47 protein-coding genes and 1 pseudogene are annotated in these 55678 nt (G+C 75.1%); 20 read left to right on the top strand and 28 right to left on the bottom strand.

What is annotated here, in order from left to right; all coding sequences use genetic code 11:
* Both OO48_RS40055 and OO48_RS22505 read right to left on the bottom strand, forming a co-directional pair.
* Positions 1-120: pseudogene (locus OO48_RS40055) on the bottom strand (5,10-methylene tetrahydromethanopterin reductase); the annotation flags it as partial.
* A 66-nt stretch (positions 121-186) separates the two neighbouring features.
* A complete protein-coding gene (locus OO48_RS22505; RefSeq protein WP_033219146.1) occupies positions 187-759 on the bottom strand; it encodes a PadR family transcriptional regulator in 573 nt (190 codons plus the stop codon).
* A gap of 274 nt (positions 760-1033) precedes the next feature.
* Between OO48_RS22505 and OO48_RS22510 the strand changes: the two genes are divergently transcribed.
* The gene (locus OO48_RS22510) at positions 1034-1915 is read left to right on the top strand and encodes a S1 family peptidase (protein WP_033219147.1); all 882 of its coding nucleotides are present in this window, start codon (positions 1034-1036) and stop codon (positions 1913-1915) included.
* Positions 1916-2121: 206 nt separating this feature from the next.
* Here the strand turns inward: OO48_RS22510 and OO48_RS22515 are convergent, their stop codons facing one another.
* A complete protein-coding gene (locus OO48_RS22515; RefSeq protein WP_033219148.1) occupies positions 2122-4122 on the bottom strand; it encodes an NADPH-dependent 2,4-dienoyl-CoA reductase in 2001 nt (666 codons plus the stop codon).
* Between the two features lie 107 nt (positions 4123-4229).
* On the opposite strand from OO48_RS22515, the gene OO48_RS22520 reads away from it, so the two are divergent.
* Positions 4230-4622 (top strand): RNA-binding S4 domain-containing protein, encoded by a 393-nt coding sequence (locus tag OO48_RS22520; protein ID WP_033219149.1) that lies wholly within the window; start codon positions 4230-4232, stop codon positions 4620-4622.
* A gap of 22 nt (positions 4623-4644) precedes the next feature.
* Here the strand turns inward: OO48_RS22520 and OO48_RS35330 are convergent, their stop codons facing one another.
* Positions 4645-5139, bottom strand: a complete 495-nt coding sequence (locus OO48_RS35330; RefSeq protein WP_051732515.1) for a hypothetical protein — start codon at positions 5137-5139, stop codon at positions 4645-4647.
* Positions 5140-5317: 178 nt separating this feature from the next.
* On the opposite strand from OO48_RS35330, the gene OO48_RS22530 reads away from it, so the two are divergent.
* Positions 5318-5731, top strand: a complete 414-nt coding sequence (locus tag OO48_RS22530; RefSeq protein WP_106970387.1) for a YchJ family protein — start codon at positions 5318-5320, stop codon at positions 5729-5731.
* Positions 5732-5738: 7 nt separating this feature from the next.
* Here the strand turns inward: OO48_RS22530 and OO48_RS22535 are convergent, their stop codons facing one another.
* Together OO48_RS22535 and OO48_RS22540 are read right to left on the bottom strand one after the other, a co-directional pair.
* Positions 5739-6770, bottom strand: coding sequence for a GNAT family N-acetyltransferase (locus OO48_RS22535; protein ID WP_033219151.1), 1032 nt, complete (start codon positions 6768-6770; stop codon positions 5739-5741).
* Between the two features lie 22 nt (positions 6771-6792).
* Positions 6793-7725, bottom strand: coding sequence for a polysaccharide deacetylase family protein (locus OO48_RS22540; protein ID WP_033219152.1), 933 nt, complete (start codon positions 7723-7725; stop codon positions 6793-6795).
* Between the two features lie 246 nt (positions 7726-7971).
* On the opposite strand from OO48_RS22540, the gene OO48_RS22545 reads away from it, so the two are divergent.
* The 3 genes from OO48_RS22545 (at position 7972) to OO48_RS22555 (ending at position 11933) form a co-directional block, all read left to right on the top strand.
* Positions 7972-10461: an ATP-dependent Clp protease ATP-binding subunit gene (locus OO48_RS22545; RefSeq protein ID WP_033219153.1), complete on the top strand. Its 2490-nt coding sequence runs from the start codon at positions 7972-7974 to the stop codon at positions 10459-10461.
* 87 nt (positions 10462-10548) lie between these two features.
* The gene (locus OO48_RS22550; protein WP_033219154.1) at positions 10549-10770 is read left to right on the top strand and encodes a hypothetical protein; all 222 of its coding nucleotides are present in this window, start codon (positions 10549-10551) and stop codon (positions 10768-10770) included.
* 83 nt (positions 10771-10853) lie between these two features.
* The gene (locus OO48_RS22555) at positions 10854-11933 is read left to right on the top strand and encodes a hypothetical protein (protein WP_033219155.1); all 1080 of its coding nucleotides are present in this window, start codon (positions 10854-10856) and stop codon (positions 11931-11933) included.
* A 7-nt stretch (positions 11934-11940) separates the two neighbouring features.
* On the opposite strand, the gene OO48_RS39000 is transcribed toward OO48_RS22555, so the two are convergent.
* From OO48_RS39000 to lpdA, 5 genes are all read right to left on the bottom strand, one after another.
* Positions 11941-12108 (bottom strand): hypothetical protein, encoded by a 168-nt coding sequence (locus tag OO48_RS39000; RefSeq protein ID WP_167346470.1) that lies wholly within the window; start codon positions 12106-12108, stop codon positions 11941-11943.
* Positions 12109-12180: 72 nt separating this feature from the next.
* Complete coding sequence (locus tag OO48_RS22560; protein WP_033219159.1) at positions 12181-13311, bottom strand: PRC and DUF2382 domain-containing protein; 1131 nt, start codon at positions 13309-13311, stop codon at positions 12181-12183.
* 150 nt (positions 13312-13461) lie between these two features.
* Positions 13462-13659, bottom strand: a complete 198-nt coding sequence (locus OO48_RS22565; protein WP_033219162.1) for a hypothetical protein — start codon at positions 13657-13659, stop codon at positions 13462-13464.
* Positions 13660-13738: 79 nt separating this feature from the next.
* Complete coding sequence (locus tag OO48_RS22570) at positions 13739-15091, bottom strand: DUF2252 domain-containing protein (protein WP_033219164.1); 1353 nt, start codon at positions 15089-15091, stop codon at positions 13739-13741.
* Positions 15092-15194: 103 nt separating this feature from the next.
* Positions 15195-16601: a dihydrolipoyl dehydrogenase gene (gene lpdA, locus OO48_RS22575; protein WP_033219166.1), complete on the bottom strand. Its 1407-nt coding sequence runs from the start codon at positions 16599-16601 to the stop codon at positions 15195-15197.
* A gap of 158 nt (positions 16602-16759) precedes the next feature.
* Here lpdA and OO48_RS22580 point away from each other — a divergent pair, with 158 nt between their 5' ends.
* Positions 16760-17980, top strand: a complete 1221-nt coding sequence (locus OO48_RS22580) for an RNA-guided endonuclease InsQ/TnpB family protein (protein ID WP_051732518.1) — start codon at positions 16760-16762, stop codon at positions 17978-17980.
* Positions 17981-18088: 108 nt separating this feature from the next.
* Here the strand turns inward: OO48_RS22580 and OO48_RS22585 are convergent, their stop codons facing one another.
* From OO48_RS22585 to OO48_RS22595, 3 genes are all read right to left on the bottom strand, one after another.
* On the bottom strand, positions 18089-19414 hold the full coding sequence (locus OO48_RS22585; protein WP_033219169.1) for a M1 family metallopeptidase: 1326 nt from the start codon (positions 19412-19414) through the stop codon (positions 18089-18091).
* A 29-nt stretch (positions 19415-19443) separates the two neighbouring features.
* Positions 19444-23265, bottom strand: a complete 3822-nt coding sequence (locus OO48_RS22590; protein ID WP_033219170.1) for a Pls/PosA family non-ribosomal peptide synthetase — start codon at positions 23263-23265, stop codon at positions 19444-19446.
* A gap of 446 nt (positions 23266-23711) precedes the next feature.
* Positions 23712-24290, bottom strand: coding sequence for an O-methyltransferase (locus tag OO48_RS22595; RefSeq protein ID WP_033219177.1), 579 nt, complete (start codon positions 24288-24290; stop codon positions 23712-23714).
* Between the two features lie 136 nt (positions 24291-24426).
* Here OO48_RS22595 and OO48_RS22600 point away from each other — a divergent pair, with 136 nt between their 5' ends.
* From OO48_RS22600 to OO48_RS22615, 4 genes are all read left to right on the top strand, one after another.
* The gene (locus OO48_RS22600; RefSeq protein WP_033219179.1) at positions 24427-25227 is read left to right on the top strand and encodes a nucleotidyltransferase domain-containing protein; all 801 of its coding nucleotides are present in this window, start codon (positions 24427-24429) and stop codon (positions 25225-25227) included.
* Between the two features lie 161 nt (positions 25228-25388).
* Positions 25389-27632 carry a PP2C family protein-serine/threonine phosphatase gene (locus OO48_RS40770; protein WP_051732520.1) on the top strand — a complete coding sequence of 748 codons (2244 nt, stop codon included), beginning with the start codon at positions 25389-25391 and terminating at the stop codon, positions 27630-27632.
* A gap of 121 nt (positions 27633-27753) precedes the next feature.
* Positions 27754-28536, top strand: a complete 783-nt coding sequence (locus tag OO48_RS22610; protein ID WP_033219183.1) for a VOC family protein — start codon at positions 27754-27756, stop codon at positions 28534-28536.
* Between the two features lie 322 nt (positions 28537-28858).
* A complete protein-coding gene (locus tag OO48_RS22615; protein ID WP_245194759.1) occupies positions 28859-29989 on the top strand; it encodes an aminotransferase class V-fold PLP-dependent enzyme in 1131 nt (376 codons plus the stop codon).
* 27 nt (positions 29990-30016) lie between these two features.
* Here the strand turns inward: OO48_RS22615 and OO48_RS22620 are convergent, their stop codons facing one another.
* The 4 genes from OO48_RS22620 to OO48_RS22635 form a co-directional block, all read right to left on the bottom strand.
* On the bottom strand, positions 30017-30427 hold the full coding sequence (locus OO48_RS22620; protein ID WP_033219187.1) for a DUF3224 domain-containing protein: 411 nt from the start codon (positions 30425-30427) through the stop codon (positions 30017-30019).
* A 57-nt stretch (positions 30428-30484) separates the two neighbouring features.
* A complete protein-coding gene (gene lepB / locus OO48_RS35340) occupies positions 30485-31144 on the bottom strand; it encodes a signal peptidase I (RefSeq protein ID WP_051732523.1) in 660 nt (219 codons plus the stop codon).
* Positions 31145-31454: 310 nt separating this feature from the next.
* Positions 31455-32333 carry a dioxygenase family protein gene (locus tag OO48_RS22630; RefSeq protein WP_033219189.1) on the bottom strand — a complete coding sequence of 293 codons (879 nt, stop codon included), beginning with the start codon at positions 32331-32333 and terminating at the stop codon, positions 31455-31457.
* Positions 32334-32539: 206 nt separating this feature from the next.
* Positions 32540-33400, bottom strand: coding sequence for a helix-turn-helix domain-containing protein (locus OO48_RS22635; RefSeq protein ID WP_033219190.1), 861 nt, complete (start codon positions 33398-33400; stop codon positions 32540-32542).
* A gap of 200 nt (positions 33401-33600) precedes the next feature.
* On the opposite strand from OO48_RS22635, the gene OO48_RS34530 reads away from it, so the two are divergent.
* Together OO48_RS34530 and OO48_RS22645 are read left to right on the top strand one after the other, a co-directional pair.
* Positions 33601-34884: a hypothetical protein gene (locus OO48_RS34530; protein ID WP_051732525.1), complete on the top strand. Its 1284-nt coding sequence runs from the start codon at positions 33601-33603 to the stop codon at positions 34882-34884.
* 120 nt (positions 34885-35004) lie between these two features.
* Complete coding sequence (locus OO48_RS22645; protein ID WP_033219192.1) at positions 35005-36129, top strand: glycosyltransferase family 4 protein; 1125 nt, start codon at positions 35005-35007, stop codon at positions 36127-36129.
* A gap of 25 nt (positions 36130-36154) precedes the next feature.
* Here the strand turns inward: OO48_RS22645 and OO48_RS22650 are convergent, their stop codons facing one another.
* From OO48_RS22650 to OO48_RS22660, 3 genes are all read right to left on the bottom strand, one after another.
* Positions 36155-36826 (bottom strand): response regulator, encoded by a 672-nt coding sequence (locus OO48_RS22650; RefSeq protein ID WP_033219195.1) that lies wholly within the window; start codon positions 36824-36826, stop codon positions 36155-36157.
* Positions 36820-38073 (bottom strand): sensor histidine kinase, encoded by a 1254-nt coding sequence (locus OO48_RS22655; protein ID WP_033219197.1) that lies wholly within the window; start codon positions 38071-38073, stop codon positions 36820-36822. Before OO48_RS22655 ends, OO48_RS22650 begins: the two co-directional genes overlap by 7 nt.
* 108 nt (positions 38074-38181) lie before the next feature.
* Positions 38182-38964 carry a DeoR/GlpR family DNA-binding transcription regulator gene (locus OO48_RS22660; RefSeq protein WP_033219198.1) on the bottom strand — a complete coding sequence of 261 codons (783 nt, stop codon included), beginning with the start codon at positions 38962-38964 and terminating at the stop codon, positions 38182-38184.
* Positions 38965-39128: 164 nt separating this feature from the next.
* Here OO48_RS22660 and galK point away from each other — a divergent pair, with 164 nt between their 5' ends.
* The gene (gene galK / locus OO48_RS22665) at positions 39129-40286 is read left to right on the top strand and encodes a galactokinase (protein WP_033219200.1); all 1158 of its coding nucleotides are present in this window, start codon (positions 39129-39131) and stop codon (positions 40284-40286) included.
* Positions 40287-40354: 68 nt separating this feature from the next.
* Here the strand turns inward: galK and galT are convergent, their stop codons facing one another.
* From galT to OO48_RS22685, 4 genes are all read right to left on the bottom strand, one after another.
* Positions 40355-41437, bottom strand: coding sequence for a galactose-1-phosphate uridylyltransferase (galT, locus tag OO48_RS22670; RefSeq protein WP_033219202.1), 1083 nt, complete (start codon positions 41435-41437; stop codon positions 40355-40357).
* A gap of 141 nt (positions 41438-41578) precedes the next feature.
* Positions 41579-43222, bottom strand: coding sequence for a phosphoglucomutase (alpha-D-glucose-1,6-bisphosphate-dependent) (pgm, locus tag OO48_RS22675; protein WP_033219204.1), 1644 nt, complete (start codon positions 43220-43222; stop codon positions 41579-41581).
* 305 nt (positions 43223-43527) lie between these two features.
* On the bottom strand, positions 43528-44703 hold the full coding sequence (locus OO48_RS22680; RefSeq protein ID WP_033219207.1) for an alpha/beta hydrolase family protein: 1176 nt from the start codon (positions 44701-44703) through the stop codon (positions 43528-43530).
* Positions 44704-44864: 161 nt separating this feature from the next.
* Positions 44865-45656 carry a LysR family substrate-binding domain-containing protein gene (locus OO48_RS22685; RefSeq protein ID WP_033219209.1) on the bottom strand — a complete coding sequence of 264 codons (792 nt, stop codon included), beginning with the start codon at positions 45654-45656 and terminating at the stop codon, positions 44865-44867.
* Positions 45657-45767: 111 nt separating this feature from the next.
* On the opposite strand from OO48_RS22685, the gene OO48_RS22690 reads away from it, so the two are divergent.
* Positions 45768-46184 carry a DUF5997 family protein gene (locus OO48_RS22690; RefSeq protein ID WP_033219211.1) on the top strand — a complete coding sequence of 139 codons (417 nt, stop codon included), beginning with the start codon at positions 45768-45770 and terminating at the stop codon, positions 46182-46184.
* A 134-nt stretch (positions 46185-46318) separates the two neighbouring features.
* The gene (locus tag OO48_RS22695; protein WP_033219213.1) at positions 46319-47884 is read left to right on the top strand and encodes an adenosine deaminase family protein; all 1566 of its coding nucleotides are present in this window, start codon (positions 46319-46321) and stop codon (positions 47882-47884) included.
* Positions 47885-48013: 129 nt separating this feature from the next.
* Here the strand turns inward: OO48_RS22695 and OO48_RS22700 are convergent, their stop codons facing one another.
* Together OO48_RS22700 and OO48_RS22705 are read right to left on the bottom strand one after the other, a co-directional pair.
* Positions 48014-49654 (bottom strand): amidohydrolase, encoded by a 1641-nt coding sequence (locus tag OO48_RS22700; RefSeq protein ID WP_033219215.1) that lies wholly within the window; start codon positions 49652-49654, stop codon positions 48014-48016.
* A gap of 46 nt (positions 49655-49700) precedes the next feature.
* Positions 49701-51161 carry an APC family permease gene (locus OO48_RS22705; protein WP_051732529.1) on the bottom strand — a complete coding sequence of 487 codons (1461 nt, stop codon included), beginning with the start codon at positions 51159-51161 and terminating at the stop codon, positions 49701-49703.
* A 197-nt stretch (positions 51162-51358) separates the two neighbouring features.
* Between OO48_RS22705 and OO48_RS22710 the strand changes: the two genes are divergently transcribed.
* The 4 genes from OO48_RS22710 (at position 51359) to OO48_RS22725 (ending at position 54460) form a co-directional block, all read left to right on the top strand.
* Positions 51359-52090 carry a TetR/AcrR family transcriptional regulator gene (locus OO48_RS22710; protein WP_033219217.1) on the top strand — a complete coding sequence of 244 codons (732 nt, stop codon included), beginning with the start codon at positions 51359-51361 and terminating at the stop codon, positions 52088-52090.
* Positions 52091-52403: 313 nt separating this feature from the next.
* Positions 52404-53075 carry a hypothetical protein gene (locus OO48_RS22715; RefSeq protein ID WP_033219219.1) on the top strand — a complete coding sequence of 224 codons (672 nt, stop codon included), beginning with the start codon at positions 52404-52406 and terminating at the stop codon, positions 53073-53075.
* A gap of 136 nt (positions 53076-53211) precedes the next feature.
* Positions 53212-53895: a hypothetical protein gene (locus OO48_RS35345; RefSeq protein WP_051732527.1), complete on the top strand. Its 684-nt coding sequence runs from the start codon at positions 53212-53214 to the stop codon at positions 53893-53895.
* Between the two features lie 73 nt (positions 53896-53968).
* Positions 53969-54460 (top strand): DinB family protein, encoded by a 492-nt coding sequence (locus OO48_RS22725; protein WP_033219221.1) that lies wholly within the window; start codon positions 53969-53971, stop codon positions 54458-54460.
* A 94-nt stretch (positions 54461-54554) separates the two neighbouring features.
* On the opposite strand, the gene OO48_RS22730 is transcribed toward OO48_RS22725, so the two are convergent.
* Positions 54555-55678: diflavin oxidoreductase (locus OO48_RS22730; RefSeq protein ID WP_033219223.1), on the bottom strand; the 1124-nt coding region annotated here is incomplete at its 5' end.

A 55678-nucleotide genomic window follows, 5' to 3' on the forward strand; every position in this document is an offset into this window, starting at 1 on the left:
GACCTCCTCGGCCTTGAGCGCGATGGCCACCATGGCCTTGATCCGCTCGTGCTCCGTCGGGGTCCGCCCGTCGGTGGGGTCGGTGGTCACGTCACCGACGCTGAAGATGCCGAACTGCACCGTTCTCAACTCCTTCGAGGTTGATTCAACATTCAACCACCCGCGACAACGGCACGCCACCCACCCCTATTCCCGGCCTTCCTCCACCGCCTCCCCAGCCCTCCCCGCCGCCCCTTCCACCGTCTCCCCCAGCGCCTCGTCCAGCCAGGCCAGCCAGAACGACTCCAACTGGATGCCGCCGCGCAGCACCAGGTGCTGCAGCCGGTTCTCCCCGGCCGCCGCCTCGGGCGGGAAGTCCCGCCGCTCGATCTCCAGGTACTCCGCGAGCTGCGCCCGGTGCAGCTCGCGGTGCCGGGCCAACTCCTCCTCCAGCCCGCCCAGGCCCAGCACGGCCGCCGCCCGCAGCCGCAGCAGCAGCGCGTCCCGGACGGGCTTCGGGTCCTGCGCCAGGGCGGTCCAGCGGGCCAGCTCCGCCCGCCCGTCCGGCAGCACCTCGTACTCCTTGCGCTGCCCGCGCCCCGCCCCCGGCCCGGACGCCCGGACCAGGCCCTCGCGCTCCAGCCGCCCCAGCTCGCGGTAGATCTGCTGGTGGGTGGCCGACCAGAAGAACCCGATCGACCGGTCGAACCGCCGGGTCAGCTCCAGCCCCGAGGACGGCTTCTCCAGCAGGGCGGTGAGGATCGCGTGCGGCAGTGACATGCGGCCGATCGTACGGGCCGGCCGGACGCCCGCGGGGACGCTGACCTGTGACATCGGCTCAGGAGGGCGTCCGCGCACCGGTGTTGCCGACCGACCGGTCGGGCGGGAAAGCTTTTACGGGGTCTTGCGCAGCCCCGCCGGGCGTCCGCATACTCCCGGATAGCGCCTGTCAGGGTCAGATCAAGCGCCGCGCCACGAGCCGGTGCCGACCACCCCTGCCCGCGCCTCACGGCCCCTACCCCAGGGCCTCTCCCACTCCCCCAGGAGGAGATCTGTGAGGACCACGCGCACCACCCCCGCCCGCACGCGCCGCACCGGCGCCCGCCTGCTCGCCGTCGCCGCCGCCCTCGCCGCGGCGACCGCCCTCGCGGTGCCCGCCGCCGGGGCCGCCACTCCCGCGCCGGACGCCGCCACCGCCCTGGCCCGGGTCGGCGACTCGGTGGAACTCAGCGGCGTCAACGGCATCGCCTGGCACACCGACGCCGCCACCGGCAAGGTCGTCGTGACGGCCGACAGCACGGTCACCCCGGCCGCGCTCGCCCGCCTCACCAAGGCCGCCGGGGCGGACGCCGGCCGCCTGAAGATCGAGCGCACCTCCGGCACCTTCAGCCCCCGCCTGTCCGCGGGCGCGGCGATCTACGGCGGCGGCTACCGCTGCTCGCTGGGCTTCAACGTGGTCAAGGGCAGCACGTACTACTTCCTCACCGCCGGGCACTGCGGCAACATCGCGAGCACCTGGTACACCAACTCCGGCCAGAGCACGGTGGCCGGCACCACCGCGGGCTCCAGCTTCCCCGGCAACGACTACGCCCTGGTCCGCTACACCAACACCTCGCTCAGCCACCCGGGCGGCTTCACCGCCGCGAACGCGTACGTCGGCGAGGCCGTCAAGCGCACCGGCTCGACCACCGGCACCCACAGCGGCAAGGTCACCGCGCTGAACGCCACCGTCCGCTACTCCGACGGCGGCACCGTCAGCGGCCTGATCCAGACCACCGTCTGCGCGGAGGGCGGCGACTCCGGCGGGCCGCTGTACGACGGCACCAAGGCCCTGGGCCTGACCTCCGGCGGCAGCGGCGACTGCACCTCCGGCGGCACCACCTTCTTCCAGCCCGTCACCGAGGCCCTCTCCGCGTACGGGGTCTCGCTCTACTGAGCACCGCCGACGCCCACCGGAGCCCCCGGCCCCGGTGGGCGTCCGCGCGCCCGGGCTCGCAGGGCCCGTGCCCAGGCCCGTTCCACCGCCCTGTCGGCGGCCCGCCGACGCCCCGCGCCGCGGTGCGGACGACGGCCGCCGGACCGGGACGGGGAGGTCGAGGGGCCGCGCCGGTGCCGCACGGCCCCCTCCCCCGGGGCACGCCGTCAGAGCGCGGCCGCGAGCCGGGTGCCCTGGTCGATGGCGCGCTTGGCGTCGAGTTCGGCGGCCACGTCCGCGCCGCCGATCAGGTGCGGTTCGACGCCGCGCTCGCGCAGGGCGTCGAGCAGGTCGCGGCGGGGCTCCTGGCCGGCGCAGAGCACCACGGTGTCCACGGGCAGCACCTGCTCCTCGCCGTCCACGGTGACGTGCAGGCCCGCGTCGTCGATCCGGCGGTACTCGACGCCGGGGACCATCACCACGCCGCGGTGGCGCAGTTCGGTGCGGTGGATCCAGCCGGTGGTCTTGCCGAGCCCGGCACCGACCTTGCCGCTCTTGCGCTGGAGCAGGAAGACCCGGCGCGGGCTCGCGGGCCGGTCGGGGGCGGTCAGGCCGCCGGGGCCGGCGTACTCGCGGTCGACGCCCCACTGCGCGAGGAAGTCGCCGCTGCCCGGGTCGGTGAGGTACTCGGCGACGTCGAAGCCGATGCCGCCCGCGCCGATCACCGCGACCTGCTCGCCGGCCTTGGCGCGGCCCTGCAGCACGTCCAGGTAGCCGAGCACGCTGGGGTGGTCGACGCCGTCGATCTCGGGGGTGCGCGGGGTGACGCCGGTGGCGAGCACGACCTCGTCCCAGCCGGTCAGCCCGTCCGGGCCGACGACCGCCCCGAGGCGCAACTCGACGCCGGTGCGCGCGAGTTCGTGCCGGTAGTAGCGCAGCGTCTCGTCGAACTCCTGCTTGCCGGGCACCCGCCGGGCGACGTTCAGCTGCCCGCCGATCTCGTCCGCGGCGTCGAACAGGGTGACGTGGTGGCCGCGGCCGGCGGCGGAGGTGGCGAAGGCGAGCCCGGCCGGTCCGGCGCCGACCACGGCGATCCGCTTGGCGCGGCGGGTGGGGGCGAGGACGAGTTCGGTCTCGTGGCAGGCGCGCGGGTTGACCAGGCAGGAGGTGATCTTCGCGCTGAAGGTGTGGTCCAGGCAGGCCTGGTTGCAGCCGATGCAGGTGTTGATCGCCTCGGGGGTGCCGGCGGCGGCCTTGTTGACGAAGGCGGGGTCGGCGAGCATCGGCCGGGCCAGCGAGACCAGGTCGGCGTGCCCGGTGGCGAGCAACTCCTCCGCCACCTCGGGGGTGTTGATCCGGTTGGTGGTGACCAGCGGGATGCCGACCTCGCCCATCAGCTTCCTGGTCACCCAGGCGTAGGCGCCGCGCGGCACCGAGGTGGCGATGGTGGGGATCCGGGCCTCGTGCCAGCCGATGCCGGTGTTGATGATGGTCGCCCCGGCCGCCTCGACCTCCCGCGCGAGCCGGACCACCTCGTCGAAGGTGGACCCGCCGGGAACGAGGTCGAGCATGGAGAGCCGGTAGACCAGGATGAAGTCCGGTCCGACCCGCTCGCGCACCCGCCGGACGACCTCGACCGGGAAGCGCATCCGGTTCTCGTACGAGCCGCCCCACCCGTCGGTGCGGTGGTTGGTCTGCGCGGCGGTGAACTCGTTGATCAGGTAGCCCTCGGAGCCCATCACCTCCACGCCGTCGTACCCGGCCGAGCGGGCGAGTTCGGCGCAGCGCGCGAAGTCCTCGATCGTCTGCTCGACCTGCTCGGCGGTGAGCTCGTGCGGGACGTACGGGCTGATCGGGGCCTGCAGGGGGGACGGGGCGACCAGGGCCTCGTGGTAGGCGTACCGGCCGAAGTGCAGGATCTGCAGGGCGATCTTCCCGCCCGCGGCGTGCACGGCGTCGGTGATCACGCGGTGCTCGGCGGCCTCGGCCTCGGTGGTGAGCTTGGCACCGCCCGCCCAGGGCCGCCCGGCCTCGTTGGGGGCGATGCCGCCGGTGACGATCAGGCCGACGCCGCCGCGGGCGCGCTCCGCGTAGAAGGCGGCCATCCGCTCGAAGCCGTGCTCCGCCTCCTCCAGCCCGACGTGCATGGAGCCCATCACCACCCGGTTCGGCAGGGTGGTGAAGCCCAGGTCGAGCGGGGCCAGCAGGTGGGGGTACGCAGCGGTCATCGACGCCTCCGGTCGGGATTTGTTACCCAACGGTAGGGCGCGGCGGACCGGCAGTGCAACTAGTTGCACAATCGTGAGCGAGGACACGGCGGAGCTAGAGTCGTGCCATGAGTGCGGACGAGGCGAGCGTGCGGATCGACAGCTGGATCTGGGCGGTCCGGCTGATCAAGACCCGCTCGGCGGCGGGCGCGGCCTGCCGGGCCGGGCACGTGAAGGTGAACGGGGCCACCGCGAAGCCCGCGCAGCACGTCAAGCCGGGGTACGACGTGCGGGTGCGGGTCGAGGGGCGGGAGCGGGTCGTGCGGGTGGTGCGGCCGATCGCCAAGCGGGTCGGCGCCCCCGTCGCCGAGACCTGCTACGTGGACCACAGCCCCCCGCCGCCGCCGCGCGAGGAGCGGCCGGCCGCCGTCGCCCGGCGCGAGCGGGGCGCCGGGCGGCCGACCAAGCGGGAGCGACGCGACCTCGACCGGCTCAAGGACGGCTACCGCCCGTACTTCTGAGCGCTCCCCGGCCGCCCGCCCTTCACTCCTCGCCGGCCTGCTCCTTGGCGATCCGGACCTGCTCGGCGAACTGCTCGGCGGAGATCCGCTCCACCGGGGCGCCGTACTTGGCGGCCAGTTCGTCGGCGGGCCCGGTCTCGTGCTCGACCAGGTCGGCCACCAGCAGCGCCCGCCCGTTGCCGACCCGGGAGGAGAGCACGATCAGCCCGGCGCCGCCGTCGGTCATCTCGCTCTGCTCGGCGGCGTTGCCGATCGCCGCACCCGCGGCGAAGCCCAGCAGCACGCCGATCGGACCGCCGAGCAGCCCGACCAGGCCGCCGACCAGGCCGGAGCCGACGGTGGGGACGCCGGCGCCGCGGATGTGGCTCTCCGGGATGTCGACGATGCCCTCGGCGTCCCGCTCCAGCACCGCGACCTGCCGCAGCCCGGGCAGGTGCATCGCGTCCTCGTAGGCCCGGCGGCAGTCCGCCGGATCGGTGAAGCCGAGCAGCAGCACGTTGTGGTGGTGGTCGCTCATCGCGGTTCCCTTCGCCCTCGCCGACGGTCGTCCTCTCCGCTGCCGCGCCGGGGCGCGGCACCCGCACCATCCTGCCCGCGCCGCGCGGAGCCATGCCCGCGCCACACCGGGACGAAGCGGGAAGAAGTCGACAATCACACCGCCCGGACGGGGCCCGGTCCGCGCGATAATGGACCACATGGCCCGCCGACGCACCCCCTCCCCCGCCGCCCCGACCGACTGCCCCTGCGGCCGACCCGCCCCGTACGCCGAGTGCTGCGGCCGGCTGCACCGCGGCGAGGCCGCGGCGAGCAGCGCCGAGCAGTTGATGCGCTCCCGGTTCAGCGCCTTCGCGGTCCGCGACGAGCCGTACCTGCTGCGCTCCTGGCACCCGGACACCCGGCCCGCCGCGATCGACTTCGACCCCTCGCTGCGCTGGGAGCGCCTGGAGGTCCTGGGCTCCACCGAGGGCGGCCCGTTCCACACCGAGGGCACCGTCGAGTTCCGCGCCCACTACCTGGAGGGCGGCCGGTCCGACGCGCTGCACGAGCGCAGCCGCTTCGTCCGCCACCAGGGCGAGTGGGTCTACCTGGACGGCGACGTCGGGGCCTGACGCCCCGTCAACCGTCCCGGCGCAGGCGGTGCTTGAGCGAGAGCAGCGCACCGCCCGGGCCGCGCGGCAGCAGCCAGCCGGTGTCGGTGCGGTCGATCGCGCCGAACCGGTACTTGTACGGCTCGCGGCCGCGCAGGAAGTCGAAGGTCCGCACGCCCTCGGCGGCGCAGTTGCGGATCGCCGCGTCGACCAGCGCGGTGCCCAGCGACTCGGCGGCCCAGCGCGGGTCCCAGCCGGTCTGGTAGTAGGCGAACCGGTCGGCCCACCGGAAGCCGTACAGCACGCCCACCAACTCCTCGCCGTGGCGGGCGAGCTGGAAGGCCGGGCCGCGGCCGGGCGCGGCGCCCCGGACCAGCAGCCGGTGCGGCGGCAGCCGGTCGGCGGTGAAGCTGCCGGCCCCGTCGGCGACGGCCTCGCGGCGCAGCCGGTGCAGCCGGTGCAGGTCGTCCAGCAGGGCCGGGTCGGCGGCGCCGGGCGGCAGCCAGTGGAAGCTGACGCCGGCGGCGGCGAGGCGGCGGCGGGCGCGCCGGTTGGCGGCCCGGAAGTCCCGGGAGCCGAGCCGGTCGGGGCCGTCCGCGAGGTCGGCGCGCGGGCAGGCGGAGCGGGTGACGGGGCGGGCACCGGGCGGCAGCAGGCCGGTGTGGGCGGCGTCCAGTTCGGGCAGCCACAGGGTGGTGCGGCGGGAGCGTTCGGCCAGCCACGCGGCGACTTCGGCGCGCCGGTGCGGGCGGACGGCGGGCCCGCAGTGGTCGGCGGCGCCCGGGCCGGTGCCGAGCAGGGTGAGCGCGGGCACCTCGACGGGCAGCTTGCGGTGCGCGCGCAGCCGGGTGGCGGCGAGCGGCAGCACCGCTTCGGCCCGGCCGTCCGGGCCGCGCCACACCGCGATCTCGCCGCCTCGTCCGGCGCCCAGGGTGCGCCACCAGGCGAGCACCCAGTCCGGCCCGGCGAACCACGATCCTTCCGGATCCTGGTCGATCAACTCCCGCCAGTCGTGCACGAGTTCGCCGTCCAGCTCGGGCGTGCGGTGGATCTCCGGCACCGGTCCCCCTCCTTCGTGACGCTCAACGGCCGCCGCGCAGCCGGTGCACGGCCGGGTGCAGGCCGGACAGGATGGTGTCGAAACGGTCCCGTCCGGTGTGCGAGTTGACCCGCAGCCGGCTGATCCGCAGCCGGTGCGCCGGGGCCAGTTCGGCGTGCCGGTGGTCGAACAGGAAACCCGTACGGTACCCGAGGGTGCGCAGCACCCGGTCGGCGCGCGGGTCGTAGTTGCCGTTGGGGTAGGCGAAGCTGGTCGGTGGACAGCCCATCCACCGGGTCAGCTTGTCGTGGGCGGCGAGGAGTTGGGCGTCGATGTCGGCGTCGTCGCAGCGGTCGAGGCAGGGGTGGGAGGCGGTGTGGTTGCCGATCGCCAGCCCGGCGTCGGCCAGGGCGTGCAGGTCGTCGCGGCTCAACTGCCGCTGCCGGGGCGCCTGCCGGGTGGCGGTGGCGCGCAACTCGGCCAGGGCGCTGCGGCGTTCGGCGTCGGGCAGCGCCTTGAGCCGGCGGACGGCGGCGGACGGGTCCAGCCCGGGCAGCGCGTCGGCCCGGCCGCCGTGGGCGACCAGGTGGGCGGCCTCGGTCCACCAGTACGGCTGGTCGCCGCCGACCAGGTCGGTGATCACGTAGGCGGCGGCGGGGACGCCGAGCCGGGCCAGGACGGGCAGCGCCTCGGTGAGCACGGTGCGGTCGCCGTCGTCGAAGGTGACCAGCACGCTGCGGTCGGGCAGCGGGCGGCGGTGCTCGGCGGCCCGGGCGACCTCGTCGACCCCGACCGGGCGGGCGGTGCGGGCCAGCCGCTCCATCTGGGCCCGGAAGGCGGCCGGGTCGTCGATGCCGTGGTAGGCGAGCACGGCGAGGCGGCGGGCGGCGTGGGCCCGGAAGACCGGCTGGAGCGGGGAGCGGCGCAGCAGCGCGTCGAGGCCCCGCCGCCCGGCGGCGCGGTCCGTGGTCGGCATGGCCTGTCCCCCCGTGGCACGTGCGCGGGCACCCCGGGCGGTCGGCCCGGGGTGCCCGCTGGAGCATGTCGGTCATCAGAGTCCCATGGGCTGGTAATGCCTGTCCCAAGTTCCTGGAAGCCGGCTGGGAACCGGCCGTGCACCGCCTCAGCCACCTGTCCGGATCACCCCGTTCAGCGGCCTATATCAAGCATTGGCATAGTTCGGGGGGACTGCTGCCCGTCCGCCCATGGGAGTGCCCTCACGATGACCGTGCCCGGCTTCGGCTCTTTCGGCTCCGACGACGCCTTCTCCGAACTGCTCAACCGCTTCTTCGGCCTCAACCCGGCCGCCTCCCCGCCCGCCGTGCAGCGCGTCCCGATCGGGCGGCTGCTGACCGAGTCCGCCCGCGACCTGATCGCCCGCGCCGAGCTGCGCGCCCAGGAGGACGGCAGCACCGACCTGGACACCCCGCACCTGCTGTGGGCCGCCACCCGGGTCGACCCGTCCCGGAGCCTGCTCGCCCAGGCCGGCGCCGACCCGGACGGGCTGGCCGCCGCCCTGGAGCGCAGCCTGCCGGCCGGCGCCGCCGACCCGTCCGTGGACCCGGGCCTCACCCCGGCCGCCAAGCGCGTCCTGATCGGCGCGCACGCCCGCTCGCAGGCCGCCGGCGTCTCCTACATCGGCCCCGAGCACATCCTGGCCGCCCTGCTGGACGACCCCGACTCGGCGACCGGCCGCCTGCTCGGCGCCCAGGGCGCCGACCCCTCCCGGCTGCAGCGCGGCGCCGAGGCCGCCGCCCGGGGCGAGCGGGCGCCCGCGAAGGCCGAGAGCAGGACCCCGACCCTGGACGAGTACGGCCGCGACCTCACCGCGGACGCCAAGCTCGGCAAGCTGGACCCGGTGGTCGGCCGGGCCGAGGAGATCGAGCAGACCGTCGAGATCCTCTCCCGGCGCTCCAAGAACAACCCGGTGCTGATCGGCGAGCCCGGCGTCGGCAAGACCGCCATCGTGGAGGGCCTGGCCCAGCGGATCGTCTCCGGCGACGTGCCCTCCACCCTGAAGGACCGGCGGGTGGTCTCGCTCGACCTGTCCGGGCTGGTCGCCGGCTCCAAGTACCGGGGCGAGTTCGAGGAGCGGCTGAAGAACGTCATCGACGAGGTCCGCGAGGCCGCCGACTCGACCGTCCTGTTCATCGACGAGCTGCACACCGTGGTCGGCGCGGGCGCCGGCGGCGAGGGCGCGATGGACGCCGGCAACATGCTCAAGCCCGCGCTGGCCCGCGGCGAGCTGCACGTCATCGGCGCCACCACCATCGACGAGTACCGCAAGCACATCGAGAAGGACCCGGCACTGGAGCGCCGCTTCCAGCCGGTGCTGATCCCCGAGCCCTCGGTCGAGGAGACCGTGCAGATCCTGGAGGGCCTGCGCGACTCCTACGAGGCGCACCACCAGGTCCGCTTCACCGACGAGGCGCTGCGCGCCGCCGCCGACCTCTCCGACCGGTACGTCTCCGACCGCTTCCTGCCCGACAAGGCCATCGACCTGGTCGACCAGGCCGGCGCGCGGGTCCGGCTGCGCGGCCTGGGCCGCTCCACCGAGGTGATCGGCCGCGAGGACGAGCTCGCCAAGCTGCGCCGCGAGAAGGACGAGGCGGTGGCCGCCGAGGACTTCTCCCGGGCCTCCGAGCTGAAGTCCCGGATCGCCGACCTGGAGGCGCGGACCGCCGAGGTCGAGGAGCGCCGCGAGGGCGTGGTCTCGGTGACCGTCGACGACATCGCCGACGTGCTGTCCCGGCAGACCGGCATCCCGGTCTCCCAGCTCACCGAGGACGAGAAGGCCCGGCTGCTGAAGCTGGAGGACGAGCTGCACGACCGGGTGATCGGCCAGGACAGGGCCGTGGTCGCGGTCTCCGAGGCGGTGCGCCGCAGCCGGGCCGGCATGGCCGACCCGGACCGGCCGGTCGGCTCCTTCCTGTTCCTGGGCCCGACCGGCGTCGGCAAGACCGAACTCGCCAAGGCCCTGGCCGAGTTGATCTTCGGGGACGAGGACCGGCTGGTCCGCTTCGACATGAGCGAGTTCCAGGAGAAGCACACCGTCTCCCGCCTGGTCGGCGCCCCGCCCGGGTACGTCGGCTACGACGAGGCCGGGCAGCTCACCGAGGCGGTGCGCCGCCGCCCGTACAGCGTGCTGCTGTTCGACGAGATCGAGAAGGCCCACCCGGACGTCTTCAACGCGCTGCTGCAGGTCCTCGACGACGGGCGCCTGACCGACGCGCAGGGGCGCACCGTCGACTTCCGCAACACCGTGGTCATCATGACCTCCAACATCGGCTCGCAGCTGATCCTGGCCCACAAGGGCGAGACCGAGGAGATCCGCGACCGGCTGATGGAGGAGCTGCGCGGGCGCTTCCTGCCCGAGTTCCTCAACCGGATCGACGACATCATCGTCTTCGACGCGCTGGACGCCGAGGACCTGCTGCGGATCGTCGACCTGATGCTCGCCAACTCCGAACGCCGGGTCAGGGCGCAGGGGATGGAGCTGGAGGTGACCGCCGCCGCCAAGGACTGGCTGGTCGACCGGGGCCACCAGCCCGAGTTCGGCGCCCGCCCGCTGCGCCGCACCATCCAGACCCAGCTCGACAACCGCCTCGCCACCATGCTGCTCGGCGGCGACCTGCGCCCCGGCGACACCATCGTCGCCGACGCGAAGGACGGCGAACTGGTCTGCTCGATCGGCAGCCCGCAACCCTCCTGACCCCTCCCCGGAGCCCCGTCGGCCGGCACCCCCGCCGACGGGGCTCCGGCACGTCCGCCGACAGTGCCGCGTGGCACCCTACGGGGCATGGACATCACCGCCGGGCCCACGAGTCGGGACGCCTGCGCCGCACTCTTCGACTCCCGCGCCCTGCCCGTCCCCCGCTACGAGAACCTCTGCGACGAGACGTACGACGTCCGCTCCGGCTCCCTGACCGGCCCCGCCCCCGCCCCGCCCCGCGCCCCGGGCGTCCACGGCGACCGCCCGTACGAGCACCTGGCGGCGGAGCGCTCCGTGCTGCGGGCCTGAGGCCCGTCCCCGAAGGCCTCGGAGACATCAAGGAACCACCGCCTTCCGTCCGGTCGGCGGCTCACAGAAATCGGGTGCGACCCATGACCAAGAGAAATTCCGTCCCGGGGGCGCGACAGCTGCCGCGCCTGATCGCGCTGGCCGCCTCCGGCGCGCTCGGACTGGGCCTGCTCGGAGTCCCGGCCGCCGGTGCGGCCGACCTCGGCCAGGCCGTCGTCTACGGCGACGTCACCCGCGACGGGCACCCCGACGTCCTGCTGCCGGACAGCGCCGGCGACCTCCGCGCCGTCCAGGGCGGCACCGGCACGGTCGACACGGGCCGGATCGTCTCGCAAGCGGCCAGCTCGCCCACCGGCACCTGGCAGGGCGTCCAGGTCACCCACCGCGGCTCACTGCGCGGGGGCGTCTACTTCGACGAACTGATCGCCCACCCGGCCGGGGACGAGCAGCTGTACCTGTACCAGAACTCGTCCACCGGCTCCTCCTCCTTCACCTCGTTCTACCTCAACGGCAGCGTCATACAGGGCGCGGTCACCTGCGTCGACGGCGGCGCCGCGATCACCTGCCCGTCCGAACTCGGCACCGACTGGAGCAACGCCACCCAGGTCCTCGCCCTCGGCTCCGTCAACAACGAGACCGCCGGCACCCCGGCCCGGACCAATCTCGTCGCGGTGATCGGCACGAAGCTCTGGCTGTTCTCCCCCGGGAGCAACAACGTCAAGTTGCTCGCCACGACGGACACCCTGCTCTCCGGCCTCGACTGGAGCGACTACGACCTGATCGGTCCCGGCCCCGCCAACGGCACCACCACCTGCACCGACGCCGCCGGAACGACGACCACCACCTCGCAGGCCACCCTGTGGACCCGCGAGCGCAGCACCGGCCGGATCCTCTCCTACCCGATCACCAGGGATCCCGCCGCCAACTGCGCCGTCGACTTCTCCGCGCTGGCCGATCCGGCCCGGGGCACCGTCATCGGCGGTGGCGTCGATCCGACCGCGTACCCCGTCGTCGGCTCGGCCGGCGACCTGACCGGTGACGGTGTTCCGGACCTGTACGGGCAGGACCCGGCCGGCCGGGTGACCATCTGGTCGGGCACGGCCGGGGGCACGACCGGGGCTCCCGGTGCCGTCACCGGTTTCGGGGCTCCGCTCACCCGGTAGAGCCCGGCTAGCGCGGGGTGGAGTGCCGACCGCGGCCCATCCGCACGCCGGCCACCAGCAGGGCGGCGACGAACAGCACCGCGCCGATGACCAGCAGCCACAGCAGGCCCTTCACCAGCACGCCGACGAACCCGAACACCACGGCGATCAGCACGATCAGCAGCAACCACGCCATGTCGGCCTCCCTCGGTCGTTCCACTCGCCGTCGGCGGGGCCCGGTCCTAGGACCGGGCCCCGCCGGGCGGTGTCACCGGTGACGCCCCCGGCCGGGAGTGTCCTTTCCGGTGGTCGGCGGCAACTTCTTCTCACCGTCGGGGAGTTCGGCTTCGATGCGCTCCTTGCGCACCTCGCCGGTGACGGTCCGCTGCTCGACGTGCTCCTCGGTCACCAGGCGCACCCGCTCCACCGGGACGGCCTCGGTGCGCACCACCGGCCGCTCGCCGTGCAGGACCACGTCGTACTCGGCCTCCGAGATGGGGTCGCCGGACAGCGCCTCGCCCCGGTTGGCCTCGGTGATCGGCTCGCGCACGATCCGGACTTCCTCGTGCCGCACCGGCACGGTCTGCTGCTCCTCCTCGGTGACGACGTACTTGCGCAGCCGGGCGTGCCCGGTCTCGTACCGCTCGATGCCGACGTGCATCCGCTCCTCGGAGCGGGTCATCGCGTCGTCGCTCCGCTCCGGCCGGCCGGTGTCCCGGGCGGCGCGGCCCGGGGCGGCGGCCGCCGCTGAGGTCGCGGAGGTCGCGGAGGCGGCGGACCCGGGACGGGTGCCGGCCGTACCGGCCGCGGTGGTGCCGGACAGACCGACGGCTCCGGTGGTTCCGGCGGCTCCGGTCTTGCCCGTGGCGCCGGGGGTGCCGGGGGTGCCGGGGGTGCCGGTCAGGCGGGTGCCGGTCCCGGTGGTACGGCCCGTCGCGGGCTTGGCCGACGCCGCGCCGGCCGCCCCGGCGGCTCCCGCAGCCCCAGCCGTTCCGGCCGCGCCCGTGCCGGTGCCCGTGCCGCCCTGGGCGTGGGCCCACCCGCCCTCACCGGGCTGGTTCGCGGCCTTCCAGGCATCGTCCCAGGCGATGCCGTAGTGGCTGTACAGCCGGCGCTCCTCCTCCTCGGAGAGGTGGCCGCCGTTGTCCACGTCGACGTTCGGCGCGTCCTTGACCTTCTCCTTGGCGTAGGGCACCTGGAGGTGGCCGTCGACCACGTGGGCGTCACGGATCGGGACGAACGACTCACTGGAGCCGAACAGGCCGGTCTTCACGCTGACCCACTCGGGCTTTCCGGTGGAGTCGTCCAGGTAGAGGTGGTCGGCCTTGCCGATCTTGTTGCCTTCGGCGTCGTGGACGGGCTGGTGCAGCATGGAACGGATCTGTTGCTCGGTGATCATTTGCACACGCCTCCTTCACATTCCAGCACTGAGGCGCGTGGCCGACTGCGGAGAAACCAAACACGCCACCGCCCCGCGTTCGCGCCGCGCCCCCGGATCGGCATATGCCGATCCGGGGGCGCGGTGTCCGCGTGCGGACGGGGAGAGCGGCTACACCGCCCCGTCCCCGTCCCCCTCGCCGTCCCCCTCGCCGGGGCCGTCGCCGGGGTCGGGGTCCAGTCCGACCTCCGCGCGGTCCTCCTCGGTGCGGTCCTCCAGTTCGGCCTCGTCGGGCCGCCGCGGCAGGCCGCCGCCGTGGCCGGTGTCCGGGTCGCCCTCGACCGCCTTGTTCGACTTGTGGTGGGTCACTGCTGCCTCCGGGTGGTGGTGCGGGCCTTCGCTGTCTCCATCACCCCCCGGGCCGGGGCGGTCCGCAAACGGGGAGGGATCAGGCGTCTTCGGACCGCACCTCGCCGGAGGCGACGGCGTCGGCGAGGCGGGCGTGGTCGGCGGTGTTGAGCTCGGCGTAGCGGTGGGCGAAGGCGGCCACCGCGCGGTCGAAGGAGTCGCCGCGGCCGAGGTAGGCGGCGATGGCGATCCGGTCGCCGGAGCGGGCGTGGGCCCGGGCCAGGGCGGTGCCGCACAGGGCGGCGTAGGCGCGCAGGCCCCGGGTGGTCATCGCGCCGACCTCGGCGGAGCCCTTCATGTCGCGCAGCTGCCGCCAGTAGAAGTGCCGCCCGGCGGGGCCGGTCATCCAGCCGAGGAAGATGTCGCTCGCGGCCTGGGTGAGCCGCTGCCCGGCGACCACCCGCTGCCCGTGGTGGTCGTACCGGCTGGGCCCGGCGTAGGGCTCCAGGACGGACGCCTGGGCCTCCTTGACCTGGAGGACCAGCGGGTCGTCGGCGTCCCGGCCCTGGAGCAGGACGACGAAGCAGCGGGTGCCGACGCTGCCGACGCCGACCACCTTGCGGGCGGTGTCGACGTACCGGTAGCGGTCGAGCAGCCGGCCGCGCTCCTCGGGGAGGGTGGCCCGGTAGTCGGCGAGCATGCCGTGCACCTCGTCGGTGTCGAAGCCGACGTGCTCGATCAGCGGGGGCTGGTCCTTGAAGCGGCGCCGGCCGCTCGCGGTGGTCTCGGTGAGCTTGCCGGCGGCCTGCAGGCTGTCGCGGCGGCGGGCGGCGGCCAGGCCGGCCTCGGTGCGGCGGCGGCGCCCGCCCTTGAGGCTGGCGAGCAGTTCGTCGGCGTCGATCCGCCGGTACCAGACCGGGAGTTCGCCGAGGCCGGCCAGCAGCCGGATGTGCTCGCGGTAGGCGCGGACGGCGTCCAGCACCACCCGGCGGGCCTCCTCGGGGCCCTCGCCGTTCTCCTGCGCGGCGACGGCCAGGCTGGCGGCCAGGCGCTGCACGTCCCACTCGAACGGGCCGGGCAGCGTCTCGTCGAAGTCGTTCAGGTCGAACAGCAGGGCGCGCTCGGGCGAGGCGAACAGCCCGAAGTTGACCAGGTGGGCGTCGCCGCAGAGCTGGACGGTCAGCCCGCTGTCGGGGGCCCCGGCCAGGTCGCCGGCCATCACGGCGGCCGCGCCGCGCAGGAAGGCGAACGGGGACGCGGCCATCCGGCCGTCGCGGATCGGCACCAGGTCGGGCAGGCGGCCCTCCGCCTGGGCGCGCAGCACCGCGAGCGGGTCGGGGCGGTCGGCGGCGGGCCGCCAGTGCCCGGCGGTGGAGCGCGGGGCGCGCGCCCGGGCGGCGCGGCCGGCCGCGGTGCGCTCGTCGACCGTCAGGTAGGGGGCGGGGGTGTCCATCGGCGGCTCCTGGCTCCTCGGGGGACCGAAGAGGTACCGCCCCGGCGCGCCGCCGTACCAGCGGCGGGCACCGGGGCGGCGGTCGCTCACCCGGACGGCGGCACTACATGTTGATCATGTGTCCGGCCAGGCCGTGGACGGCCTCCTTGACGGCCTCGCCCAGCGTCGGGTGGGCGTGCACGTTGCGGCCGACCTCGTGCACCGTCAGGTCCCACTGCTGGGCCAGCGTCAGTTCCGGCAGCAGTTCGGTGACCTCGGGGCCGATCAGGTGGGCGCCGAGCAGTTCGCCGTGGGTCTCGTCGCAGATCACCTTGACGAAGCCGACCGGGTGCCCGATGCCGTGCGCCTTGCCGTTGGCGGTGAACGGGAACTTGGCGACCTTGACGGCGTAGCCCTTCTCCCGGGCCTGCGCCTCGGTGTACCCGAAGCTGGCGACCTGCGGCTGGCAGTAGGTGGCGCGCGGGACCATCACGAAGTCGATCTCCATCGTCTCGGCCCCGGCGATGGTCTCGGCGGCGATCACGGCCATCGCCTCGGCGGCGTGCGCGAGCATCAGCTTCGCGGTGACGTCGCCGATCGCGAAGATGTGCTCGACGCTGGTGCGGCCGCGCCCGTCGACGGCGATGGCGCCGCGCTCGGTGAGCTGCACGCCGGTGACCTCCAGGCCGTAGCCCTGCACCCGCGGCACGAAGCCGATCGCCTGCAGGACCTTGTCGGCCTCCAGCACCTCCTGCTTGCCGTCCCGGGTGACGGTGACCTTCACCGGCTTGTTCGGGTCGGAGTCGTCGATGGTGTCGACCCGGGTGGAGGTGAGCACCTGGATGCCCAGCTTGCGGTACTGCTTGGCGAGTTCGGCGGAGACGTCGGCGTCCTCCAGCGGCACCATCCGGTCCAGGAACTCGACGACGGTGACCTTGACGCCGTAGTTGTGCAGCACGTACGCGAACTCGACGCCGATCGCGCCGGCGCCCGCGATGATGATCGACTCCGGCAGCCGCTCGGTGAGGATCTGCTCCTCGTAGGTGACGACCCGTTCGCTGAGCGAGGTGCCGGGCAGCAGCCGGGTGGTGGCGCCGGCCGCGATGACGCAGTGGTCGAAGGTGACCATCTCGAAGCCGCCGGAGGCGAGCTTGACCTGGAGGGTGTGGTCGTCGACGAAGGTGCCCCAGCCGTCGTACTCGGTGATGCCGTTCTTCTTCATCAGGTAGTGGACGCCCTTGACCCGGCCGTCGGCGACCTGCCGGGAGCGACTGAACGCCTTGCCGTAGTCGAAGGACACCTTGCCGTCGACCTCGATGCCGTACAGCCCGGCCTCGTTCAGGACGGTGTGCGCGAGCTCGGCGTTGCGCAGCAGGGCCTTCGAGGGGATGCAGCCGACGTTGAGGCAGACGCCGCCCCAGTACTTGGCCTCGATCACGGCGGTGCGCAGGCCGAGCTGGGCGGAGCGGACGGCGGCGGTGTAGCCGCCGGGGCCGGCGCCCAGGACGACCACGTCGTAGTGCGTGCTCATCGGATCTCCTTCGTGGATACCCCCGGCTTCAGCCGGGGAGGAAACGAAGCTCCCGCGTAGCGGGGCAGGGGAAGCCGAACCGCCGTCAAGGCGGTACGGTGCACCGGTAGTTGATGATGCTTCACATGGTCACATACAGGGGTGGTAGCGTGTGAGACATGGCGGCCACCCACGTGAAGCGGGCTTTCAAGTTCCGCTTCTACCCGACCGATGCGCAGGCGGCTGAGCTGTCGCGCACCTTCGGTTGCGTGCGGAAGGTCTACAACATGGCGTTGCGGGCTCGTACCGAGGCGTGGACGCTGCGTCGGGAGCGGGTGAACTACAACGCCACGTCGGCGATGCTGACGGCGTGGAAGAAGACGGAGGAACTGGCGTACCTGTCCGAGGTGTCGTCCGTGCCGTTGCAGCAGTCGCTGCGACACCTGCAGGGGGCGTTCTCCAACTTCTGGCAGAAGCGGGCGAAGTACCCGACCTTCAAGTCGAGGAAGAAGTCCCGCCGCTCCGCCGAGTACACCACCAGCGCGTTCCGCTACCAAGGCGGCCGGCTGACCCTGGCGAAGATGGCGGAGCCGCTGGACATCGTGTGGTCCCGTCCGCTGCCCGAGGGCGCGGCTCCCTCCACGGTGACCGTGTCGCAGGACGCTTCGGGGCGCTGGTTCGTCTCGCTGCTGTGCGAGGACCGGCCGTCGATGCCCGCTCCGGTCAACGCGGCTGTCGGTGTCGACGCCGGGATCACCAGCCTGGTGACGCTCTCCACCGGCGAGAAGGTCGCCAACCCGAAGTTCGAGCGCGCCGACCGCGAGCGCCTGGCCAGGGCCCAGCGGGAGCTGGCCCGCAAGGCCAAGGGCTCCCGCAACCGGGACAAGGCCCGTGTCAAGGTCGCCCGGCTGCACGCCCGCATCGCCGACCGCAGGCGTGACTTCCTCCACAAGCTCACCACTCGACTCGTCCGCGAAAACCAAACGGTCGTGATCGAGGACCTGACGGCCCGCAACGTGCTGGGGAACCACAGTCTCGCCCGGGCGATCTCGGACGCCTCGTGGACCGAGCTGCGGTCCATGCTGGAGTACAAGGCCCAGTGGTACGGCCGCGAGCTGATCACCGTCGACCGGTGGTTCCCCAGCTCCAAGCTGTGCTCGGCCTGCGGGACCATCCGCAACGCGATGCCGCTGAACGTCCGCGCATGGGAGTGCGCCTGCGGTGCGGTCCACGACCGGGACGTGAACGCGGCACGCAACATCCTGGCCGCCGGGCTGGCGGTTGCAGCCTGTGGAGACGGTGTAAGACCTCAACGGAGCACTCCGGGCGGGCAGTCGTCGGTGAAGCAGGAAGAAGTCCCACCGCCGCGCCCACGCGCAGCGGCTCAGCCGCGAGGCTGAGGGGAACCCTCGCCCCCAGGGCGGGGAGGAAGTCAAGTTCCTCGATCCTTCAGGAAGCGACGGACGGCCTCGCGGCCCGTGCCTCCCAGTACACCAGGACCGGACGGCTCACAGCCCGGGAAGCCCCGGCAACGCGCCCCGGTGCAGCCAGGCGTCGAACAGCGGGCCGAGCGGGCGGTCGGTGTAGCGGGCGGCGTGCGCGGCGAAGTCGGCGGTGGTGGCGACGGCGTGCCGGTAGGCGGTGGCCCAGTCGCGCAGCAGCCGGAAGAAGGCGTCGTCGCCGAGGGCGCGGCGCAGCGCGTGCACGGTCAGGCCGCCGCGCTCGTAGACCCGGTCGTCGAACATGTGCCGCTTGCCGGGGTCGCCGATCGCCAGGTCCTGCGGCAGGGCGCGCAGTTGCCGGTGGGCGTCGGCGGCCCGGTGCTGGGCGGTGGGGCCGCCGGTGCGCTCGGACCACAGCCATTCGGCGTACTTGGCCAGGCCCTCGTTGAGCCAGATGTGCCGCCAGTCGGCGACGGTGACGCTGTTGCCGAACCACTGGTGGGCGAGCTCGTGGGCGACCAGCCGCTCCCAGCCGCGCCGCCCGTCGAGGTGGTTGCGCCCGAAGGTGGCCATGCCCTGCGCCTCGACGGGGACGTCCAGGTCCTCGTCGACCACGGCGACGGTGTACTCGGCGAACGGGTACGGGCCGAACAGCTCCTCGAACAGGCGCATCATCTGCGGCTGCCGGGCGAAGTCGTGCTCGAACCGGGCGGTCAGCGGCTGCGGCACCCAGCCGCTCTGCGGGACGGTGCCGGGAGCCCGCTCGGTCAGCGGGACCTGCCGCAGCGGGGCGATCGCCAGCCCGACCAGGTAGCTGGCGGTGGGCGCGGGCTGCTCGTACACCCAGGTGGTGGCGGAGGAGCGGGTGGTGCGGCTGAGCAGGCGGCCGCCGGTGACCACGGCGTACGGGGACGCGGTGGTGACGCTCAGCTGGTAGGCGGCCTTGTCGGCGGGGGTGTCGTTGCAGGGGAACCAGGACGGGGCGCCGACGGGCTGGGAGGCGACCAGCGCGCCGTCGGTGATCTCCTCGAAGCCGAGGCCGCCCCAGGGGCTGCGGACCGGGCGCGGGTTGCCGGACCAGTGCACCTCGCAGGTGAACACCGCCCCGGCGGCGGGGGCCTTGGCGGGCCTGACCCGCAGCCTGCCGTCCCGGTGGGCGTAGTGCGCGGGCTTCCCGTCGACCAGGACCCGGCCGATCCGGAAGTCGGCGAGGTCGAGGGTGAACTCGCGCAGCGGTTCGGGCCCGGCGATGGCGGCGATCCGGGCGGAGGCGGCCAGCCGGTTGGGGCCGGGCCGGTAGTCGAGCGCGATCTCGTACCGGTGGGTGCGGTAGCGCGGGTCCCCGTGCCGGGGGAAGTACGGGTCGGCGGCGGGGGCCTGCTTGGGGCTCACCGGTGGGGTTCCTCCTGGCGCGGGGGCGGTCACTGCGGTTGCCAGGCTTCGATCGGGTTGCCGAGCCAGCGGGTGTCGGCGGGCACCGTCTCGGCGCGCATCACCAGGGAGGCCGGGCCGAGGGTGGCGCGCTCGCCGACGGTGCTGCCGGGCAGCACGATCCCGCCCGGGCCCAGGGTGGCGCCCGCGCGGAGCTCCACAGTATCCAGCCGCATGATCCGGTCGTGGAAGAGGTGGGTCTGCAGCACGCAGCCGCGGTTGACGCTGACGCCGTCGCCGAGGGTGACCAGGTCGGCCTCGGGCAGCCAGTAGCTCTCGCACCACACGCCGCGGCCGATCTTCGCGCCGAGCGCGCGCAGCCACAGGTTCATCAGCGGGGTGCCGGCGGTGCGGCCGACCAGCCAGGGCACGGCGAGGACCTCGGTGAAGGTGTCGGCGAGCTCGTTGCGCCACACGAAGCCGGACCACAGCGGGTGCTCGACCGCCCGGAACCGGCCGACCAGCAGCCACTTGGCGGCGGCGGAGACCAGGCAGGCGGCCAGGCCCGCGCCGAGCAGGACGAGGCCGGACAGCAGCGGCTGGTCGAGGGCGCAGAGCGCGGCGGCGGTGAGCACGGCCAGCGCGGCGGAGGCCAGCACCGGGACGATCCGGGCCAGTTCGGTCAGGCCGCGGGCCCAGCGCAGCCGGGCGGGCGGCTCGTAGGTGAGGGCGAGGTCGCCGGTGTCGGCGGCCCGGGGCAGCTTGACCGGCGGCATGCCCAGGTAGGAGCTGCCGCGCTTGGCCTTCTTCGGCGTCGCGGAGAGCACCCCGACCAGGCCCCGGTCGGGGACGGCCCGGCCGGGCGCGGTCATCCCGGAGTTGCCGAGGAAGGCCCGCTCGCCGATCTCGGCCCGCCCGATCCGCACCCAGCCGCCGCCCAGCTCGTACGGGGCGATCAGGGTGTCGTCGGCCAGGAACGCGCCGTCGCCGACCTTGGTCAGGCTGGGCAGCGCCAGCACGGTGGAGACCTCGGCGCCCTTGCCGACCCGCATGCCCAGCAGCCGCAGCCACACCGGGGTGATCAGTCCGGCGTACAGCGGGAACAGCGTCTCGCGGGCCAGGTCCATCAGCTGGCTGACCGTCCAGGCCTGCCAGCCGACCCGGCCGTGCAGCGGGTGGTAGCCGGTGCGCAGGCCGAGCGAGAGCAGCCGGACGCCGGCCAGCACGAGCGCGGCGTAGGCCAGCCCGTAGGCGAGGGTGGCGGGGACGAGGGCGGTCAGCGCGCCGCGGACGGCTTGGGCGGGGCCGTCGCCGGGGTGGACGAACCGCCCGGCGATCAGCAGCGCGGGCAGTGCGGCGAGCAGCGGCAGCAGGGTGAGCGCGAAGCCGGTGGCGCCGTAGGCGGCGGCCCAGCGGGCGGTGCGCGGCGGGCGCTGCCCGGGCCAGCCGCGTTCGGCCTTGCTGGTCTTGGCGGCGGGCGCCCCGGCCCAGCGCTGGCCGGTGGGCACCGCGCCGGTGACGCCGGAGCCGGGGGCGACCTCGGCCCGCTTGCCGATCTTGGCGCCGGGCAGCAGCGTCGAGCGGGTGCCGACCACGGCCCCGGCGCCGATCCGCAGCGCGCCGATCTCCAGCCGGTCGCCGTCCAGCCAGTGGCCGGACAGGTCGACCTCGTTCTCGACGGCGCAGCCCTTGCCCAGGCGCAGCAGGCCGGTGACCGGCGGCAGGGCGTGCAGGTCGACGTCGGGGGCGACCCGGCAGCCGAGCGCCCGGGCGTAGCGGATCAGCCAGGAGCCGGAGAGCGCGGTGGCGCCGGAGGCTTCGGCGAGCCGTTCGGCGGCCCACAGCCGCAGGTGCACGCCGCCGCCGCGCGGGTACGTGCCGGGGCCGACGCCGCGCAGCAGCAGCCGGGCGCCGCCGGCCGCGACGGCCAGGCGGCCGGGCGCGGAGTACAGCAGCAGCGCGCCGACGGCCAGCAGCCACCAGGGCGCGACGGGCGCCCACGGGTAGTCGCCGAGCAGGTTCAGCACGGTGCCGAGGACGCCGAGGGCGAGCGACCAGCGCAGGCCGGTGAGGGTGGCCAGCGGCAGCGTCAGCAGCAGTTGCCACGCCTGGGCGCGGCGGGGCGTGGGGGCGACGGTGCGGGCCCGGCCCTCGGACTGGGCGGACCTCTCCAGTAGCCGGGCGAGCTTGCGCAGGGTGGGCTGCTGGTAGACGTCGAGGACGGAGGCGGCCGGGTAGCGCTCGCGCAGCAGGGTGGTGAGCTGGGCGGCGGCCAGCGAGCCGCCGCCGATGGCGAAGAAGTCGTCGTCGGCGCCGCGCACCCGGGTGCCGAGGATCCGCGCCCACTGCTCGGCGAGCCAGGCCTCGGTGCCGTACAGCTGCTCGGTGGGCCCGGCGGTCTCCAGTTCGGGCAGCGGCCAGGGCAGCGCGTCCCGGTCGACCTTGCCGGAGGTGCGGGTGGGCAGGTGCTCGACGGTGGCGAGCAGCGGGACGAGCGCGGCGGGCAGTTCGGCGCGCAGCCGGGCGACGGCGGCGTCCCGGTCGAAGCCGTCCTGGGCGACCAGGTAGCCGACCAGCAGCTGGTTGCCGCCGCGGGCGGTGCGGACGGCGGCGGCCGCGCCGGAGACGGCGGGCAGGGCCTGCAGGGCCGCGTCCACCTCGCCGAGCTCGATCCGCCGCCCGCCGAGCTTGATCTGCTCGTCGGCGCGGCCGAGGAAGACCAGGCCCTCGGGTTCGGCGCGCACCAGGTCGCCGGAGCGGTAGGCGCGCTCCCAGCCGAGGGAGGTCAGCGGGGCGTACTTCTCGGCGTCCTTGGCCGGGTCGAGGTAGCGGGCCAGGCCGACGCCGCCGATCACCAGCTGGCCGCTGCCGCCCATCGGGACCACCTCGCCGGCCTCGTCGACGACGGCGAGTTCCCAGCCGTCCAGCGGCAGGCCGATCCGGATCGGGGCCCGCCCGGTCAGCAGGGCGCCGCAGGCGACCACGGTGGCCTCGGTGGGGCCGTAGGTGTTCCACACCTCGCGGCCCTCGGTGACCAGGCGCTCGGCGAGTTCGGGCGGGCAGGCCTCGCCGCCGAAGATCAGCAGCCGGACTTCGTTCAGCGCCTCGGCGGGCCACAGCGCGGCCAGCGTCGGGACGGTGGAGATCACGGTGATCTCCTGCTCGGCCAGCCACGGGCCGAGGTCGGCGCCGGAGCGCACCTGGGCGCGCGGGACGGGGACCAGGCAGGCGCCGTGCCGCCAGGCCAGCCACATCTCCTCGCAGGAGGCGTCGAAGGCCACCGACAGCCCGGCCATCACCCGGTCGCCGGGCCCGATCGGCTCGTCCCGGAGGAACACCGCGGCCTCGGCGTCGACGAACGCGGCGGCGCTGCGGTGGGTGACGGCGACGCCCTTGGGCTTGCCGGTGGAGCCGGAGGTGAAGATGATCCACGCGTCGTGCTCCGGCCCGGGCGCCCGGGCGTCGTGCCCGGACGGCTTGACCCTCTCCAGCCGGTGGTCGGCGCCGATCACGGCGTTCACGTCGGCCTCGCCGAAGACCAGCTCGGCCCGCTCGTCCGGGTCCTCGAAGTCGACCGGCACGTACGCGGCGCCCGCCGCGAGCACCGCCAGGATCGCCACGTACAGCTGGTTGCCGCCGGAGGGCACCCGCACCCCGACCCGGCTCCCCAGCCCGACGCCCGCCCCGGCCAGGTGCCGCCGGACCCGCTCCACCTCGGCGAGCAGTTCCGCGTAGCTGAGCGTCTCGTGCCCGTCGTCCAGCGCCGGCTCCTGCGGGTGCGCGGCGGCGGTGGCCGCCAGCACGTCGACCAGGGTGCGCGGCGCGGGCGCGTCCTGGGCGCGGAACAGCGCGGTGTCGGGGGCGGTCGTCATGGCGGAAACGGTCCTCGTCCTGGGTTCCCCGGCGGTCAACCGAAGGCGTCGAAAGCAAGACAACCTGGGCAAGTTTACCGGTCAGGGCGGGTGGGCGGCCGGAGGCGGCGGCCCGCCGGGGCGCTGCCCGGGGCCCGCGCGGCGGAGCCCTCCGGCCGACGGGCCGTCAGTCGGCCTCGCCGCGCCGCTGGTTGCGGGGTCGGACGGGCACCGCTGGTGACGGTCCGTCAGTTCGCCGACGTGCCACCGGACTCCGGGAGTTCACCCACTGTTCACGCTCCCGCCTTCCCGGAGCGGGCGGCGGGCGACCGGGCAGCGAGGTCCCCTCGACGGCGTCGCCGCCCCGGTGCCGGACGGCCACGTCCAGGTCGGCCACCCGGATCCCCTGCCGGGCGGCCGTCCGCCGGTCGCACGCCCCCCCGACGGCCCACGGGCCCCGCGGGGTCCTACGGGCGGCGGGTGGCCAGCAGCAGGCCGGTGGAGCAGTCCAGGTGGGTGGCGTGCAGCCGGGGGTCGGTGGTCAGGCGCTCGACCAGGGCGGTGACGGACGCGGCGTGGTCCGCGGGCCAGGTCGGCTGCGGCAGCAGGTCGTCGACCAGGTACAGGCCGCCCGGGGCCAGCAGTTCCAGCGCCTGGTCGAGGTGGTGGAACTTGCCCGGCCAGGTGTCCGCGAAGACCAGGTCGAAGCCGCCGGGCTCCAGCGAGTCGATCAGCTCCGCCCCGTCCCCCACCACCAGCTCCAGCCGCGGGTCCGCGCCCAGGTGCTCGGCGGCGACGGCGGCGACCGCCGCGTCCAGCTCCACGCTCACCAGGGTGGCTCCCGCGTCCATGCCGCTCAGCAGCCAGCTCGTCCCGACGCCGGCGCCCGTCCCCAGCTCCAGGATCCGCCCGCCGGGCCGGGCCGCCGCGAGCGTCCGCAGCAGCCGCCCGGTCGTCCGGTCGCACGACATCCCGAAGCCGAGCGCCGCGCACCCCTCGGTGATCGCGGCCAGCACGGCGGGGTGGGAGTCGGTCGTGAGCGTCATGGCGCGTCCTCCGTCGGTGACAGTCCGTCAGTGAGCGCGACACGCTAGCGACGCCCGGGGCGCCGCACCGCGAATTCCACCCCGTGGACGGCCGGGGCGCGGGAATTCCGGCCCGGCGGCGCTCCATACTGGCCGGATGGACGCAGAGACCGACCCGTTCCGTGCCGTTCCCGCCGAGGTGCGGCCCTACCTGACGGAGCTCGTGCGGCGCACGCGCGCGGTGTGCGGCTCCCGGCTGACCGGGGTGGTCGCGGTCGGTTCCCTCGCGCTCGGCGACTACCGGCACGGCCGCAGCGACATCGACGTCACGGTCCTCGTGGAGGACCCGCTTCCCGCCGCGGCCCTGCGGGAGCTGGCCGACGCCCTCGACCACCGGCGGCTGCCCTGCCCGGCGGCGGGGCTGGAGTTGGTCGTCTACCCGGCGGGCTTCGCCCGCGTTCCGTCCGGGGAGGCCGGCTACCTGCTGGACCTCAACACCGGCGCCCAGCTGCCGGGCCGAACCGCCTTCGACCCGGCCGGGGCGCCGTCGTTCTGGTACGTCATCGACCGCTCCGTGGCCCACCAGGACGGGATCGCGCTGTACGGGCCGCCCGCGCCGGAGGTGATCGCGGCGCCCCGGCCGGCGGACCTGTACCCCGCCATCCGGGCCTCGGTGCGCGAGCACGACGACGGTGCGGGGCACCTCGCCGACAACCGGGTCCTCAACGGCTGCCGCTCCGCGGTCTACTGCGGCACCGGGCGCTGGCTCGCCAAGCGCGACGCGGCCGGGCGGGTCGCCGCCGCGCAGGAGGGCTTCCGCCCGCTGATCGAGGCCGCGGTCCGCAGCTTCGAACGTCCCCGCGCCGCCGCGCTGCCGCTGCCCGGCCCGCAGGTCCGGGCGTTCCTCACCTGGGTGCGGTCCCGCGTCGACGAGGGCGCCGCAGCGATCGGCGTCTGACGGGGCGGTGCCGCGGCGGACGGCCGGGTGCCCCGGAACCGCCCCCGCACCGGATTGAATGGCACATAAGCGACAAATATGACGTATGTGACCTTTTTCCCTTCTGGTCGCTCCGGGTCTCTGCGAGCCTTGCTCCCATCCGATCTGCCGAAGGAGACCCCGTGACCGGCACCCCCCGGCGCGCCGTCCGTCTGCTGCTCATGGCCGCGGCCGCGCTGTGCGTGCTGCTGCCGCTGCTGCGCGGGGCCACGGCCGCGGGGGCGGTGGCGGAGTTCGGAACGGGGCGGGAGGAGGCGGTGGCCGCGCAGCTGGCCACCGCGCTGGCGATGCTGACGGCGTTCCTGGCCGCGGGGCGGGCGGCGGACGCGTGGGGCTGGCCCCGGGTGCTGCGGTGGACGCTGGGGATGATGGCGGCCGGCGGCGCGGTCACGGTCACGGCCGGGCACTCCTGGACGTACCTGGCCGGACGGACCGTGGAGGACGCCGGCTCCGCCGGGGTGCTGATCGCCGCGCTGGCGTCCGTCCCGGTGCTGAACCTGCCCGGGCGGATCACCCGGGTGGTGGGCGGGGCCGTCGCGGGCGTCGCCACGGCCTTCGTGCTGGGCGCGAACCTCGCGGTGCGGATCGACTCGGTGGCCGGCTGGCGGCTCGGCGAGTCGGTGGTCCCGGTGGCCGCCGCGCTGCTGCTGCTCGTTTCGCTGCGCCTGCTGCCGCGCGGCCGGCTGCCCGGTCCCGCGGTCCGCGCGGTGCCGGTGTGCGGGCCGGGCGTCGCGGCGGCGGTGCTGCTGGCCGTCACGGGCCTGGAGCTGGGCCCGGTGCGCGGCTGGTCGGACCCGCTGGTGGGGGCGCTGCTGTGCGCCGCCGCGGTGCTGTTCGCGGCGTGCCGGGCCCGGAGCGTGCTGCTCGCCCGGCGGGACCCGGGCCCGCCGCCGGTGCCGGGGGTGCCCGCCCGGGCCGCGGGCGGGGCGGTGGCGGCGGGCGCCACGCTGGGGTTCACCCAGCTCGCGCTGGTCTCGGCCGTCCCGGTGGTGCTGCTGCAGCGCGGGGTGACGCTGGCGCACGTGACACTGGCGATGTCGGGCTACGGGCTGGGCATGCTGGCGGCCGGGCTGGTGGCCAGGCAGTGGCGGCCGACCCCGCTGACGGGTTCCTCGCTGGGCCTGCCGCTGGCCGCGGTCGGCCTGGCCTCGCTGCACTTCCTGCCCGCCGACGCCGGGCACGCGGCGCTGGTGGCGGGCGCGGTGGCCGCGCTGGTCGGTTTCGGCCTGGTGGTCGCGCAGATCCCCTACCTGGCCGGGTTCCTGGCGGCGCTGCCCAGGCAGCGCCGGGCGGCGGCGTCGGCGCTGTACCCGGTGGCGATCCTGCTCGGCGGGGTGCTGGCGCAGGCGGTGCCGGGCAGCGCGGAACTGCTCACCGGCGAGGGCGACGGCACGCACGCGCTGGGCACCGTGCTGTGGGTGGCCTGCGGCGTGGTCGCGCTGGTGGCGACGGGGCTGGGCCGCCCGGTGGTGGCGCTGGCGGTGGCGGCGGCGGCCGGGCTCCAGCACCTGCTGCTGGTCGTGCTGGCGGGCGAGCGGGCCGCGGACCGCCCGGGGGCGGCGGTGGCGGCGCTGGCGGTGGGCGCGGCGATGGGGCTGGTGGCCTGGAGCCGCCGCCAGCAGTCGGAGCGGCTGGCCCGCGTCCGGGCCAGCGAGATCGCCCTCCAGCAGGCGGTGCTGCACCCGGTCCCGGCGCGGCTGGGCGAGCTGCGGCTGACCGGCCACTACCAGCCGGCGACGGCGGGCACCGGGGTCGGCGGCGACTTCTTCGAGGCGGTGCGCACCCCGCACGGCACCCGGCTGCTGATCGGCGACGTCCGCGGCAAGGGGCTGCAGGCCGTGCACACCGTCACCGACCTGCTGGGGTGCTTCCGCTCGCAGGCGCACGAGACCGCCGACCTGGGCGAGCTGGCGGCCCGCCTCGACCGGCAGCTGACCCGGCTGGCGGCGGCCCGCGGCGACGAGGAGCTGTTCGCGACGGCGCTGCTGCTCCAGCACCGGGACGGCGTCGACCAGGTCGAGGTGGTCAACTGCGGGCACCTGGCCCCGCTGCGGGTCGGCCCGGACGGGGTGCGCGCCACCCCCGTCCCGGCCCTCCTCCCGCTCGGCCTGGGCGCGCTCGGCCCGGGGCCGGGCCCCGTCCCGACCCCGCTGGCCCTGCCGGGCGGCTCGGCGCTGCTGCTGCACACGGACGGACTGAGCGAGGCCCGCAACTCCTCCGGCGAGTTCTACCCGCTGGGCGAGCGGCTGTCGGTGCTGCGGGCGGCCGACCCGGCCCGACTGGTCGACGGGCTGGCCGAGGACGTCCGCGACTGGACGCACCAGCTCTCCGACGACATCGCGCTGATCGCGCTCACCCGGGCGTAGGGCCCGGGCGCAGGGCCCCGGTCCGCCCGGACCGCCGCGTCCCGGTGGCGGATTCGGGGCCGCGCCGGGAGGGTGGCTGGCGGGGGACGCACCGGATGACCCGAACCGGAAAGAGCCAGAGATGCCCGAAGTCACCACCCCGTACGCGACCGGCACCCCGTGCTGGGTCGACCTGATGGCGAAGGACCAGCAGGCCGCGCTGGACTTCTACCGCGACCTGCTCGGCTGGCAGGGCAAGCCCGGCCCGGCCGAGTTCGGCGGGTACGCGGTCTGCGAGCTGGACGGCCGGGCCGTCGCCGGGATCGGCCCGGCGATGTCGCCCGAGGGGATGCCGGAGCCGCCGACCGTCTGGACCACCTACCTGGCCAGCACCGACGCGCGGGCCACCCAGGACGCGATCGTCGCGGCGGGCGGCACGCTGCTCGTCCCGACCGTGGACGTCGGGAACCTGGGCCGGATGCTGGTCGCCGCGGACCCGCAGGGCGCGGTGTTCGGCGTGTGGCAGCCCGGCGAGTTCTTCGGCGCGCGGGTGGCCAACGAGGCCGGCGCGCTGGTCTGGAACGAGCTGCACACCAGCGACGTGCCGGCCGCCACCGCGTTCTACGGCGAGGCGTTCGGCATCGAGGTCGAGCCGCTGGACGGCGCCGACTCGTACTGGGAACTGCGGGTCGGCGGACGCGCGGTCGGCGGCGTCACGCTGCTGGCCAACGACCCGCCCGGCACCCCGCCGCACTGGCTGACGTACTTCGCCGTGGACGACGTGGACTCCACCGTCGACGCCCTGGTCAGGCGGGACGGGACGGTGCTCGCCCCGCCGTTCGACATGATGGCCGGCCGGATGACCGTGGTCGCCGACCCGCAGGGCGCGCCGTTCGCGCTGATCAGGCCGCAGCCGTCGGCCTGATCAGCGCCGCACCCGCCGCACCGCCGCCCGTCCCGGGGTTCCGTACCGGGGCGGGCGGCTCGGCGGTCCGGGGCGGGACCGGACCGCAGGGCGGGGCCGGGGCCGGGTAGCGGGGGCCGGGTGCCGGGGGCCGGGACCGCCTGGGGCCGCCCGGGGCCGCCGGTCGGGGCGGGGGCCGGTTGTGTCAGGATCCTCGCAGGTCAACGGGCGGTGTCGTGCCCGGCCGGATCGGAGAGAAGTCGTGGGCAGCCTCGTCGCACCCGAGCCCCTGCGGTTGCGGGACGGGCGTCCCGCCGTGGCCGGGTGGTCGTTGGATCCGGGGATGCGGCACCTGAACCACGGGTCGTTCGGGGCGGTGCCGGTGGTGGCGCAGCGGGAGCAGCAGCGGTTGCGGGAGGAGATGGACGCCTCGCCGGTGGTGTGGTTCCCGGGGTTGCCGCGGCGGGTGGCGGCGGCGCGGGCGGCGGTGGCCGACTTCCTGCGGGTGCCGGCCGGGTTCACGGCGCTGGTGCCGAACGCGAGCGCCGGGGCGAGCGTCGTGTACGGGAGCCTGCCGCACCGGGACGGCGGGGAGGTGCTGGTGACCGACCACGGGTACGGGGCGGTGACCATGGGGGCGGAGCGGCTGGCCCGGCGCTGGGGCGGGTCGGTGCGCACGGTGCACGTGCCGCTGGGGGCGGGGCCCGGGGAGGCCGCGGCGGCGGTGACGGGCGCGGTGACCGGGCGGACGGCGCTGATCGTGCTGGACCGGATCACCTCGGCGACGGCCCGCTACCTGCCGGTGGACCTGGTCGGCGCGTTCGCCCGGGAGCGGGGCGTCCCGCTGCTGGTCGACGCCGCGCACGTGCCGGGGCTGGACGAGGACCCGCTGGCGGGGGCGGACTGCGACGCCTGGGTGGGCAACCTGCACAAGTTCGGCTGCGCGCCGCGCGGCACCGCCGCGCTCGTCGCCCGGGGCGAACTCCGGCACGCGCTGCACCCGTTGATCGACTCCTGGGGCGCCCGGGAGCCGTTCCCCGAGCGCTTCGACACCCAGGGCACGCTGGACGTCACCGGCTACCTGGCGGCGCCGACCGCGCTCGACTTCGTGGCCGGGCAGTGGGGTTGGTCCGAGGCCCGCCGCTACATGGGCGAGCTCGCCGACTACGCCGAGGAGTTGATCGGCGCGGCGATCACCGCCGCCACCGGCGAGCCGGCCGCGGCGGACGTCGGCATGCCGGTGAACGCGCTGCGCCTGGTGAAGCTGCCGGCCGGGCTGGGCCGCACCCGGCTGGAGGCGGACGCGCTGCGCGACCGGATGGCCGCCGGGTTCGGCGTCGAGGCGGCGTTCACCAGCTTCGGCGGGACGGGGTACTTCCGGCTGTCGACGCACGTGTACAACACGGCCGAGGACTACGAGTACTTCGCGGAGCGGTGCGTGCCGGTGCTGTGCGCGTGGGCGCGCGGGCGCTGACCGCGCGGCGCCCGCGGCGGGGCGCTCCTACCCGGCGGGCAGCGTGTAGTCGAGGTGGATGCGGTGGGTGCCGTCCGCGTCGACGACGATGCCGCCGGTGCCGGTGATGCCGGCGAGGGCGGCGGTGCCGCTGCCGGGGACGATGACGAAGTACTCGCCCTGTCGGTCGGCGCCGAGCGTGGTCGCGGAGTGCGCGAAGTTGAAGGTGCCCCCGGCGCCGCGGAGGGTGCCGGTGAAGGACTCCATGGCGAGGTAGGTGCCGACCCCGGCGGCCTGGTCGTAGGCGGCGGTGAACAGGGTGTCCGCCCGGCCCTCGACCTCGCCGTGGAACTCCTTGCGCATGGTGGCCACGCCGACGCCCGCGGCGGTCTTGATGCCGCTCTCCGGGACGGGCGCGGGGGTGAACCCGTGGACGGTGAAGGTGCCTGATGCTCGCATGGGCGCGATGCTAGACGGTGGCACCGACAGGCCGTCAGCGGCGGGCCGGGGCGGGGGTCAGGGCGTCCGCTCCAGCACCCGGTCCGGGTACGCGGGGGTCTGCGGCGGGGCGGTGCGCCGGCGGCGGCGGGCGAGCAGCGAGAGCACCAGGGCGGCCGGGAGGAACGGCAGGCAGGCCACGAAGAGGACGCCGATGACGGTCAGGGCGACGGTGTCGCCCCGGGCGCTGCCGGTCACCGAGTCGAGCGGGAAGCTGCCGCGCATCCGGGAGTCCATCGAGTTGACGCGGTGGTCGCCCATCACGAACATCTGCCCGGCGGGGACGGTCACGTCGAAGCAGCGGAAGCCGTTGGGCTCGCCGTCCTGCAGGTAGGGCTCGTCGAGCGGGACGCCGTTCAACTGGACGGGCTGGTCGCCGCACTGGGAGACGTGGTCGCCGCCGAGGGCGATCACCCGCTGGAAGTGGGGCACCGGCTTCGAGCCGGATTCGTCCGGCGCGGAGAAGAGCACCACGTCACCGCGCCGGACGTCCCGGGGGTCGACGCCGTAGGCGGTGATCCGCTCGCCGGCGCGGTAGGTGGGCGTCATGCTGCCGCCCGACAGCACGAACGACCGCGGTTCCAGGGTCAGTCCGTAGCCGAAGGCGGCGACCGGGAACAGCACTCCGACGATCAGGGCGGCCAGCGCGGCCTTGCCGAACCCGCTCCACCGCTTCATGCCGTACCCGCTCCCCGGGCGCCGCGCACTGCCGTCGCCCCGCCGTCGTCCCGTGGTCGCGCCGTTCGCGGGGGACCGACGGGAGTGTAGCGGGGCGCGGCGGCCGGGGACGCGGGGGGGAGGCGGGTCCGGGGGACGCCATGACGGCCCGGGCACCCCGCGCTCGGGCCGTCATGGCGCTCGGCCGGCACGGCCCCGGTCTCCCGGTTTTCCCCTCCCGGGGAGCGGGCCGTGCCGCCGCTTCGGTTGGCTGTCGCCGCTGACCGTCCGCGTGGGGGTGGGGCCGGTCAGCGACGGGACCTGGTGCGGGTCAGCGGCGCTGCCAGAGGGCCGGCACGTTCGGCGGCTCCCAGCCGGCGTACGCGACGTGCCCCTGGATGCAGACGTAGGTGACCCCGTTGTACGTGACCACGTCGCCGGCCCTGTAGTTGGCGCCGACCGTCCAGGTGGTGGAGCCGCCGCCCGTGTTGCTCGGGCTGGGGCTCGGCGAACCCGGGTTCGAGCTGCTCGGGCTGGGGCTGGGCGAGCCGGTGCCGTTGACGTTGAGCACGAAGTCGAAGCTGGCCTCGCGCCCGTTGCCGACCTGGCGGACCGTCATCAGCAGGTCCGGGTCGTAGATGGTGTCGGTGGCGTTGCGCGGCTCGTTCGGGAAGTACAGCTGGGTGGTGAGGATCGGCTGGTTGGGGGCCTGCACCTTGACGTGGATGTGCCGGGTGCGGCCCGGGTAGAGGCCCGGGACGATCGTGGTCAGCGTGTACGCGCCGTTGGCGGCGCTGAACTGGTGGCCGCGGAAGGTGTATCCGGAGTTGTCGTAGTTGCCGTTGGTGTCGGCCTGCCAGAAGTCCAGCAGGGCGCCGGCGATCGGTAGGCAGTTGCGGCCGAAGACGAAGCCGCTGACCGTCAGCGGCGTCCCGGGGGTGCCGCTGGTCACCAGGTTGGTGCGCAGCGGGGAGCCCGGCTTGAAGTAGGGGCCCTCGATCTGCTCCTCGGTGAGGTGCCCGTCGGTGCACTCGGGGGTGAGCGGTGCCGGGGTGTCGGCGGCGGCGGCTTCGCGGGCCAGCGCGACTCCGGTGCCGACCAGGACGGGAGCGGCACCGGCCAGGGCGGCCGCCTTGAGCAGGCTCTTGCGGCTGATCTTGCGATCGGCCAGCTCGCCCAGGCCGTCCAGCGGGTTGCGGGGGGTGGACATGGCTCTCCGTTCGACTGCTTCGGTGGTCGCCGCACGCCCGGATTCCCTTGGATGGGACATGACACCTGGAGAGGCCGGGTCTCCCGGCACGGCGGCGCTGTGGGGTGCCTCAGACGCTAGGCCCTGCCCGGCCGGGCCGTCGATGGACGGGGACCGCGGGACGTGGTGCATTCCTCAGCCGTCGCCACGCGCCGCTCGCCCGGGCGTCAGCCGGCCTTCTCGCGGAACTCGCCCGGCGTGCGCCCCACTTCGCGTCGGAAGAAGCGGCAGAAGTAGGCCGGGTCGGAGAAACCGGCCGCCGCCGAGACCTGACGGACCGTCATGTCCGTGGTGGTCAGCAGGTGCTTGGCCTCCAGGGTCTGCTGCTCGCGGATCAGGCGGGCCGGGGTGCGGCCGGTGGCCTCCTTCACCACCTCGTGCAAGTAGCCTGCGGAGACGCCGAGTTCGCGGGCCAGCGCGAGCACCGAGCGGTCGGTGCGTTCGGTTTCGCCGATCAGCCGGATGAACCTGGCGGCCAGCGGGTGCCCGGCCGTCCGGGGCGCGGCGGCCGGGCCGCGGCCCCGGGCCACCCGCAGCGCCCGCACCAGCAGGACGTGCAGCAGGGCCTGCAGCACGCCGAGGCCGCCGTCCAGACCGGCCTCGTGCTCCGAGGTCAACTCCCGCAGCGTCCGGGCCATTTCGCGGTGCTCCTGGTGGTCCGGCCGGATCGCCGGGCCGGCCGCCAGGGCCCGGACCAGGGCCAGGTCCTCCGGGTGCCGGTGCAGGAAGTCCTCGTTGAACAGCAGCACCCAGCCGTCGAGTTGGCGGGCCCCGCTCCAGCGGTGCACCTGGCCGGGCAGCACCGCGTACAGCGTGGGCGGCTGGATCCGGTGCTCGACCAGGTCGATGACGTGGGTGCCGCTGCCCGCCGCGACGTAGACCAGCTCGTAGAACGAGTGCCGGTGCGGGAAATCCGCCCGGGAGAGCGGGCCGACGGCGTCGAAACTGCCCGCCGCGAACGGCAGCAGCCCCGGGTCGGGCACGTCCAGGTCGTGCAGTTCCAGGCCGGTGGCCGGTCGGAGCTTCATCGCGCCAGTGTGCGCAAACGGCCCGCCGGACGTCCAGTGGTCCAGACCAAGTGGCACGTACCGGCAAGTGGGCCGGGAGCCGGGAGAGTTGCGGCGTCCTGCGGTGGGGACCGGCGGAGGGCGGGGGTAGGGGAAAGTCGACCACCGGGTGTCCACCTGGACGTCATGACCGGGCCCGGCCGCCGTACTGGAATGGACGGGTGATCGACCATCTGATCCGACCCGGCCGCCGGGTCCGGGAACGGCGCCCGTGGTGGTGCGCGGGCTGGTTGGGCTGCGCGGGCTGGGCGGCCCTGTTCCCGCTGCTCTCGCCGCTCGGGCCGCACCGCGCCTGGGGCGCCCTCGCCGCCGTCGGGTACCTGCTGGCCGCCGCCGTGGCGCTGCTGCCCGGCGGCGGACCGGCGGGCGGGCCGGCGCGGTCCGCGTGGACGGCGCTCGGCGGGGCCGTGCTGCTCCCGCTGGCCTGGCTGGTCGGCACCGGGGCCGGGCAGAGCGAGGTGACCGTCCTGGCCCGGGCCGGCGACCTGCTGCTGGCCCACGGCTCGCCGTACCTGGACGCCCCGGCGGGCCCCGCCGAGGTCACCCCCTACCTGCCGGGGATGGCCGTGTTCGGGCTGCCGCACGCGCTGCTGCGCCAGGGCGGGCCGGTGACCGACCCCCGGGTCTGGTGCGCGGCCGCCTTCCTGGCCGCCGGGTGGGCCGCGTGGCGCGCCCTGCCCGCACGGGCCGGGGTGCGGCGGGCGGCGCGGCGGGCGGCGCGGCGGGTGCCGGCCGTGGCCGGGCGGGGCGGGGCGCCGCTGCCCGGGCGGGTCGCCGACGCCGTACCCGGCGGGCCCCGGAGGACGGGCGGGGCCGCGGTGGTGGCCCTGGTGGCGTCACCGCCGATGGCGCTGGGGCTGGCGGCCAGCGGGATCGACCTTCCGCTGACCGGGCTGCTCTGCCTGGCGCTGGCGCTCGGGGCGTCCCGCCGGGCGACCGGGGCGGGCCTGGCGCTGGCCGCCTCGGGCGCGCTCAAGTGGACGGCCTGGCCCGCCGTCGCGGTGGTGGTGGCGCTGCTCGCGGCGACCGCCGGGCGGCGGGCGGCGCTGCGCTGCGGCGTGGTCGCGGTGGGCGGGACGGTGGCGTCGGTGCTGCCGTGGCTGTTGGTCGCGCCGGGGCCGCTGCTGCGGCAGGTCTTCGCGTTCCCGCTCGGCCGGGGCCCGTGGCCCACCCCGGCGGCGAGTCCGCTGCCGGGCCGGCTCCTGGCGGACCTGGGCCCGGCCGGGTGGGGCGCGGCGGTCGGGCTGCTGCTGCTCGGCGGGGCGGCGGTGGCGGTCTCCCTGCTGCTGCGCCCGCCCCGGTGCGCGGTCGCGGCGGCGGACCGGCTGGCGGCCGGACTGGCGCTGGCGTTCCTGCTCGCCCCTGCCGGGCGTTTCGGCTACCTGGCGCTGCCGCTGTTCCTGTCCGCCTTCGTCCGCCTCGCGGTCCGGCGCCGCTCCGGCTGAACCGGCCACTCCCCTCCCCCCTCCCTCGTCTCCCCCGTCCGGTGCGCGGCCGTGCTGCCGCGCGCCCTCCCACAGCCTTGCCCGGAACCGGGCTCGGCCCCGTCGAAGGAACGCAGACCCATGGGCGCCACGCTGATCGTGACCAATGACTTCCCGCCCCGGCAGGGCGGCATCGAGACCTTCGTGCACGCGATGGCGGTCCGGCTGGCCGGGTCGGGCGTGGTGGTGCTGACCTCGGCGGAGCCGGGGGCGGAGGCGTTCGACGCGGGGCTGCCGTTCCCGGTGGTGCGGGAGCCGGTGCGGACGCTGCTGCCGACCGCGCGGGCCGCCCGGCGGGCGGCGGAGCTGATGGCCGAGCACGGCTGCGACCGGGTGTGGTTCGGGGCGGCCGCGCCGCTCGCGGCGATGGCCCCGGCGCTGCGGCGGGCCGGGGCGGGGCGGCTGGTGGCGACCACGCACGGGCACGAAGTGTGGTGGGCCCGGGCGCCGTTGGCGCGCCGGCTGCTGCGCCGGGTCGGCGCGCACTGTGACGCCGTCACCCATCTCGGCGAGTTCACCCGCCGTCGGATCGCCCCCGCGCTGGGGCCGGGGGCGGTGACGGCCCGGCTGGTGCCGGGGGTGGACCCTGCGGTGTTCCGGCCTTCGGCGGCGGACCGGCGGGCGGTGCGCGAGCGGTACGGGCTGGGGTCGCGTCCGGTGGTGCTCTGCGTGGCCCGGTTGGTGCCGCGCAAGGGGCAGGACGCGCTGCTGCGGGCGCTGCCGCTGATCCGCCGCCAAGTGCCGGACGCCGTCCTGCTGCTGGTCGGTTCGGGGCCGGACGAGCGGCGGTTGCGGCGGCTGGCCCGGCGCTGCCCGCCGGGGTCGGTGGTGTTCGCGGGCGGGCACGGGCACGCGGACACGGCGCGGTTCTACGCGGCGGCGGACGTGTTCGCGATGCCGTGCCGGACGCGCCGGCTGGGCCTGGAGGCGGAGGGGCTGGGCATCGTCTTCCTGGAGGCGTCGGCGAGCGGCCTGCCGGTGGTCGCCGGGCGTTCGGGCGGCGCGCCCGACGCCGTCCTGGCGGGCCGGACCGGGACGGTGGTCGACGGGCGGCAGGTCGCCGAGGTCGCCGAGGCGGTCGTCGAGTTCCTCCGGGACCCCTTCCGGGCGGTGGAGTTCGGGCGGGCCGGGCGGGAGTGGGTGGCCCGGGAGTGGTCCTGGGACGCCTCGGCCCGCCGGCTGTCCGAACTGCTGGCCGGCGGTTGAGGAGCCGCCGGGTCGTGACGGGGCGTCAGGGCGCCTGCCCGGCGAGGTGGTCGCGGTAGGCGAGCACCGCGAGCACCCGGCGGTTGCCCTCCGCCGGGTCCAGGTCGAGCTTCATGAAGATGTTCCCGGCGTGCTTGACCACGGACGCCTCGGTGACGGTCAGCCGCTGGGCGATGGCCTGGTTGTTCCAGCCTTCCGCCATCAGTCCGAGGACCTCCCGTTCGCGCGGGGTGAGGCGGCGCAGCGGGTCGTCGGCGGTGTGCTGGGCGAGCAGGATGCGCACCACCTCGGGGTCGATGACGGTCTGCCCGGCGGCGACGCGGCGCAGCGCGTCGAGGAAGTCGCCGACCTCCAGCACCCGGTCCTTGAGCAGGTAGCCGAGGCCGCCGTGGTCGGCGGAGCCCGCGCCGAGCAGCCGGGTGGCGTAGGCGGTGGCGACGTACTGGGAGAGCACCAGGACCGGCAGGCCGGGGTGGCGTTCGCGCAACTCCAGTGCGGCGCGCAGTCCTTCGTCGCGGTGGCCGGGCGGCATCCGGACGTCGGTGATGACGGCGTCGGGGCGTTCGGCGTCGACGGCGCGGACCAGGGCGGTGGCGTCGCCGACGGCGGACAGCACGCGGTGGCCGACGCGTTCGAGGAGTTCGACCAGGCCGGCCCGGAGCAGGACGGCGTCCTCGGCGATCACGATCCTCAGCACGGGACCTCCAGGTCGAGTCGGGTGGGCCCGCCGGGCGGGCTGGTCACGGTGAGCCGTCCGTCCAGGACGGCGATCCGGTCGGCGAGCCCCTGCAGGCCGGCTCCGGCACCGGGGTCGGCGCCGCCTCGGCCGTTGTCGGTGACGCACAGCCGCAGCGTGCCCGCGTCGAGGGTGCCGTGGACGGTGATCTCGTCGGCGCCGCTGTGCTTGGCGGCGTTGGTGAGGGCCTCGGTGACGGTGAAGTACGCGGCGCTCTCCACCGCCCCGGGCAGTCGCGGCAGGGGCAGTTCGACCCGCACCGGGACGGGGTGGCGGGCGGCCAGCTCGGCGACGGCGGAGGGCAGTCCGTGGTCGGTGAGGACCTGCGGGTGGATGCCGCGGACCAGGGTGCGCAGCTGTTCCAGGGCGAGTTTGGCCTCGCCGCGGGCGCGGGTGACGAGTGCGGCGGCGGGGGTGTCGTGGTCGCGCAGTTCGAGTTCGGCCAGGCCCAACGTCATGCCGAGGGCGACGAGTTGCTGTTGCGCGCCGTCGTGCAGGTCGCGTTCGATCCGGCGGCGCTCGGCCTCGAAGGCGTCCGCCAGCCGGGCCCGGGAACGGGTCAGTTCGATCACCCGGGTGCCCAGGTCGGTGTCCCGCAGGCCCAACAGCTGTTGGGCGAGCCGTACTTGGGCTCCGGCCAGCAGGGCACCGCTGTACGCCAGGACGACCAGGCCGAGCAGGCCGGCGGCGCTCGCCGCGAAGCCGTCCAGCGGGCCGGAGACGGGGCGGCCGGGCCACAGCATCACCGTGTCCGGGCTGACCGCGAGGATGAACACCGGGGCGGAGAGCAGCAGCAGGCAGAACGCCAGCGCGGCGGCGAACAGCAGCCCGGCGGCGGCCAGGACGGTGGACTGGACGAGCGCGTAGGCGAGTTCGCGCCGGCTCGCCCGCTCCCGCAGCCGCCCGCGCAGCCCGCGGGCGGCGCTGCGGTGCGGGTCGGGCAGCCGCTCCGGTTCGACCAGCCGCAGCCGCCACCGCTCGACCGCCCCGACGGGCACCCCGAGCAGCGCCGTCCACCCGAGCACCAGCACCCCGACGCCGAGCACCGACAGCCCGACCCCCACCAGCAGCCCGACCGCCAGCGCGGCCAGCACCAGCGCCCCCTGCACCGCGCCCGTCACCAGCAGCGCCCACGCCCGCCACGGCCACCACGACACCAGGAACCGCACCGGCCGCCGCCGCACCGCCGCCCACACCGCGACACCCATCCGTCCGCTCCCCTCCGCACCCCGCCGCACCCCCGACCCTATAACCGGTGGCAGGGTCGGGCGTCGGTCCCCTGCGGGTGGTCGGGGCCGGTCGGACGATCGGGCCGGTCAGACGATCAGCAGGTCGCCGCAGGACTCGGCGAGGACGGCGCGGGCCTCGGCGGGAAGGGCCCGGTCGGTGATGAAGCAGTCGAGGTCGGTGAGCGCGGCGAAGCTGCTGAGGCCGACGACGCCCCACTTGGTGTGGTCGGCGACGGCGACGGTGCGGTGGGCGGAGGCGATCAGGGCGCGGTTGGTCTGGGCCTCGGCGAGGTTGGGGGTGGTGAGGCCGGCCCGTTCGCTGACGCCGTGGGCGCCGATGACCAGCAGGTCGACGTGGAGGGAGCGGATGGCCTGGTCGGCGAGCGGGCCGACCAGCGCGGCGGAGCGGGTGGGGGCGCCGCCGGTGAGGAGGAGGGCGGGGCCGTTCTCGCCGCGGGCGCGGACGAGTTCGGCGACCGGGAGGGAGTTGGTGACCACGGTGAGGCCGGGGACGTCGAGCAGCCGGGCGGCGACGGCGTAGGCGGTGGTGCCGGCCGAGACGGCGACCACGCTGCCGGGCTGGACCTGGGCGGCGGCGGCCTCGGCCAGGGCGGCCTTGGTCTCGGGCGCCAGGGTCGACTTGGCCTCGAAGGCGGGTTCGTCGGCGGCGGCGGCGCGGGCGACCGCACCGCCGTACACCTTGCGGACGGAGCCCGCGCGGGCCAGGGCGTCCAGGTCGCGGCGGATCGTCATGTCGGAGACGCCCAGCTGCTCGACCAGTTCGGCCACCTTGACGGCCCCGTCGCGGCGAACCAGGTCGAGGATCAGGGCCCTGCGCTGGTCGGCGAGCAGTCCGCCGTCGGTCGTCACGGTGTCCTCCGGGGTGGGGCTGGGCGGGGAGCGATCAGCATAGTTCGCGGGGGTGCCGGATCAAGCCTGTTCGACTGTGGTGCAGTGTGTTTGAATGTGTTGAATATACCGCCTGATCGTCCGTGAACACCCGTGAACCCCGTGAACGTCCGTTGGAGCGCCCGATGACCACCGATGCCGCCACCGATGCCGCAGCTTCCTTCGCCTCCGCCTTCGGCGACTCCCCCGACGGCGTGTGGGCCGCTCCCGGCCGGATCAACCTGATCGGCGAGCACACCGACTACAACGAGGGCTACGTGCTGCCCGCCGCGCTCCCGCACGCCACCCGGGTCGCGGCCCGCCGCCGCGAGGACGGCCGGGTGCGGCTGTTCAGCGCGCAGGGCGACGGCTCGGTGGCCGAGTTCGCGCTCGCCGGCCTGGCGCCGGGCTCGGTGCCGGGCTGGGCGGCGTACCCGGCGGGCGTGTTCTGGGCGCTGGCCGAGGCCGGGCACCCGGTGGGCGGCGCCGACCTGGCGTTCGCCTCCGACGTGCCGACCGGGGCGGGCCTGTCCTCGTCCGCCGCGCTGGAGTGCGCCACCGCGATCGCCCTGGACGAGCTGTACGGCCTCGGCCTGGACGCCCCGGCCCGGGCGCTGCTCGCCCAGCGCGCCGAGAACGCCTACGTCGGGGTGCCGTGCGGCGCGCTCGACCAGATGGCGTCGAGCTGCTGCGTCGCGGGCCACGCCTACTTCCTCGACACCCGCACCCTCGCCGGCCGCCAGGTGCCGCTGGACCTGCCCGCCGTCGGCCTGTCCCTGCTGGTGATCGACACCCGGGTCAAGCACGACCTGGGCGACGGCGCGTACGCGGGCCTGCGGGCGGGCTGCGAGCGGGCGGCCGGGCTGCTCGGGGTGCGGGCGCTGCGCGACGTCGGCGCGGACGAGCTGGCCGCGGCGGAGGAGAAGCTGCCGGCCGAGCTGCGCCCGCTGCTGCGGCACGTGGTCACCGAGGACCAGCGCGTGCTGGACGTGATCGCGCTGCTCGACGCGGGCGACCCGCGGGCGCTCGGCCCCGTCCTGACCGCCGGGCACGCCTCGCTGCGCGACGACTACCGGGTCTCCTGCCCGGAGACCGACCTGGCGGTGGCCGCCGCGAACGGGGCGGGCGCGCTGGGCGCCCGGATGATGGGCGGCGGGTTCGGCGGCTCGGTGCTCGCGCTGGTCGACACCGACCGGCTGGCGGACGTGGAGCGGGCCGTGCGCGGGGCGTTCGCCGCGGCCGGGTTCGGCGCGCCGCAGACGTTCCCGGCGGTGCCCTCGCAGGGGGCGCACCGGGTGGTGTGAGGCACGCGACGGAGAACCCGCCCGGGAAGGCTTCCCGGGCGGGTTCTCCGTCCGTCTGTCCGCGGGGGTCACAGCTCGCGCAGGGTGCGGGCGGCGGTCTCGGGGCGGACGTCGTTCATGAAGGCGCCCATGCCGGACTCGGTGCCGGCCAGGTACTTGAGCTTGTCGGCGGTCCGGCGCAGCGTGAACAGCTCCAGGTGCAGGGCGAGTTCGGTGGCGGCGGGCCGGGGGGTCTGGTGCCAGGCGGCGATGTACGGGGCGGGCTCCGGGAAGAGCCGGTCGAAGCGGCGCAGCAGGTCGAGGTAGACGCGCGGGAACTCCGCGCGGGCGGCCTCGTCCAGCGCGGTCAGGTCGGCGGCCCGGCGGTTCGGGTAGAGGTGCACCTCGTACGGCCAGCGGGCGGCGAACGGGACGAAGGCCGTCCAGTGCTCGCCCGCCAGCACCACCCGGGAGTCCGGCTCGCCGGCGGTGGCGCGCTCGGCGGCCAGCACGTCGTCGTACAGGTTGCGGCCGGTCGCGGCGAGGTGGGCGGCGGCCCGCTCCAGGGCGAGGGCGGTGCGCGGGGTGGTGAACGGGAAGGCGTAGATCTGGCCGTGCGGGTGGCCCAGGGTCACGCCGATGTCCGCGCCGCGGTTCTCGAAGCAGTACACCTGCCGGACGCCGGGGCGCCCGTACAGCTCGGCGGTGCGGTCGGTCCAGGCGTCCAGCACCAGGCGGGCCCGCTGCTCGGTCAGGTCGCCGAACGAGGCCGCGTGGTCGGAGGTGAAGCAGACCACCTCGCAGCGCCCGGTGCCGGGCGTCAGCGCGTACGGGCCGTCCGACCGGGGGACGACGTGCGCGGCGGAGGAGTCGGCGAGCGAGGGGAAGCGGTTCTCGAACACCGCGACCTGGTAGTCCGCGGCCGGGATCTCGCTGAGCCGCCCCTCCCGGGACGGGCAGAGCGGGCACTCGTCGGCCGGCGGGTGGTAGGTGCGCCCCTGGCGGTGCGCGGCGATGGTGACCGCGTCGCCGCTGAACGGGTCGACCCGGACCTCGGAGACGCTCGCGGCGGGCTCCAGCGGCCGCGCGTCGACCGCGTCGCGGACGGTGGCTTCGGCGTCGTAGTAGATCAGTTCGCGGCCGTCGGCCAGTTCGGTCACCGTCTTGTGCACGGCGGCACTCTCCTCGTGGTTCGTGGCGCGGCTCGGGGCAGGGGTGGCGAGCCGATACATCGAACATCTTCGAACAGAGTGCACCACAATGCAACACCCCTCCGGTCGGTGGACCGGAGGGGTGTCGTGGACGGGTCGGGATCACGCCTTGGCGAGGACCTCGGTGACCAGGTCACGGGCCTCGGACTGGACCTGGGCGAGGTGGTCCTCGCCGCGGAAGCTCTCGGCGTAGATCTTGTAGACGTCCTCGGTGCCGGAGGGGCGGGCGGCGAACCAGGCGTTCTCGGTGGTGACCTTGAGGCCGCCGATCGCGGCGCCGTTGCCGGGGGCGTGGGTGAGGACGGCGGTGATGGACTCGCCCGCGAGGGTGTCGGCGGTGACCCGGTCCGCGTCGAGAGCGGCCAGGGCGGCCTTCTGGGCGCGGTCGGCGGGGGCGTCGACCCGGGCGTAGACGGGGTCGCCGTGGCGGGCGACGAGTTCGCGGTAGTGGGCGGAGGGGGTGTCGCCGGTGACGGCGGTGATCTCGGAGGCGAGCAGGGCCAGCAGGATGCCGTCCTTGTCGGTGGTCCACGGGGAGCCGTCGCGGCGCAGGAAGGACGCGCCGGCGGACTCCTCGCCGCCGAAGGCGACCGTGCCGTTCAGCAGCCCGTCGACGAACCACTTGAAGCCGACCGGGACTTCGAGCAGCTCGCGGCCGAGCCCGGCCGTCACCCGGTCGATCATCGAGGAGGACACCAGCGTCTTGCCGACGGCCGCCGCGGCAGGCCAGCCCTCGCGGTGGCGGTACAGGTAGTCGATGGCGACGGCCAGGTAGTGGTTGGGGTTCATCAGGCCGCCGTCGGGGGTGACGATGCCGTGCCGGTCGGCGTCGGCGTCGTTCCCGGTGGCCAGCGCGTACGCGTCGCGCTTGTCGATCAGCGAGGCCATCGCGTACGGGGAGGAGCAGTCCATCCGGATCTTGCCGTCCCAGTCGAGCGTCATGAAGCGCCAGGTGGGGTCGGTGAGCGGGTTGACCACGGTCAGGTCGAGCCGGTGGGTCTCGGCGATCCGGCCCCAGTAGGCGACCGAGGCGCCGCCGAGCGGGTCGGCGCCGATCCGCAGGCCGGCGTCGCGGACGGCGTCCAGGTTCACCGCGGCGGGCAGGTCGTCGACGTAGGCGCCGAGGAAGTCGTAGCGGCCGGTGGTGTCGGCGGCCAGCGCCCGGGCGTACGGGACGCGGCGCACGCCCTCCAGGCCGGCGGCGAGCAGGGCGTTGGCGCGGCGCTCGATCCAGCCGGTGGCGGTGGAGTCGGCGGGGCCGCCGTGCGGCGGGTTGTACTTGAAGCCGCCGTCGGCGGGCGGGTTGTGCGAGGGCGTCACCACGATGCCGTCGGCGAGCGCGGCGGGGCGGGTGCGGTTGTGGGTGAGGACGGCGTGCGAGACGGCCGGGGTCGGCGTGTAGCCGTCGGCGGTGTCGAGCAGCACGGTGACGCCGTTGGCGGCGAGCACCTCCAGGGTGGTGGCCCGGGCGGGTTCGGACAGCGCGTGGGTGTCGATGCCGAGGAACAGCGGCCCGGTGGTGCCCTGTTCGGCCCGGTAGTCGCAGATCGCCTGCGCGGTGGCGGCGATGTGGTCCTCGTTGAAGGCGGTGCGCAGCGCCGAGCCCCGGTGCCCGGAGGTGCCGAACGCGACCCGCTGGGCGACGTCCTCCGGGTCCGGGTGCAACGCGTAGTAGTCCGTCACCAGGCGGGCGACGTCGATCAGGTCCTGCGGCTGCGCCGGCTGGCCGGCCCGTGCGTGCACCATCGTGGCTACTCTCCTCGGTCGGTACGGCAAGGATGCCCGCCGACCATCATGCGGGCCACCGCGCGCCGACTGCGGGAACGCCGGGGAGCGCGTGGCCGACGGGCGGCCGTCGGACGTGTGGTGCGGCTACCCCGCCGGGACGGCCGTCACCCGCCGCACGGGCCGTCGGTGCCGCACGTGGCACCGGCTCCCGCCCCGGCCGTCCCGCTGCTGCTGTTCAACGACCGGGCGGCGAGGGAGCGCCGGCCGGGGGCGGTGGCCGGCGAGCTCGGCGACCGCCCGGCGGCGGGCGGAGTGGCCGCCGCCTACGGGTGGAAGCCGACCTCCGGGTTCTCCGGCGCCGGCCCGTCGAGGAGCGGCTGTTCGACGCCCTTGAGGTGCAGGTCGAAGAAGGCCACGACGTACGCGCGGGTGAGGCGGAGCGCGCGCTGGGCGGGAACCGTCCGGCCCTCGTCGGGGATCCCGAGGGCGTCCAGCAGGACGGGGAGGTCGGTGAACGAGGCGTGGTTGGCGCCGGCGACGGTCAGCCAGCGCTTCCAGCCGTCGAGCCGGGGCCAGCTGTCGGTCCAGCTGGAGTCCTCGGCGCCGCCCGGCAGGGGGTGGCCGAGCATCAGGAACGGCTTGCCGCCGATGCCGGAGGCGGGCACCTCGACGTCCATGGTGCCGTCCAGGTCCACGCCGGCCCCGATCCGGGCGTCGGCGAGCAGGGCCGGTACGGTCGCCGCACCGCCGGCCGAGTGGCCGGCCATGCCGACGCGGTCGGGATCGATCATGCGGGAGTGGCGCCAGGCGGGGTGGGGGCGGGCCGTCAGCCGGTCGAGGACGAAGGAGGCGTCCCGGGCCCGGCTGCGGTCGAGGCCCGCCCAGTCCTCCGGGCTCCGCAGTCGGCCGCACATCACGCACGGGACGGTGCGACCGTCCGGGAAGGTCGTCCCGGTGTTCTCGTAGGTGTGGTCGATCAGCGCGACGACGTAGCCGTGGCTGGACAGCTCCTCGGCGAGGCCGGTCAGCGTGGTGCGGGGCATGGTGAAGCCGGGCGAGAGGAGCACCAGCGGGTACCGGCCGGGCGCGGGGCGGGCGCCGGGCGCGGCCCAGGTCCGGGTGGCCGTGACCGCCTCGGTCGGGACGGTGTTGCCGGGCAGCTTCGCGTCCAGCAGCATCCGCGCCGCGTCGGGCGTCATGTACGGGGCCGGGCTGCCGCCGGTCCCGGGCTTGGCCGGGTAGTACACCGACACCATCAGTCGGCGCGGGCCCGACGCGGGCACCCACGGGTCGGGCCGGTCCCGGTCGACGAGTTCCAGGACGTCCTGCCCGACCGCGTACCGTCCGGTAGGGCGCGGGAGTTCGGCGGGGGCCACGGCCTGGACGGCGGCGGTGGCGGCAGCCGGGGCGGCACCCGCGGGCGGGGCGGCGACGACGGCGGAGAGCGGCAGAGCGAGCAGCAGGGCGGTCGCCGCGGCGACCTGGCGGATTCCGGTCATGGGGCGAAGGTAATTGCGCGCCGCGGGACTTGACGTCGCCTCAGCGGCCTAGGGGTTCCCCCGGAGACGGCGGCGGCAGCCGGCACGCGGCCCCTACGGGCTCCCCGGGAGGGGCCGCGGCGGGCCGTTCGGCTGCGGGCGCCGGGCCCCTGCGGGGGCGGTCACTTCTTGCGGCCGCCACCGCCGCCGCGCTTGGGCTGGGCGGTGCGGCCGCCGGCGCGCCGGCCCGGCTTGGGCTTGCCGCCCTGGCCGGTGCGCTGCTGGGGCTGGGCCTTGGACTGCGGGCGGGCGGGCTTCTTGGCGGACGGGCGGCGCTGCTCCTCGGCGGCGGCGGTGCGGCCGCGGGAGCTGTTGGCGGTGCGGCCGCGGACGATGCCGACGAACTCCTCGACCAGGTCGGTGGTGGCCTGCTCGGGCCAGGCCAGGGCGACCTGCGACTGCGGGACGTCGACCAGGGGGCGGTAGGTCAGGTCGCGGCGGTGGTGCAGGCGGGCCAGCGACTGCGGGACGGCCAGCACGCCGACGTTGGCGGCGACCAGTTCGATCGCGTCGGCGGTGGTGGCGGGCCGTTCGAAGGCGGGGCGGCCGGGCAGCTCGGGCCAGTCGAGGGTGTCGTCCTGCGGGTGGAAGACGATCTCCTCGGCGAGGTCGGCGGCGGTGACCTCCTCGGCGGCGGCCAGCCAGTGGTCCTTGGGGAACACCACGACGGTGGTCTCGGTGTACAGCGGGATGGCGCTGAGCACCGTCCGGTCCACCGGGAGCCGGACCAGGCCGGCGTCCGCGCCGCCGGACAGCAACAGGGCGTGCCCGTCGGCGGGCGCGGACTGCAGCAGTTCGACCGGGACGTCGGGCAGCCGCTCCCCCCACACCCGCAGCCACTTGGTGGGCGTCACCCCCGGCACGTACACCAGGCGGAAGGGGGCGGCGGAGCGCGCGTTCTCGGTCTCGGTCACGGGCTCCAGGCTAGCGGGCCGCCGGGGGCGGCGGCGGAGGCCGTGACCTGGGCGGGGGCGGCGGAGGAGGGCGTGACCTGGGCAGGGGCGTACTCCCTATACCCTTGTCGCATGACTACGCCCAAGCCCAAGACCTCCCAGACCATGAAGCCCGCGACCGCGGCCAAGAAGCTGGGGATCTACCTGGCGGCGACCCCCGCCGAGTTCCAGGCGGGCGTCGTCACCCGCGACGAGCTCAACGCCATGCAGGCCGAGCCCCCGCAGTGGCTGGCCGACCTGCGCCGCAACGGCCCGCACCCGCGCCAGGTGGTGGCCGCCCGGCTGGGCATCTCGGTCACCGGCCTGAACCGCGCCGGGATCACCGAGGCGCTGACCAGCGAGCAGATCGACGCCCTGCGCGAGGAGGACCCGGAGTGGCTGCGCCGCGAGCGCGCCCTCCAGGCCGAGGTGCGCAAGGAGGCGCAGCGGGCGAGGACCGCGGCGGAGAAGGCGGAGAAGATCAAGGCCGCCCGGAACACGAAGAAGTAGCACCGAGAAGTAGCACGGAGAAGTAGCACGATCCGATCGTCCGACGTCGGGCGCGCGGTTGGCGGCACTCTTTCGGATGATGTGCGCGCCGCGTGAACGGCGTTGCGGGGTACGGCGGCTGACGGTCCGCCAGCATGGCGATCATGACGTCGCTACGCCGTACTTCCTCGGCAGCCCTGGTCGCCTGCGCGGCCCTGCTGCTACCGCTCGCCCCCACCGCCCAGGCCGCCGACCGGGCGGGCTCCCGTCCGACCGAGGCGGCCGTCGACGGCCTGCTGGACGGGATCCGGCAGGACCCGGCGCGGCTGGACGCCTTCCTGCGGGCGATGCCCAAGGGCGGTGACCTGCACAACCACCTCTCCGGCGCGGTCTCCACCGAGCTGCTGATCCGGCTGGCCGCGCAGGACGACCTGTGCATCGACTCGGTGACCCTCGTCTCGGCGACCGGCCCGTGCCAGGGCACCCTGCGGCCGGCCCAGGACGCGCTGGCCGAGGGCGAGTTCCGCACCCAGGTGATCCGGGCCTGGTCGATGCAGGACTTCACGCCGGGCCCGGAGTCCGGCCACGACCACTTCTTCGCCACCTTCGGCAAGTTCGGCGAGGCCAGCTGGCGCCACCCCGGCACGATGCTCGCCGAGGTCACCGACACCATGGCGGCGCAGCACCAGAGCTACCTGGAGACCATGCTGACCCCGTCCTCGGTCGGGGTGGCGGCGCTGGCCGCCGAGGTCGGCTTCGACCGGGACTTCGCGGCGCTGCGGCAGAAGCTGCTGGCGGACGGCCGGATGCAGGCGCTGGTGAACGGGGCCCGCACCGACCTGGACACCGCGATGGCCGAGTACCAGGCCACCGAGCGGTGCGGCACCGCGCAGGCCCGGCCGGGCTGTGCGGTGACGGTGCGGATCCAGTCCCAGGCGTCCCGGGCGTCCACCCCGGCCCGGGTGTTCGCGCAGCTGCTGCTGGGCATGGAACTCGCCTCCCAGGACGAGCGGTTCGTCGCGGTGAACCTGGTGCAGCCGGAGGACTACCAGTCCTCGCTGGACAACTACCGGCTCCAGATGGAGATGCTGGACTTCCTGCACCCGCTCTACCCGAAGGCCCACATCACCCTGCACGCGGGCGAGTTGGTGCCCGGGCTGGTGAAGCCGGAGGACCTGTCCTTCCACATCCGGCAGGCCGTGCTGACCGGCCACGCCGAGCGGATCGGGCACGGCGTGGACGTCACCCACGAGGACGACTCGGCGGACCTGCTGCGCACCCTGGCCGAACGCAAGGTGCTGGTGGAGGTGCCGCTGACCTCCAACGCGCAGATCCTCCAGGTCGAGGGCCGGGAGCACCCGTTCCCGCTGTACCGGAAGTACGGGGTGCCGACGGCGCTGTCCACCGACGACCCGGGCGTGGAGCGGATCGACATCACCCACGAGTACGTGCGGGCGGCCCGGACGTACGGCCTGAGCTACACCGACCTGAAGGACCTGGCGCGCAACTCGCTGGAGTACGGCTTCGTGGCCGGCCGCAGCCTGTGGCGGGACCGCGACGGCTTCAAGCCGGCGCCGGAGTGCCAGGGCCGTCCGATCGGGACGGAGAACCCGACGCCGAAGTGCGCGGCGCTGCTGGCGGCCAGCCCGAAGGCGGCGCTGGAGTGGAAGCAGGAGGGCGCGTTCCGCGCCTTCGAGGCTTCGGTGCTGCACCTGAGGTGACGGACCGGCCCGGGCGGGCCCGCCGGGGTGTTCCCCGGCGGGCCGCGGGTCGGGATCCCCCTCACGTCCGTGGGACAGGTGTGCGAAGTGTTCTCCGGAGCGGGAGGACGGGGGCCGCTGGGGGGCTCGTCACTCGACGGTGTGGACGGCCCGGCCGCCGACGTAGGTGCGCAGGACGCGGGTGGCGGCGATCTCCTCGGCGGGGGCGGCGAACGGGTCGCGGTCGAGGACGACCAGGTCGGCGAGGTTGCCGGGGCGCAGCACGCCGGTGTCGTCGAGGCGGTTGAGGTGGGCGGTGCCGGCGGTGTAGGCGGCGAGGGCGGTGGCCAGGTCGAGGCGCTGTTCGGGCAGGAAGACCGGGACGTCGGGGCCGGCGCCGGGTTCGCGGCGGTTGACGGCGACGTGGATGCCGTGGAGCGGGACGGGGCTGGAGACCGGCCAGTCGCTGCCGGCGGCGAGGGTGGCGCCGGTGGCGCGCAGGGCGGCGAACGGGTACTGCCAGGCGGCGCGTTCGGGGCCGAGGAAGGGGATGGTGAGTTCGTCCATCTGCGGTTCGTGGGCGGCCCACAGCGGTTGGACGTTGGCGATCGCGCCGAGTGCGGCGAACCGGGCCACGTCGTCGGGGTGGACGACCTGGAGGTGGGCGAGGTGGTGGCGGTTGCCGCGGCGGCCGTTGGCGGCGATCGCGGCCTCGACGGCGTCCAGGGCCTCGCGGACGGCGCGGTCGCCGAGGGCGTGGAAGTGCACCTGGAAGTCGAGCGCGTCAAGGGCGGTGACGTGCTCCCTGAGGGCGGCCGGGTCGACGAAGCTGAGGCCGCTGTTGGCGGTGGCGCAGCCGCAGCCGTCCAGGTAGGGGGCGGTGAGGGCGGCGGTGAAGTTCTCCGCGATGCCGTCCTGCATGATCTTGACGGCGCCCGCCCGGAACCGGCCGTGGCTGTACTTCGCGCGGCGGGCGACGAGTTCGGGGACCTGCTCGGCGCCGCGTTCGCGGTCCCACCACAGGGCGCCGACCACGCGGGCGGTGAGGGTGCCGTCCCGGGCGGCGGCGAGGTAGGCGTCGGAGGGGTCGGGGTTGCCGCCGAACTCGCCGAGCAGGGCGTCCTGCCAGGCGGTGACGCCGAGCGCGTGCAGCATCGCCTGGGCGCCGTGCAGGGCGGCGAGGCGGTCGGCGGCGGTGGGGGCGGGGGCGTGCCGGCCGACCAGGCCGCAGGCGCCCTCCTGGAGCATGCCGCTGGGGGTGCCGTCGGCTTCGCGTTCGATCCGGCCGTCGGCGGGGTCGGGGGTGTCGCGGGTGAGTCCGGCGAGTTCCAGGGCGCGGGTGTTGGCCCAGGCGCCGTGGTGGTCGCGGTTGGCGAGCAGGACGGGCCGGTCGGGGACGACGGCGTCGAGCAGCTGCCGGGTGGGCAGGCCGCCGTCGAAGCTCTCCAGCGACCAGCCGCCGCCGGTGATCCACTCCCGGGCGGGGTGGGCGGCGGCGTACTCGGCGACCCGGGCCAGGTAGCCGTCGACGGTGACGGTGCCGGTGAGGTCGCAGGCGGCCGCCTCCAGGCCGCCGTAGACGGCGTGCACGTGGGCGTCCTGGAAGCCGGCGACCAGCAACTTGCCCCGCAGGTCGACGACTTCGGTGCCGGGGCCGATCAACTCCCGCACCTCGTCGTGGCCCACCGCGGTGATCCGCTCGCCGGTGACGGCCAGCGCGCTCGCCCGGGTGCGGGCGGCGTCGCCGGTGTGGACCGGCCCGCCGGTGAAGACCAGGTCGGCACGGTTCATGGGTGGTGCTCCGTTCTCTGCGCGTGGTACGGGAGTTGACGCTACGTCAGGAAGTCGCCGCGGGTTCGGCCTCGGCGGGGACGCCGACCCGGCCGGTGTCGCCGGTGAAGTACGGCGAGCGGCGGACCCAGCGCGACCAGGCGGCGGCGAGCAGGCCGGACCCGATCATCAGGACCGGCACGGCCAGCTCGAACCAGCCGTTGTCGGCGGCGAGTTCGAAGTGGTCGGTGCCGTCGTAGAACGTCCAGGCGAGGTAGCCGCCGACCAGCAGCAGCACGATCGCGCCGAGCAGCGGGGCGACCACCGCCCTGAGTCCTTCGAGGGGGCTCTCGCGCAGCAGGCGCCGGAAGCGCACCGCGGAGGCGATGGCGACCAGCGCGTAGTAGAGGGCGACGACGATGCCGATGGCGTTGACGGTCGCGGTGATCAGCTCGGTGACGGTCGGGATGGCCAGGGCCAGGCCGGCCAGCGCCAGCGCGATGCCGGTGATCAGCCAGGTGCCGACGGCGGGGGTGCGGTGGCGGGGGTGCAGCCGCGTCCAGACCTTGCCGAGGGTGCCGTCGCGGCCCATCGCGAAGGCGCCGCGGGCGGTCGGGATGACGGCGGCCTGCAGCGAGGCGGCGGCGGAGAAGGTGAGCGCGACCAGCGGCAGCGCGGCCAGCGGCCGCTCGGCGAGCTTCTCGGCGAAGTACGCCAGGCCGGTGGCGCCGTTGTCGGCCAACTCGCCGATCGGCAGCACCCGTTGGAAGGCGGTGCCGGCGAACAGGAACAGCCCGAGCATCAGCAGCAGCGACCGGAAGCCGCCGCGGGTGGCGTCCTTCGGGTCGTGCACCTCCTCGCCGACGCTGAACACCGACTCGAAGCCCCAGTAGCAGAACACCGCGAGCACCATGCCCTGGGCGAGCGCGGCCGTCGACGGGATCTCGAACGGGTCGTACCAGGACAGGCTGAACGGCTGGTCGCCGGCGAACAGTCCGTAGCCGCAGAAGGCGAGCAGCACCGCGTACTCGAAGACCAGCAGGTACTTCTGCAGCCGGGCGGCGAGGTCCAGGCCGCGCACGGCGACCACCGTCGCGGTGAGCAGCACCAGCATGCCGACCAGGGTGCACTGGAGGCTGGAGTCCGGGTCCAGCCGCACGCCGGGCAGCGCGCGCAGGCCCGCCTGGCCGGCCAGTTGGATGATCGCCGAGCCGGTGACGGTGGTGGTGTACGCCATGAAGACGACGGTGGTGACGATGTTCACCCAGCCGGTCAGGAAGCCCAGCCACGGGTTGAGCGCCCTGCCGACCCAGCGGTAGGAACTGCCCGCGTCCGGTTCGACCCGGTTGAGCCGCCCGTAGCCGCAGGCGATGCCGAGCACCGGCAGGAAGGCCAGCAGCATGATGGCCGGCAGGTGCAGGCCGACCACGCCCGCCATCAGGCCCAGGCCGATGCCGATCGAGGTGGTGGCCGCCGTGCTGGACGCGGCGATCACCACCACCGCGCCGACGCCGACCGACTTGCGCATCGCGTCCGGGCCCGCGGAGGGGCCGTCGGGGACGGGGCCCCGGTCCTTGACCGTCGTTGCCAAAGGATCACCGCCGAATAGGTGTCGTGTGGGGGGACCACCAGCGGTGGAGCGCCGGTAGGGACGCCATGAAACCCCCGCCCCGATCGAACGTCAATGCTGTTGTCGTAAGGGTGGATGCCCTAGGCTCACCGGCCATGACCGACCGCACCGACCGCAGCGACCGCACCGACCGCGTCGTCCCCGAGGCCGAACGCCGCCGTCGGCGCCCCACCAAGCACGGCACCGTGCTCTCCGAACAGGTCATCGTCGACACCGCGCTGCGCCTGGTCGGCCGGCACGGCGCCCAGGCGTTCACCGTCCGCCGCCTGGGCCTCGCGCTCGGCGCCGACCCCAGCGCGATCTACCGCTACTTCCACAGCACCGACGACCTGCTGCTGGCCGTCGCCGACGAACTCATCGGACTCGCCCTGAACGGCTGGCGGCCCACCGGCGACTGGCGCTCCGACCTGCGCGAGGTCGGGATGCGCGTCCACGCCCGCTCGCTCGCCCACCCGCAGGCGGCGGTGCTCGCCGCGTACCGCACCACCGGCCGGGCCAACGAGATCCGCGCCGTCGAGACCATGCTCGGCATCCTGCGCGCGGCGGGCTTCCCCGATCCCGACGCGGTCAGCCTCTACCACGCCTTCATCGACCAGGCGCTGGGCTTCGCCGTCCTCGACTCCGCCGCGCTCGCCCTGCCCGCCCAGGCCCAGCACGCCGACAACGGCGTCTGGGACACCGCCTACCGCGACCTCTCCCCCGACACCCACCCGCACATCGCCGCCACCGCCGACCTGCTCGCCGCCGACATGCGCCGCAGCGCCTACCCGCTGGCCCTCGACCTGCTGCTGGACGCCCTCGCGGCCCGCCTGCCGGCCAGATCCTGACGCGCCGTCAATGACCTTCCGCCCCGGACGCATCGCACCAGGCGTGCGGGCAGCCGCCGACGCACCGGAGGGCCCGGCGGCGTTCGTCGGCCGGACGTCCGAGCGGCGGATCGCCCCGGGCACGTCGGCGTCCCCGGCCCCGGCCCTCGTACCGCGCCAGAACCCGCCGCGGTCCTCGACGGCACCTGCGGCAACCTGGTCCAGATCGTGCACGCCCCGTAGCGGGGGCCGCGTCCGCGCACCCCAGGCGCACCGGGCAGCCGCCGGTGGACGCGGCGTTCGACCGCGGGAGGCGGTCCGATACCGTCGGGGCGTGATCGAGGACGTGGCGGGTCGGAGTTCGGCGTGGTGGGCGGTCGCCAAGGAGCGGGCGGCCGCCTGCTGGTGGCAGCTGCTCGTGGTGGAGTTGCTGCACCTGGTCGCGCTGTCCGTGCTGAGCACCGTCGTGTCCGGGGCCGGGGCGGCCCGGTCGGCCACGGCGGTGCTGCTGTTCGCGGTCGGCGCGGTGCTCGGGGCCTGGCGCTGGTCCGCCCGGCTGCGGCTGCTGGACGGCGAGGGCGACCTGGTGCGGGCGCTGCGGACGGCGGGCTCCCCCGTCCTGCGGCTGGCCCTGCTGACCACCGCGGTGAATCCGTACGGGCTGGCCTGGTTGGCGTCGACGCTGTTCCTGGACGACGACTCGCTGGTGCGGTCGCTGACGCCGGTGCTGTTCCCGGTCGGCCTGTGCCTGGCGGCGGTGTTCGCGCTGCTGCCGATGGCCGTCCTGCTGGAGGGCCGCGGCCTCGGCCGCTCCTGGCGGCTGCTGCGCGGCAGCCGGCGCTCCGCGCTGCGGATCGGGCTGGTGGTGCTGGGCCAGGCGGTGCTGTCCGTGGTGCTGCCGGGCGCGATGCTGTCGCTGCTGATCGACCCGGCCTGCGCGGTGCTGCTGTTCGCGTCCTACCGGCTCTCCCTGGACGGGGAGTCCCGCGCGGGGCGGGCTTCCTGACGTCCGGTCACACGGCTGCGGGGTTCGTTCGACGACGGCCCACTGGGTGGGCGCCGGTTCCCCGGCCCGGTGGGCGGGTTGGTATGTTCTCCGACCGTCACTGTGCAACGACTGTCTCACGGGGGATTCCTTCAGCATGCGCATCCGTCGACTCGCCGCCGCCGCGGCCCTGCTGACCGTCACGCTGGCCGCCACCGGCTGCGACCCGGAGGACGCGTCGGACACCGGCTCGACCGGCGCCGCGCCGACCGCCACCGCCGCCACCACCGGCGCCGCCGCTCCGACCGGTAGCGCGTCCAAGTCCGCGTCCAAGCCCGCCGGTGGTGCCGCGACCGGCGCCGCGTCCAAGTCCGCCGCCGCGCCCGTCGGCGGGGCGGCCGTCGATCCCAAGGACGAGGCCGCCTTCGAGGCCGCCAGCATGGACCCCGGGACCTGCGGCTCGTTCTACAAGACGCACAAGGTCCTGCTGGTGGAGAGCGTCTCCGGCGGCCAGCTCAAGGGCCGCCAGGAGAAGGTCCAGTGCGGCAAGTACGGCCGGGAGATGGACGACACCGGCGTCGAGCCCACCGTCTTCAAGCTCGCCCCCGGCTTCACCGCCATCGTCCTCGTGAAGCCGACCGGCAACACCCGCGTCTACCCGCGCTACCAGGCGAAGTCGCTCTCCTTCGAGGAGTTCGCGAAGGACCGCAAGCCCTGCTTCGACAGCCCCGACCCGGACGGCCGACCGACCGACCTCGACTGCGGGTTCCTCTTCGTCTACGACACCGACAGCAGCGGCGCCGTCACCGGGATGCACGAGACCTGGGTGCCCACCGACTGAGCCCGCGTCCGGGCCGGGTCGACGGTGACGACGACCGGGCCCGGACGTCGGCGCGGGTTGGCATGATGGTCGGATGAGCGATCAGCAGCGGACCGAGCCTTCCCGGGTGGCCGACGACCGGGCCTCCCTGACCGAGTTCCTCCAGTACCAGCGCGAGACGCTGGCGATGAAGTGCGCCGGGCTGACGGCGGAGCAGTTGCGGCTGCGGGCCGTGCCGCCCTCGGAGCTCTCGCTGCTCGGCCTGGTGCGGCACCTGGCCGAGGTCGAACGGAGCTGGTTCCGCAACGTGGTGAACGGTGACGAGGCGCCCGCGCACTGGCCGGGGGACGCCGCGTTCGAGGTGGAGTCGGCCGACCCGGACGAGGCGTTCCGGGTCTGGCAGGAGGAGTGCGCCCGCTCCCGGGCCACCGTGAACGACGCGGCCTCCTTCGACGTGCCCGTCCACCGGCGCGAGGAGGTGTTCACCCTGCGCTACGTCGTCACCCACCTGATCGAGGAGTACGCCCGGCACAACGGGCACGCCGACCTGCTGCGCGAGCGCATCGACGGCAGCACCGGCGAGTAGCGCGCCGCCCGGGAGCGGTTCCGCCGCCACCCGCCCGCCCCGGGCCCGCCACCCGCGCGCCCCGGGCCGTCATCCGCGCACCGACGGCCCGGGCTCAGTAGACGTCGCGGACGTAGCGCTTCTCGGCGGCCAGGTTCTTGACGTAGGCGGCGGCGTCGGCGGGGCCGAGGCCGCCGTGGGTGGTGGCGATGTCGTGCAGGGCGCGGTCGACGTCCTTGGCCATCCGGGAGGCGTCGCCGCAGACGTAGAAGTGGGCGCCGTCCTGGAGCCAGGACCAGAGGTGGTGGCCGTGTTCGCGCATCCGGTCCTGGACGTAGACCTTGGCGCGCTGGTCGCGGGAGAAGGCGGTGTCGAGGCGGGTGAGGGTGCCGTCGGCGAGGTGGGTGGTGAGTTCCTCGCGGTAGTAGAAGTCGGTGGCCTGGTGCTGTTCGCCGAAGAACAGCCAGTTGGGGGCGCGGTGGCCGCGGGCGCGGCGGTCCTCCAGGAAGCCGAGGAAGGGGGCGACGCCGGTGCCGGGGCCGACCATGATCATGGGGGTGGCGGGGTCGGCGGGCGGGCGGAAGTGCGGGGAGCGCTGGAGGTGGACGGGGACGGTGGCGCCGTGGTCGGCGTCGGCCAGGTGGGTGGAGCAGACGCCGCCGCGCAGCTGGCCCTTGAGGCTGTCCCAGCGGACCACGGAGACGGTGAGCGAGACGAGCCGGGGGTCGGTGAGCGGGCTGGAGCAGATCGAGTACTGGCGGGGCTGGAGCCTGCCGAACACCTCGACCCAGTCCTGGGCGGCGGCCCGGACGGCGAACTCGGCGGCCACGTCGACGGCTTGGCGTCCCCACGTCCAGCGGGCCAGCGCGTCGGTGTTGTCGGCGCGCAGCAGGGCGCGCAGCTCGCGGTCGTCGCGGGTGCGTTCGGCGGTGAAGCGGAGCAGTTTGGGGCTGACCCTGGTGATGTCGAGGTGCCGGGTGAGCGCTTCGCGCAGCGGCAGGTCGCCGTGGCCGGGGAGGGTGACGGCGCTGTCGCCGGGCAGGCCGGTGACGGAGAGCCATTCGTCCACCAGGGCGGGCGAGTTGACGGGGTGGACGGCGAGCGCGTCGCCGACCGCGTAGTCGAGGGGGGCGCCGGTGTCGAAGGTGAAGCGGCGCACCTCCTTGCCCGAACCGGCCCCGGAGAGCAGGCGGTTGCCGACCAGCCGGGCGGGGGTGGTGGTGCGGCGCGGGGCGGTGG

This window comes from Kitasatospora phosalacinea, assembly GCF_000716545.1.
GTDB classification, from domain to species: domain Bacteria; phylum Actinomycetota; class Actinomycetes; order Streptomycetales; family Streptomycetaceae; genus Kitasatospora; species Kitasatospora phosalacinea.

Bases quoted from the DNA above. Each gene is read 5' to 3' on its own strand.
- OO48_RS22655 (WP_033219197.1), bottom strand. From the start codon at position 38,073: ATGGGTGTCGCGGTGTGGGCGGCGGTGCGGCGGCGGCCGGTGCGGTTC.
- OO48_RS22610 (WP_033219183.1), top strand. From the start codon at position 27,754: ATGCCCGAAGTCACCACCCCGTACGCGACCGGCACCCCGTGCTGGGTC.
- OO48_RS22695 (WP_033219213.1), top strand. From the start codon at position 46,319: ATGGCGATCATGACGTCGCTACGCCGTACTTCCTCGGCAGCCCTGGTC.
- OO48_RS22705 (WP_051732529.1), bottom strand. From the start codon at position 51,161: ATGCGCAAGTCGGTCGGCGTCGGCGCGGTGGTGGTGATCGCCGCGTCC.
- OO48_RS22680 (WP_033219207.1), bottom strand. From the start codon at position 44,703: ATGACCGGAATCCGCCAGGTCGCCGCGGCGACCGCCCTGCTGCTCGCT.
- OO48_RS22600 (WP_033219179.1), top strand. From the start codon at position 24,427: ATGGACGCAGAGACCGACCCGTTCCGTGCCGTTCCCGCCGAGGTGCGG.
- OO48_RS22710 (WP_033219217.1), top strand. From the start codon at position 51,359: ATGACCGACCGCACCGACCGCAGCGACCGCACCGACCGCGTCGTCCCC.
- lpdA (WP_033219166.1), bottom strand. From the start codon at position 16,601: ATGAGCACGCACTACGACGTGGTCGTCCTGGGCGCCGGCCCCGGCGGC.
- OO48_RS39000 (WP_167346470.1), bottom strand. From the start codon at position 12,108: ATGGCGTGGTTGCTGCTGATCGTGCTGATCGCCGTGGTGTTCGGGTTC.
- OO48_RS22590 (WP_033219170.1), bottom strand. From the start codon at position 23,265: ATGACGACCGCCCCCGACACCGCGCTGTTCCGCGCCCAGGACGCGCCC.
- OO48_RS22725 (WP_033219221.1), top strand. From the start codon at position 53,969: ATGAGCGATCAGCAGCGGACCGAGCCTTCCCGGGTGGCCGACGACCGG.
- OO48_RS22690 (WP_033219211.1), top strand. From the start codon at position 45,768: ATGACTACGCCCAAGCCCAAGACCTCCCAGACCATGAAGCCCGCGACC.
- OO48_RS22620 (WP_033219187.1), bottom strand. From the start codon at position 30,427: ATGCGAGCATCAGGCACCTTCACCGTCCACGGGTTCACCCCCGCGCCC.
- OO48_RS22570 (WP_033219164.1), bottom strand. From the start codon at position 15,091: ATGGACACCCCCGCCCCCTACCTGACGGTCGACGAGCGCACCGCGGCC.
- OO48_RS35330 (WP_051732515.1), bottom strand. From the start codon at position 5,139: ATGAGCGACCACCACCACAACGTGCTGCTGCTCGGCTTCACCGATCCG.
- OO48_RS22700 (WP_033219215.1), bottom strand. From the start codon at position 49,654: ATGAACCGTGCCGACCTGGTCTTCACCGGCGGGCCGGTCCACACCGGC.
- lepB (WP_051732523.1), bottom strand. From the start codon at position 31,144: ATGAAGCGGTGGAGCGGGTTCGGCAAGGCCGCGCTGGCCGCCCTGATC.
- OO48_RS22560 (WP_033219159.1), bottom strand. From the start codon at position 13,311: ATGATCACCGAGCAACAGATCCGTTCCATGCTGCACCAGCCCGTCCAC.
- OO48_RS22545 (WP_033219153.1), top strand. From the start codon at position 7,972: ATGACCGTGCCCGGCTTCGGCTCTTTCGGCTCCGACGACGCCTTCTCC.
- OO48_RS22540 (WP_033219152.1), bottom strand. From the start codon at position 7,725: ATGCCGACCACGGACCGCGCCGCCGGGCGGCGGGGCCTCGACGCGCTG.
- OO48_RS22515 (WP_033219148.1), bottom strand. From the start codon at position 4,122: ATGACCGCTGCGTACCCCCACCTGCTGGCCCCGCTCGACCTGGGCTTC.
- OO48_RS35345 (WP_051732527.1), top strand. From the start codon at position 53,212: ATGCGCATCCGTCGACTCGCCGCCGCCGCGGCCCTGCTGACCGTCACG.
- OO48_RS22635 (WP_033219190.1), bottom strand. From the start codon at position 33,400: ATGAAGCTCCGACCGGCCACCGGCCTGGAACTGCACGACCTGGACGTG.
- pgm (WP_033219204.1), bottom strand. From the start codon at position 43,222: ATGGTGCACGCACGGGCCGGCCAGCCGGCGCAGCCGCAGGACCTGATC.
- OO48_RS22615 (WP_245194759.1), top strand. From the start codon at position 28,859: ATGCGGCACCTGAACCACGGGTCGTTCGGGGCGGTGCCGGTGGTGGCG.
- OO48_RS22550 (WP_033219154.1), top strand. From the start codon at position 10,549: ATGGACATCACCGCCGGGCCCACGAGTCGGGACGCCTGCGCCGCACTC.
- OO48_RS22645 (WP_033219192.1), top strand. From the start codon at position 35,005: ATGGGCGCCACGCTGATCGTGACCAATGACTTCCCGCCCCGGCAGGGC.
- OO48_RS22505 (WP_033219146.1), bottom strand. From the start codon at position 759: ATGTCACTGCCGCACGCGATCCTCACCGCCCTGCTGGAGAAGCCGTCC.
- OO48_RS22530 (WP_106970387.1), top strand. From the start codon at position 5,318: ATGGCCCGCCGACGCACCCCCTCCCCCGCCGCCCCGACCGACTGCCCC.
- OO48_RS22520 (WP_033219149.1), top strand. From the start codon at position 4,230: ATGAGTGCGGACGAGGCGAGCGTGCGGATCGACAGCTGGATCTGGGCG.
- galK (WP_033219200.1), top strand. From the start codon at position 39,129: ATGACCACCGATGCCGCCACCGATGCCGCAGCTTCCTTCGCCTCCGCC.
- OO48_RS22630 (WP_033219189.1), bottom strand. From the start codon at position 32,333: ATGTCCACCCCCCGCAACCCGCTGGACGGCCTGGGCGAGCTGGCCGAT.
- OO48_RS22580 (WP_051732518.1), top strand. From the start codon at position 16,760: ATGGCGGCCACCCACGTGAAGCGGGCTTTCAAGTTCCGCTTCTACCCG.
- OO48_RS22595 (WP_033219177.1), bottom strand. From the start codon at position 24,290: ATGACGCTCACGACCGACTCCCACCCCGCCGTGCTGGCCGCGATCACC.
- OO48_RS22555 (WP_033219155.1), top strand. From the start codon at position 10,854: ATGACCAAGAGAAATTCCGTCCCGGGGGCGCGACAGCTGCCGCGCCTG.